The organism is Sphingosinicellaceae bacterium (assembly GCA_019285715.1).
Lineage (GTDB): Bacteria > Pseudomonadota > Alphaproteobacteria > Sphingomonadales > Sphingomonadaceae > Glacieibacterium.
On record CP079108.1, the window covers coordinates 1690896 to 1748566 of the forward strand.

A 57671-nucleotide genomic window follows, 5' to 3' on the forward strand; every position below is an offset into this window, starting at 1 on the left:
CGCATGGAGCTTGCTGTCGGCGAGCTCGCGGACGTGTTGTCGCAGAGCCAGCCGCGCGTGTCGCGCCACGTCCGTATCCTCGCCGACGCCGGACTGGTCCGTCGTTATAAGGAAGGCGCTTGGGTGTTCGTGCGCCTCGGCAACCCGTCGGCGTCGGATCCTGTGCTTGCCGCTCTCGACGCCTGGGACGACGGCAGCGCCTCCACCGACGTGGCGAAACTGACCGCAGTCCGCGCCGAGCGCGACGCCGCCGCCACCGCTTACTTCGCCGCGCAGGCCGAGAGCTGGGACCGGCTGCGGTCGCTCCATGTCGCGGAGAGCGACGTCGAGGCGGCAATCGTCGCAGCACTCGGCGAGCGCCCGCTCGGCTGCCTGCTCGACGTCGGAACCGGCACCGGCCGGATGATCGAGCTGCTCGGCGAGCGTGCCCGCACCGCGATCGGCATCGACCGCTCGCCCGAGATGCTGCGGCTGGCGCGGGGCCGTATCGAGGCGGCGGGGCTGCCGCACGCCGAGGTCCGGCGCGGCGACATGTTCGCGCTGCCCCAGGCCGATGCGAGCGTTGACACCGTCGTGCTGCATCAGGTCCTCCACTTCGCCGACCTGCCTGCCGCTGCGATCGCCGAGGCGGCGCGGGTGCTCGCCCCCGGTGGCCGCCTGTTGATCGCCGACTTCGCCCCGCACGACCGCGAGGAACTGCGCAGCCGCGAGGCCCACGCCCGCCTCGGCTTCGATCCCGTCGTGGTCAGCGGCTGGCTCCGCGATGCCGGCCTCGAGGCTCGCGTCGTCGCCGACCTGCCGGCTCCTGCCGGCGTCGATGAACCCCTGACAGTAACCTTATGGCTCGGCGAGCGTCCCTCGCTCGAGCAGCGAGTAGCCGCATGAGTAACCTGACCCTCGCCCAGATGAACGAGGCGGCGCGTGCCGTCAGCCCGCCGCTGTTCGCCGACCTGCCCGGCGATATCGGCGTGTCGTTCGAGTTCTTCCCGCCCAAGACCGACGCGATGGCCGAGACGCTGTGGAACTCGGTCGAGACGCTGCGGCCGCTCGCTCCACGCTTCGTCTCGGTGACCTACGGCGCGGGCGGCTCGACCCGCGAGCGCACCCACAACACCGTCGCGCGCATCGTCCGCGAGACCGGAATACCCGCCGCCGCGCACCTGACCTGCGTCGACGCCAGCAAGGCCGAGATCGACGAGGTTGCCCGCGCTTACTGGGACGCCGGCGTCCGGCACATCGTCGCGCTGCGGGGTGACCCGCCCCGCGCCGGCGAGCGCTTCGCCCCGCACCCCGACGGCTACGCCAGCGCCGCCGATCTCGTCGCGGGCCTGAAGCGCGTCGCCGACTTCGAGATCTCGGTCGGGGCCTACCCCGAGCCGCACCCCGACGCGACCAACAGCGCCACCGACATCGATTACCTCGCGCGCAAGTTCGACGCCGGCGCGGTACGCGGCATCACGCAATTCTTCTTCGAGCCCGACACCTTCTTCCGCTTCCGCGATGCGGCGGCGGCGAGGGGCATCGACGCCGAGCTGGTCCCGGGCATCCTGCCGGTCAGCAACTTCGCCCAGCTCCGCAAGATGGCGGCGGGCTGCAACACCGACGTGCCCGCATGGATGGCGCGGCTGTTCGACGGCCTCGACGACAAGCCGGCCGCGCGCCAGCTGGTCGCCGCGACCGTCGCCGCCGAACTGTGCCGGCGCCTGTATGCGGGCGGGGTCCGGCACTTCCACTTCTACACCCTCAACCGCGCCGAGCTGGCGTACGCGATCTGCCACATGCTCGGGGTCCGCCCCGATGCGACGAAGCAGCCGCAGGAGCTGGCCGCATGATCAAGTCCGAAGCCGCCATCCGCCTCCGCGCCGAGGCCGCGAAGCGCATCCTGCTGACCGACGGCGCGTTCGGCACGATGATCCAGTCGTACAGACTGACCGAGGCCGACTACCGCGGCGACTACGACCTGACCGACGACCAGAAGGGCAACAACGACCTGCTCGTGTTGACCCGGCCCGACGTCATCGACGCGATCACTCGCGGCTACCTCGACGCGGGCTCGGACATCGTCTCGACCAACACCTTCAACGCCAACACGATCAGCCAGGCGGATTACAATGCCGTCCACCTCGTCCGCGACATCAACATCGCGGCCGCGCACATCGCGCGGAAGGCCGCGGACGAGTATGAGGCGCGTGACGGCCGTCCGCGCTTCGTCGCCGGCGCGGTTGGGCCGACGAACAAGACGCTGTCGCTGTCGCCCGACGTCAACGATCCCGGCTTCCGCGCCGTCGGTTTCGACGAGATGAAGGCGGTCTATGCCGACCAGGCGGCGGCGCTGCTTGACGGCGGCTGCGACTTCATCCTGGTCGAGACGATCTTCGACACGCTCAATGCCAAGGCGGCGATCGTCGCCGTGCTCGAGCTCGCTGAGACGCGCGGCCACGAGATTCCGCTGATGATCTCGATGACCATCACCGACATGTCGGGGCGCAACCTGTCCGGCCACTCGGTCGACGCGTTCTGGTACACCGTGCGCCATTCGCGCCCGCTGACGATGGGGCTGAACTGCGCCTTCGGGGCCGATTTGCTGCGCCCGCACGTCCAGGCGCTCAGCCCGCTCGCCGACACATTGGTCATGGTCTACCCGAACGCCGGGCTACCCAACGACCTCGGCGAGTACGACGAGGAGCCGCACACCACCGGCGCGTTCATCGGCGAATGGGTCGCGGAAGGCCTCGTCAACATCGTCGGCGGCTGCTGCGGCTCGACGCCCGAGCATATCGCCGCGATGCGCGACGCCGTGCGCGGGAAGCCGCCCCGCCAGATCCCCCACCCGGCGTCGGCCCTGCGCCTCGCCGGCCTCGACCCCATGATCATGACGGAAGCCGCGTGACCAATCTTGCACTGAAGCTCGACGACGACCTGCCCGAGGAAACGTCCGCCCCCAAGCGCGCGACCTTCGTCAACATCGGCGAACGCACCAACGTTACCGGGTCGGCGGCGTTCAAGAAGCTGATCATGGCAGGCGACTACCCCGCCGCGGTCGAGGTCGCACGCCAGCAGGTCGCGAACGGCGCGCAGATCATCGACGTCAATATGGACGAGGGCCTGCTCGACGCCGAGTACGCCATGACGACCTTCCTCAAGCTGATCGCCGCCGAGCCCGACATCGCGCGGGTCCCGGTGATGATCGACAGCTCGAAGTGGAGCGTCATCGAGGCCGGCTTGCGCTGCGTCTCGGGCAAGCCGATCGTCAACTCGATCTCGATGAAGGAAGGGGAGGGCCCCTTCCTCGCCGCTGCCCGCAAGTGCCGGATGTACGGCGCCGCCGCGGTCGTCATGGCCTTCGACGAGCAGGGCCAGGCCGACACCGCCGCCCGCAAGGTCGAGATCTGCGGCCGCGCCTACGACCTGCTGGTCGCCGACGGCTTCCCGGCGGACGAGATCATCTTCGATCCCAACATCTTCGCGGTCGCCACCGGCATCGAGGAGCACGACAACTACGGCGTCGACTTCATCGAGGCGTGCACCGCGATCAAGCTGCGCTGCCCGCATGCGCGCATCTCGGGCGGCGTCTCGAACATGTCGTTCAGCTTCCGCGGCAACGAGCCCGTGCGCCGCGCCATGCACTCGGTGTTCCTGTATTACGCGGTCGCCGCCGGCCTCGACATGGGCATCGTCAACGCCGGGCAGCTGGATGTCTACGACACGATCCCGCTGGAGCTTCGCGACGCCTGCGAGGACGTCATCCTCAACCGCCCGTCGCGCAGCTCCAACCTGACCAACACCGAGCGGCTGGTCGAGCTCGCGGACAAGTTCCGCGGCGACGGCAAGGCGGCCGAGAAGGAGGCCGAGGAGTGGCGCAGCTGGCCGGTCGACAAGCGGCTGGAGCATGCGCTGGTCAAGGGCCTCGACGCCTATGTCGTCGACGATACCGAGCTGGCGCGGCAGGTCGCGGTGCGCCCGATCGACGTCATCGAGGGGCCGCTGATGGCCGGCATGAACGTCGTCGGCGACCTGTTCGGCGCGGGCAAGATGTTCCTGCCGCAGGTCGTCAAGTCGGCGCGGGTCATGAAGAAGGCGGTCGCCCACCTGCTGCCTTTCATCGAGGCGGAGAAGTCCGAAGGCCAGCAGACGAAGGGCCGGATCATCATGGCGACGGTCAAGGGCGACGTCCACGACATCGGCAAGAACATCGTCGGCGTCGTCCTCCAGTGCAATAATTTCGAAGTCGTAGATCTCGGCGTCATGGTGCCGTGGTCGGTGATCCTGAAGGCCGCCAACGACTGCAATGCCGACATGATCGGGCTGTCCGGGCTGATCACGCCGTCGCTCGACGAGATGGTCACCGTTGCGGCCGAGATGCAGCGCGCCGGCATGACCATGCCGCTGCTGATCGGCGGCGCGACGACCAGCCGGGTCCACACCGCGCTGCGCATCGCCCCCGCCTACGCCGGGCCGACGATCCATGTTCTCGACGCCAGCCGCGCCGTCGGCGTCGCGGGCGCGATGGTCAGCGACACCATAAAGAACGAGCTCGTCGACCGCACGGCACTCGAATACGAGGCGATCCGCGTCCAGCGCGCCGGCAACACCCAGAGCAAGCTGTTCACGCTGGCGCAGGCGCGCGCCAACGCCTTCCCGACCGACTTCGCCGCGCATCCGCCGGTCCAGCCGCGCACCGCGGGCACCCAGGCCGTGACGATGAGCGTCACCGAACTGATCCCCTACATCGACTGGACGCCGTTCTTCCGGGCGTGGGAGCTGGCCGGCAACTACCCGGCGATCCTGACCGATCCCGTCGTCGGCGAGAGCGCGACCTCGCTGTTCGCCGACGCGCAGGCGATGCTGACCGAAATCGTCGAGGGCGACTGGCTGCAGGCGCGCGGCGTCGTCGGCTTCTGGCCGGCGCGGCGCGATGGCGACGACGTGCTCCTGTTCACCTCGGAAGCCCGCGACACCGAATTGGCGCGCATCCCGTTCCTGCGCCAGCAGGTCGCCAAGCGCGAAGGCCGCGCCAACATGTGCCTCGCCGACTTCGTCCACCCGGAGGCTGACTGGCTGGGTGGCTTTGCGGTGACCGCGGGGCAGGGCATCGACGTCCAGCTGGCACGCTTCAAGGCGCAGCACGACGATTACAACGACATCCTCCTCAAGGCTCTCGCCGATCGCTTGGCGGAGGCCTTCGCCGAGGCGTTGCACGCCCGCGTGCGTCGCGAACTCTGGGGTCACGCGCCCGACGAGGACTTGTCCTACGACGACCTGGTCCGCGAGAAGTACACCGGCATCCGCCCCGCACCCGGGTATCCGGCGTGCCCCGACCACAGCGTCAAGCCGCTGCTGTTCGAGCTGCTCGGCGCCACCAAGGCGACCGGCATCACGCTCACCGAGAGTTTCGCGATGCTGCCGACCGCCGCGGTCAGCGGCTTCTATTTCGCCCATCCGGAGTCGGCGTATTTCGGTGTCGCGCGTATCGGTGCCGACCAGGTCGCCGACTATGCGGAACGGCGCGGCGTCGAGCTTTCGCAGGCGGAGACGTGGCTGCGGCCCAATCTCGACTGAGCCGGACGCGGCTGTCCTACACTTTGCCTATCTGGTACGCTCCGGGAACGCCGAGGTTTCGGGCGGGTGCTCTTTCTCATGTCCAGGTGTAAGTTGGCCGACTAAGCCGTTGTGAAGCGGTCGTGCGTCGACAGCAGGGCGAAATTTCGAAAACACGCGAGGGTCTCACCTCTGTAAACTCTCGCGGTCGCGTCAGATTTATTTTTCCTTATTTTCGCGTTCAGGGGTAGCGTCCAGATATGCCTGAAAGCTCACCCGCCGCGTCTCGTCCCGCCATCGTCGGCACCTGGGTGGTCAAGGACAGTGCCGCGCCATTTCCCTACCACATGTACGTGTTCAATGCCGACGGCACGATGCAGCAAGCGAACCCCGACGGCGGCCACCCAACGACCAGTTGCAGCGATGGCAAAGGGATCTGGGAAGCAACCGGCGCCGGGGTGCGCGGCAAGTGGGTGGAGATCACCGCCGACCGCGCCACGCACCAATTCGTCGGCACCGGCGAATTCGCGTTCAATCTGACGATCGACGGCGATGGCTTCGAGGGTTCCGCCAGCGTCACCTTCCGCGACGGCGACCGCAACCTTATCGATGGGCCGATCGCGACGACCATCTCGGGCCGCCGCGTCACCCTCGACTAAGGCGCGCCGTCAGGGCTTGATCTCGCCTTCGTCCTCGCCCGCCCAGTAGTGGATGCGGCTGGCGTGGACCTTGATCAGCACGATGCCGGGCGTATCCGCACCCTGCTCGAACCAGCGGTCGAGGTCCTTGGTCCAGTGCTCGAGGAACGCCGCCTTGTCGCGGATCAGCTCGGCCTTGCCCTCGACCGCGACCATCAGCCCGGGCTTGCCGAGCAGCGAGGTGTTGGCCTGAAACGCCAGCGCCACCTTGGGGTCGCGCTTGATGTCGTCGACGGTGCGGGTGTCCTCGTAGCTGAAGTAGAACGAGTCGCCGTTGTACTCGACCTCGGCATTGTTGCTCATCGGGCGACCGGCGATCTCGCCGCCCTCGGTGTGGGTCTGGAGCATCGCGAAGTCGATGTCGCGCATCGCCTTGGCGAGTTCGGGGAGGGTCTTGGTCATGCTGTGGCTCCATTGATTGCCGAGGCACAACGCGCGTCGCCGGGTTTGGGCGCAGACAACCGGCGCTAGGCGGCAATCCGGTCGGCCGGGGCCCGGGCGGCGAACACCGCGTCGGTGGTGCTGGCATCGAACGCCGGGTCGAGGGCGAGCACGGCAGCGCGGTTGTAGCGGTAGTTGAGCGCCAGCCGCTCGCGCTGCTCCGGCGACGCAGCGGAATAGGTCGAGGCCATCGCCGCCATCGCCGCACGGCGCTCGGCGACCTCCCTGTTGATGCGGTGCTGGAGGCGGACGGGCGCAATAGCGCGGAGCCGCAGCAGCGCCCAGATCAGCGCGACGACAATAGCGCCAGTGAACACCAGCATCAGCAGGTCGATAATCAGAATGCCGTTCATGGTTTCCCCGTGGTCACACAGCCTATTTACGCATGGGCGTCCTGAGAGTGCCACTGCCGCAATGACGCGGCGCGATATTACGGGTCAGGAACGCGGCTTGTAGCTGAACAGCGCGCGGCAGCCGTTGGCTACGGTGATCGACCGGGCGTCGTAATGCCAGTCGCGCCCTGACCGGCAGGCATTGTTGCTGGTCCGGCGTTCGAGGGTCACCCCGGCGTTGTGGACGAGGCAGCGCCGCGGGCCCTTGTGCGAGGCGCACGGGATCGTGTGCGCTGCCGTGACGGTATGGGCTACCGCGCCCGTATGCGCGCCAGTGTGCGTCGCGGCCCGGTGCCTGGCCTCGCGCTGGCGGACGAAGGCGCTCTCGCGGCCGACCGACGTGATGCTGCGGTTGGGATTGCCGGGCTGGATGTAGCCACCGCCGCCGGGCAGCGTCATCGGGCTGATATCTCGCGGCGGCTCGGCGGCGGCGGACGTCGCCAGCAGCAGGCTGGCCATTATCCATGAGCGCACGTCGTTTCCTCTCTTGAACGTTTACAATGTGCTAACGATCGAAGGCGAAGAAGGTTCGGCGGGGATCAGGCTCGGCTCGCCTTGGCGAACAGGGTCGGCAGGCCGGCCTCGTCGAGCCGGTCAGCGGGCCACCATTCGCCCGGCAGGTGGGTACGCGCGGCAAGGCTTGCCGCCACCACCGAGAGGCGCAGTTCGAAGTGGCTGAAGACGTGGCGGACGACGGTCGGGCGCAGCGTCCAGTCGGCGGGAACCGGTGCCTCGGTGCGCCAGTCGACGGGTGCCGGGGTCCACGCGCTCGTCGGCAGCGCCAGCATCCCGCCGAGCAAGCCACGCGGCGGGCGGCGGACGAGCAGGACGTGACCGCGGGCCTCGAGGCGGAAGGCGGTGCCGAAGCGGACAGGGCGAATCCTCTTGGGGGCACGGACCGGGAAGCGCGCCGGGTCGCCGCTCGCCCGTGCATCACACCAGCGCGCGACCGGGCAGGCGTCGCAGCGCGGGCTGCGGGGTGTGCAGACCGTCGCGCCGAGGTCCATCAGCGCCTGCGCGTGGTCGCCGGGTTGGTGTGTAGGGGTAAGTGCTGCGGCGTGGGCTCGAAGCTCAGGGCGGGCGGCCGGGATCGGGGTCGAAACCGCGAACAGCCGCGACATTACCCGCTCGATGTTGCCGTCGACGACCACCGCGGCCTCGCCGAAAGCGATGCTGGCGACCGCGGCAGCGGTGTAGGCGCCGATGCCGGGCAGGGTGCGAAGGTTGGCCTCGGTCGTCGGGAAGCCGCCGAGCGCCGTCACCGCCCGTGCGCAGGCGAGCAGGTTGCGGGCGCGGGCGTAGTAGCCGAGGCCCGCCCACGCCTGCATCACGTCGCCGTCCTCCGCTGCCGCCAGCGCCGCCACCGTTGGCCAGCGCGTCGTGAACGCCTCGAAGTACGGTATGACCGCGGCGACCGTCGTCTGCTGGAGCATGACCTCCGACAGCCAGATGCGGTAGGGATCGGCGGACGGCGTGCCGGGCGGCGAACGCCACGGCAAGGTGCGCGCATGGGCGTCGTACCAGCCCAGCAGGGCGGTCTGGAAGGCGGTGACCTCGACGGGCATGGCGGGGCTATGGCATGACCCCTGCGTGCCTGAAATACCCCCCGAGTCGAGGTCGCGCCGCGCTCGCGCGGTCGGCGAGGCCGTGCCCAAGGTCGGCGGCGCCGCCTTCCGCCGTTACGGCTTCATGCAGAGCGCCATCGTCGCGCGCTGGAGCGACATCGTCGGCCCGGCCTACGCCCGCCACTCGATGCCCGAGGAGATCCGCTTCCCGGTCGGCAAGCGCAGCGGCGGCACGCTGAAGATCGTCGTCACCGGAGCCTTCGCGCCGATGCTGCGCCACGTCGAACCGCAGGTCATCGAGCGCGCCAACCGCTTCTTCGGCTACGCGGCGGTATCGCGGCTCGCGCTGCGGCACGGCGACCTGCCAATCCCGAAGGCCGAGCGGCCGGTCGCGGCTCCCCGCGAGCTTCCGCCGACGACCCAGTCGACGCTGCGCGAAATCGCCGATCCCGGCCTCCGCGCCAGTCTCGAGTCGCTCGCGCAGGCGCTTGCGGTGACGACCGGGCTGCCGAAGATCGGGTGAGGCCGTTCAGCTTGCGGAAATCTGCCGATAGACACAGGAAAAGCCGATGATCATCCGCTCCCTCGTCCTCACGGCCGCGCTCGCGCTCGCCGTACCCCTCGCCGCCGGTCCGACCCGTGACTGGACCCGAACCGTCGTCGCCACGCCCGCCGGGTTCATGATTGGCAACCCGCAGGCGAAGGTGAAACTCGTCGAGTACGGCTCGTTCACCTGCCCGCACTGCCGCGCCTTCCAGAAGGACGGCGTGCCGGTGCTCAAGGCGAAGTACGTCGCCACCGGCAAGGTCAGTTTCGAGTTCCGCAGCTTCGTCCGCAATGGTCCCGATTATGCCGTCAGCCTGCTTGCCGGCTGCGATGCCACCGCACCGAAGCAGGCGGCCAATGTCGAGCTCCTGTTCGCCAACCAGGAGAACTGGATCGAGCCGTTCACTAAGCTCGACGACACCACTGCGGCACGGATCGCGGCGCTGCCCAAGGACAAGCAGGTCGCCGAGCTCGCCAAGGCGGGCGGTCTGGTCGACTGGATGGCACCGCATGGCCTGCCGCCGACGAAAGCTGAGCGCTGCCTTGCCGACAAGGCCGCGACCGACAAGCTGACCGCGACGCTGAAATCGGCGGTCGAGACCGACAAGGTCGACAGCACGCCGAACTTCCTCATCGACGGGGTCCGGCAGACTACTGACTTCATGGGGCAGCCGCGCGCCATCTCGGGCTGGGCGGAGCTCGAACCCCGCCTCGTCAAGGCGCTGCAGTAGCAAGGCATTGCGTTGACGCCCGCTCGGCGTCACAGACACGACAGATTATTGGAGACCGTCGGAATGCGTGCAGTGGCTTTCGGTGCGATGCTGATGCTGGTGGCCGTCGCCGCCTGCGACAAGAAGCCCGATGTACCGGCGGCAACGACGTCGGTGGCGACGACCACGGATGCTACTGCGACGCCCGCAACTGCAGCAGGTGCCGTTGCCGGCAAGAATTGGCTCGACGAGATGGTCGCGACGCCCGAGGGCGGCTTCCGCATGGGCAACCCCGATGCGCGGGTGAAATTGGTCGAGTACGCCTCGCTGACTTGCCCGCACTGCCGCGACTTCAAGGCCGAGTCCGACGCCGACCTGCACGCCAAGTACATCGCCACCGGCAAGGTCAGCTATGAATACCGCAACTTCCTGCTCAATGGCCCCGACATGGCCGCCTCGGTGCTGGCGCGCTGCGAGGGGCCGCGACAGTTCTTCAACCTGATGAACGCCTTCTACGCCTCGCAGGGCGAATGGACCGAGCCGTTCACAAAGATGACGCCCGATGATTCGAAGCGCATCGGGGCGCTACCGCAGGACCAGCAGGTCGCTGCGGTTGCAAAGATCGGCGGCCTCGACAAGTTCATGCGGGCGCGCGGCATGACCAGCGCGCAGTTCGACAAGTGCATTGGCGATGCCGCGGCGCTCAAGCGCCTGACCGATATGCAGTCCGAAGCTTCGGGCAAGCTCGGCGTCACCGGCACGCCGACCTTCTTTATTAACGGCGTCAAGCAGGACGGCATCAACACCTGGCCACAGCTTGAGCCAAAATTAGTGTCCGCGCTGTAGGGCTGACGCCCGGGGGGGCAACAGGTGGAATTCAGGCGGCTTCGCCTCGCAGGGTTCAAGTCGTTCGTCGAAGGTGTCGAACTGCGGATCGAGCCCGGCCTGACCGGGGTCGTGGGCCCTAACGGCTGCGGCAAATCGAACTTGCTCGAGGCGATCCGTTGGGTGATGGGCGAGGGCAGCCCGAAGTCGATGCGCTCGGGCGCGATGGACGATGTCATCTTTGCCGGCACGGCCGCTCGGCCCAGCCGTGACTTTGCCGAAGTGACGCTCAGCCTCGATAACAGCACCCGCACCGCACCGGCTGCGTTCAACGACAGCGACGATCTCGAGGTAGTCCGCCGCATCGAGCGTGGGCTGGGCTCGAACTACCGCCTCAACGGCCGCGACGTCCGCCAGCGCGACATCCAGATGCTGTTCGCCGACAATGCCACCGGCGCCCACTCGCCCGCGCTGGTCAGCCAGGGGCGGATCGGCGCGATCATCGCGGCCAAGCCCGACGAGCGCCGCGCGTTGCTCGAGGAAGCCGCGGGCATTTCCGGGCTGCACGTGCGCCGCAAGGAGGCCGAGATCCGCCTGCGCGCGACCGAGGCGAACCTGCTCCGGCTCGACGACGTGCTGAAGGCGCAGGAGACGCAGGTCGCGTCGCTCAAGCGGCAGGCGCGGTCCGCGCAGCGCTACTCCGAGCTCAGCGACCGCATCCGGGTCGCGGAGGGCGCGTTGCTGTTCGCGCGCTGGCAGGCGGCCGCAGCAGCGGCGGACACAGCACGCCGCGAGGCGCAGGCGGCGGAGGAAGCAGTGGCCACCGCGACCCGCGAGGCGGCGCGGCTCGGGACCGTCCAGGCGGAGGCGTCGGCGGCGTTGCCCAGCTTGCGCGATGCCGAGGCGCGGGCGGCGGCGGCGCTCCAGCATCTGGCGCAGACCCGCACCGCACTCGCCGCGGAGCTGGCGCGGGTCGAGGCGCGGGGGCGCGAGCTGGCCGCGGCGCGCGAGACTGGGGCGGGAGACCGGGCGCGGGAGGCCGGGATAGGTGCGGACGCGGCGGCGGCGATCGAGCGGCTTGAAGGGGAACGCGGCCGGCTCGATGCGGGAAGGGTCACCGCACAGGCGGAGCTGCCGGGGCTCGCGAAGACGGTCGCCGAGGCTGAGCGGGCGACGACCGGATATGAGGCCGAATTGTCGAAGGCGATCGAGGCGCAGGCGCGCGCTGCAGCCCAGGCTCGTGCCGCTGACGCCGCGATTGCGGCCGCCGAGGCGCGCGGCGGTCGAACCGCCGCCGAGATCGCGCGGCTGATTTTAGAGCGCGCAAAGCTGGCAGAGCCCGGTGACGATGCCGCCCGTCACGATGCGGCGGAGCGAGCGCTCGACGCGGCGGCGCGCGAGATCGAGGCGGCAGGCGTGGCGCTGGCCGCGGCCGAGACCGGACGGCGCGAGGCATCGGCGACCCGCGACACCGCGCAGGCTACGGCGGCGACGGCGCGCGGACGGATTGCGGCGCTGGCGGGTGAGCAGGGCGCCCTGACCCGTGCGCTGGCATCGAGCGGCAGCGGTGGCGATGCGCTGATCGACCGGGTCACCGTTACCCCGGGCTTCGAGGCGGCCTTTGCAGCGGCGCTCGGTGACGACCTGTCAGCAGCGGTCGGCAAGGGGCCGCGCCACTGGGCCGGGGCCGGCGACGGGGCAGGCGATGCACCGCTCCCCGCCGGGGCCCGCGCGCTGAGCGAAGTCGTCGCGGCCCCTTCCGAATTGACCCGTCGCCTTCGTCAGGTCGGGATCGTCGAGCCTGATGCCGCCGAAGGTCTCGCCGCCACCCTTGCGCCGGGCCAGCGGCTCGTCACCCGCGACGGCCGCTTGTGGCGCTGGGACGGCTATCGTTCGGGCGGGGGAGAGGGCCGCGCCGCCGCCGAACGCCTGATCCAGCGCGCCCGCCTCGCCGCCATCGCTGCCGAATTGCCGGGTGTCGAGGGCGAGGCCGCCACCGCTACGGCGGCGGTCACCGCCGCGCTCGCCCAACTGACCGCCCACGCCGCCGCCGAGACCGCCGCACGCACCGCCCGCGCCCGTGCCGAGCAGGCGCAATCCGCGGCCCGCGCCACCACCGCCAGCACCGCTGCCGCCATTGCCGCACGGGCCGCCCGGCTCGAGGCGACCGACGCCGCACTCGCCCGCCTCGCCAGCGAAGCCGAGGGCCACCGCGCCGAAGCCGAGGCGGCGCGCGCTGCGGCGCACGAAGTCACCGGCTTGCCGGCCCTGTCGGCGCGCGTCGCAACCTTGCGCGGCGAAGTCGAGGCAGCTCGCGCCGCGCTCGCCGTTGCCCGCGCCGCCCACGACAACGCCGCCCGCCGCATCGACGCGGACACCACCCGCCTCGGGCAACTTGCGACTGATGCCAAGGCCTGGGAGTCGCGTGCTGCCGCCAGTGTCGCGCACGTCGCCGAGCTCGACCGCCGCGACGCGAGCCTCGCCGCCGAACTCGCCAGCCTCGCCGCCCGCCCGCCAGAGATCGCCCGCGAGACCGCCGCGCTCGCCGGCACGATCGCCATCGCCGAAGCCGAGCGCCGCGCCGCTGCCGACCGACTTGCCGAGGTCGAGACTGCGCTGCGCACCGTCGACGCCGCCGCGCGCGCCGCCGCCGATGCGCTGGCCGACGCCCGCGAGGCTCGCGCGCGCGCCGTAGCGCAGGCCGAGCATCAGGACTCCCGCCGCTCCGAACTCGCGACCAGCTGCGGCGACCGTTTCCAGACCGCGCCGGTGCGCCTGCCCGAGGTCCTCGGCTTCACTCCCGGCGAGCCCGCTGACGCATTGGCACAGCGCTTCGATGCGCTTTCGGCGGAGCGCGAGCGCCTCGGCCCAGTCAACCTGCGCGCCGGGGTCGAGCTTGCCGAGATCGAGGCAAGCCTGGCGCTGTCCGCTTCGGAGCGGGATGAGCTGGAGACCGCCATCGCCCGCCTGCGCGGCAGTATTGGTGCCCTCAACCGCGAGGGCCGAGTCCGCCTCCTCGCGGCGTTCCAGACCGTCGACAGCCACTTCCGCGCCCTGTTCGCGACACTCTTCGAGGGCGGGGCAGCCCACCTCGAGCTGACCGAGTCGGATGACCCGCTCGCTGCCGGCCTCGAGATCATGGCGCAGCCGCCGGGCAAGAAGCTGCAGTCGCTGACCTTGTTGTCGGGCGGCGAGCAAGCCCTGACCGCGATCGCCCTGATCTTCGCGCTGTTCCTGACGACACCGTCGCCGCTTTGCGTCCTCGACGAGGTTGATGCGCCCTTGGACGACTCCAACGTCGAGCGCTTTTGTGATCTGCTCGACCACATGGCGACGACGACGCGCACACGCTTCCTGATCGTCACCCACAACGCCGTGACGATGAGCCGGATGCACCGCCTCTACGGGGTTACGATGGCCGAGCCGGGCGTGTCGCAACTGGTCTCGGTCGATCTGGCGCGGGCCGAGATGCTGCTCGCGGCGGAGTAGGTTCTAGTGCGCGCCGCAGACGAAGATTGACAGATAGTCCACCGACGGCGTGCCCGGCAGCGCCGGTGCAGGCGCGAAAGCGCGGCCCGAAGCACCGGTGGCGAGGCTCGCCAGTATCGTCGCCTCGCCACGCTCGCCCGGGTCAAAGCGCACGATGTCGTTGCCGATGCTGTAGTCGGGGCGGGCATTGGTCGCCAGCGACAGTGGTCGCACGCGGACCCTGGCGACCCGCCCGTCGGACTGCAGCGCTGCCCCCACCCGCGTCCCCGCCTCGCGGTTGTCGCCACTGCCATCCCCGCTTTCGCACCAGAATATGTCGACCTTGCTTGGCAGGGCCTCCGCTCCTGTATGCGGCGTGGACGCGGCAGACGGAGCAGCCGGTGCGTCGGCGGGGGCTACCCGCGTCCGGGTCGGTTCTGAAGACGGCGTGGCGACCGAGACCGCCGGGGCGTCTGTGACTTCGGGCGCCTTCTCGGGTGCCTTCGATGGCGTGCTGCTCTCGGTCGCCAGCTTCGACGGCTCCACGCCGTTTCCCATGATCAACCCGGCCGCGACCAGGATAATCCCGAACACCCCGAGCAGGATCTGGCGCTGGAGCGAATCGAAAGCACGCAACTCGACCTGCACGAGCTTGACGCCGCCGCCGACGATCGCGCCGACGATGCACGCGACCCCGATCAGGATGAGAGTGGTTTGCGTCGCCCGGCCTCCCGCAATTCGATTGCAATACAGTCTTGCGCGGGCGGCGGGTCAACCCTTCAGGCTGTAGGCCGGGACACTCGCCGCGATCGGATCGAGGCGGACCGACAAGGCGATGCCCGCGCCGGCCAGCAGCAGGATCGCGGCGACAGCGAGCAGTCGGCGTGGCGCAAGCGACGGCACCAATGACCACGCCAGCATCGCGATCATCGACAGCGGCAGCGCGGCAGCGGACGGAGTGTCCTGCCCGATCGCCTGGGTCAGGAAGAATGCGAAGGAGAGCACGTACGCTGCCTCCATCGCGACGATGACGACGGCGATGATGGTTCCGATGGGTCCGCGCATGAAGGCGAGGGCGGCGACGACCACCCCGGCGAACATCACCGGCCATGCGACTATGAACGCCGCGGTCGGTGCGATGACCTGTAGAACGACGGCTGTGACCAGCAGGGGCAGCGCGGTCCCGATCGCCGTAGCGGCCGGCACGCCGTCGCGCTGCCGGAGCAACAGGCCGATCCCGACCGTCGCGCCACCAACCAGCAGCGCCTGCACCTGCAACCACGGGATCGCAGCCAGCCGGTCGTAGTAATTCGCGCCAGCGCCTGCTCCCGAAAGTATGTTGAAGGCGAACAGCAGTGCGGCTCCGACGACCAATGTCGCCAACGTCGCAAGTAGGCCGCGGCCGACATCGCTCGCACCTGCCCCGACCCGCCATGCCGTCGCGCCCAGCAGGACCACAGCCACGCCCAGCACCAGCCAGCCGACGACCGGCGGGTAGGCGATCAACGCGACGCCGAGCACGTCGAAGAACACGAGATTGGGGGCCTTGCCGGGCAGCGCGGGGACGGTGACCAGCGCCCGCGTCAGGTCGAGCGCCTGACTGCCCATGTCCTGCAGCGCGCCTTGGTCGAGGTTGTCCGCGGTAGCGAGCGGCGAGTGGTACAGGCCAGGGCGTCCGATGAAGGCGAAGTTGAAGCCGGGGAGGCCGAGGGCCTTGGCCGGGGTAAAGTCTGTCGAGTTTGGCAACAGCTCGTAAATCAACACACTCAGCGAGGTCGCCGAGGGCCGCCCGACTGCCTCTACGAACAGCCGCATCATCGCGCCGTTATCGCGCCCGGTCTCGAACATCGCGGCGCGCCCGCCGCCGCCGCGGGTCTCGAGATTGACGACGACCCCGATGTAGGCGCGGTCCGGATCGGCGTTGAACAGCGCCTTGCCGCCTTCGAGGCCGAGCTCTTCGCCGTCGGTAAAGACCACGACCAGCGGACGCCGCCGGCCAGGATCGAGCTTTAGCGTGCGTGCGATCTCGAGCGCCGACGCGACCCCGGCACCGTCGTCGGCGGCTCCCGGCGAGCCCCAGACGCTGTCGTAATGCGCGAGCACCAGTACGGCCGAGGCACCGGGCTCACCACCGGGCAAGGTGGCGACGATGTTGACCAGCGGCGGCGTCGCGTCGCTGCCGCTCCACTTGTGCAGCCGCGCGGCACCGGCTGGGCTGAGTGGCGCGCTCGTCGTGCGGACGCTCATGCCCAGACCCGTAAGCCGCTGCACCAGCCAGGCCCGGACGCGGGCGTTGTCGGCACTTCCGGTTGGGTGCGGTGCGCGGGCGATCTCGCGGACGTCGGCCATCGCGCGCTCGGCGGAGAAGGCTGTCGCGGCAGTGTCGAGGCCGCGCGGCGCCCGTGGCGTCGTCGCGAACACCGCGAGCAGCACAGTGCCAAGGAGCGCAATCAGTAGCGGCCACCAACTGCGCATCTGCCATACCCCCATAAGCCCGCATGGAGCTTCGGTGCTGTTGCCGGAAATGACAAGCTGTGGCGCAAAAGCCCCGCTCGGGCACCGCTCAAGCGTTGACACTTTGGCGGGCCGACACTAGAGGGACGCTGCCTCGGCGGGTGACTGCCGGGGCCGTTTTTTACTGTTCAACCGCCGTTCTCGGAGTTCCGAAGTGTCCGACGATCATCGCACGCCCGATGATCTCTCGCGCCGCATCGCCGACGCCAAGGACAAGGCCGGTCTCGAACAGAAGAAAGCGCCCAGCGCTGAAAGTCGTGGCTATGCCATCGGCGTCGAGTTCGTCGGCGCGGTGCTGGTCGGTGGCTTCCTCGGCTGGTTCCTCGACCGGCAGTTCGGCACCGCGCCGTGGCTGATGATCGTCCTGCTCGGGCTCGGCTTTGCCGCCGGTGTCCGCAGCGCCCTGAAACGGTCGAAGCAATTCGACGGCACGCCCGGAGACTAGACCCTTGGCCGGTCCCATGGAACAGTTCGACATCGTCCGGAAGGTTCCGCTGAGCCTCGGCGGCGTCGACGTGTCGTACACCAACTCCAGCCTGTGGATGACGATCGCGCTCGCGATGGTCGCGGTGTTCTTGTTCGTTGGCTCGGCCAACCCGAAGCTGGTGCCGGGTCGCTGGCAGGCGGCGGTCGAGTATTTCTACGACTTCGTCGGCAAGATGCTCGACGAGAACGTCGGCCCCGAGGGGCGGCGCTATGTCCCGCTGATATTCTCGATCTTCATCTTCGTGCTGGCCTGCAACCTGCTCGGGCTGATCCCTTTCGTCGGCGCCTTCACCCCGACCAGCCACATCGGCGTTACCTTCGGCCTCGCGCTGATCGTGTTCGTCGTGGTGCTGATCGTCGGCCTGCTGCGCCACGGCCTGCACTTCTTCTCGTTGTTCATCCCCAAGGACACTCCGCTGGTCCTGATGCTGATCGTCGTGCCGATCGAGGTTGTGTCGTTCCTGTCGCGTCCGTTCACGCTCGCCATCCGGCTGTTCGCCAACATGACCGCGGGCCACGTCCTGCTCAAGGTGTTTGGCGGCTTCGTCGTTGCGCTCGGCAGCTTTGAGGCGCTGCCCTACGTGTTCGGGCTGGTGCCGCTGACGGTCAACGTTGCTCTGACGGCGCTCGAACTGCTGATTGCGGTCGTCCAGGCCTATGTTTTCGCGCTGCTGGCGTCGATTTACCTAAACGACGCCGTCAATCTCCACTAATTCGTAAATCCTCTACCAAGACATCAACAGGAAGGTCTAACTCATGGACATCGCTTCAGCCAAGGTCATCGGTGCCGGTATCGCCGCGATGGGTGCCGGTATCGCCGCAATCGGTGTCGGCCTCATCTTCGGCATGTTCCTCCAGGGCGCGCTGCGTAACCCCGCCGCCGCCGACAAGCTGGCGGGCCGCCTGATCTTCGGCTTCGCCGTGACCGAGGCGCTCGGCCTTATCGCGGCCGTGGTCGCACTGGCGCTTGCGTTCAGCTAAGCGAACCGAAGCATGCCTCAGTTCGACCCAGCCAATTTCGCGCCCCAGCTGGCGTGGCTCGCGATCATCTTCGCGGTGCTGTATTTCGGCATCGTGCGGATGACCGTGCCCAAGGTCGGGAAGGTCGTCGAGGCGCGTGCCGCGCAGGTCGAGGGCGACCTGCTGGCCGCCGAGGCCGCTAAGCTGACTGCGGACGAGATCGGTGCCAAGAATGCCCGTGAGCTCGCCGCGGCGCGCGAGGCAGCGCAGGCCAGCGTCGCGAAGTCGCGGGCCGAGAGCGCCAAGGTCATCGAGACACGGCTGAAGGCGATCGATGCCGAGCTCGCCGCCAGGATGCATTCCGCGGAGGCCGAGGTCGCGACCGCGCGCGACAACGCGCGGGGCGAGATCGAGACGCTGGCCAAGTCGCTGGCCGACCAGATCGTCAGCCGCCTGCTCGGGCGTGCCGCGCCCGTGGGGAACTGATGATGGCCGACACGACCTCCACCGGCACCGCCAGCGCGGCGCACGAGCCCGAACCGGTCCTGCTCGGTCTCGGTGCCGAGACCTGGGTCTATATCTCGGTGTCGATCTTCTTGCTGCTAGCGGTGTTCGTGGGCAAGTTGCCGCAACGCATCGTGACTGCGCTCGACGGGCGTATCGCGGACGCCAAGCGCCAGCTTGAGGAGGCGAAGGCCGTACGTGCCGAGGCCGAGGCGCTGCTCGCCGGAGCCAAGCGCCAGCAGGCCGCGGCAGCCAGCGACGCGCAGGCGATTCTTGACCGCGCTCACACCGAGGCCGAACAACTGCTCGTGGACGCCCAAGCCGGAGCAGATGCTACGATCGGCCGCCGCACCCGCATGGCCGAGGACAAGATCGCCGCGGCCCAGCGCACCGCAGAGACGGAACTGCGCGCCCAGGCCGTCGAGCTTGCGACGGCTCAGGCTCGCCGGGTTATTGCCGAACAGACCGACTCCGGGATGCAGGCGCAGCTTGCCAACTCCGCCATCGCAGACCTCGCGCGGGCTTAGAGGGGGCCGCGAAGGCTAGGCCTTCGCACTCGGTCTCGCCGACACCTCTGCATACCACGCAAGCGTCGCCGTGTTGCCCTCCGGTACCCGCACCTTCACCCAGCGCGCGAAGTCGAGCGTCACCATCGCGGTGATGTCCGCCACGCTATACCGTTCCCCCCCGACGAACGGGCTCGCCGACAACCGCGCCTCGAGCCGCTCGAGGAAGTGCGCGATCAGGACAGTGCCACGCTCCGCCAGTTCGGCAGACTGTGCCAGCGGCGGGTTGGTGCCCGGCATGGCGCGCATAGCGTAGTGCGGCGAGCGGTTGCGGAAGATGCCGGCGACGGCGAACAGCCCGTCGAACTCGCACTGCCGCTGCCAGCTCTCGATCGTCGCCTGCTCGATCGGCATCGTCCCGAACAGCGGCGGCGACGGGTGCAGCGCCTCAAAATAGCGGCAGATCGCCATCGACTCGTCGATGATGGTGCCGTCGTCGAGGAGCAAAGTCGGCACGACGCCGCGCGGGTTGATCGCGACGAACTCCGGGGCAAGGTTGGCGCCCGATGGGATGTCGACCTCGACCCGCTCGACCTCGATGCCCTTCTCAGCGAGGAAGATTCGCACACGGCGCGGATTGGGCGCGAGACCCATGTCGTACAGGAGCATCTGCCCTCCACCCGGACCATTTTGGGCCCTGTTGCGTTGGGGCGCGATGATAACGATCTTGCGACCGGTGGCGATGGCGGTTATGCGCCACAGCATGAGGATCGGCATGAGCCTGAGAATGACCCGACGAATCTGACCGTCGCGCGTGAAGCGCGGCGGGGGACGGTTGATTGGCCGTCCAGCCGGATTATCGGATTTCACTCATCTGCTCATCGACTCACCCGGGACTTCCACCATGTTCGAACTTGCCCCTGCGGTGGCGGCTGATGCCGCTGCCATCGACCAGCTCCTCGACGACTGCTTCGGCCCGGCTCGCCGCTTGCGGACTGCGTACCGGCTTCGCGACGGCGTCATGCCGCTTGCCGGATTGAGCCTCGTCGCCCACGACGCGGGAAATCTCGTCGGCTCGATCCAGCTTTGGCCGCTGCGCTTGCTGCATGGCGCAACGACCGCGCTGACCTTGCTCGGGCCGCTCGCGGTATCGCCGGTGCGGCGCAGCGAGGGCATCGGCAAGGCCCTGCTGACCGAGGCGCTGGCTCGCGCCGATGACACCGCAGGCCCACCGATCGTGCTGATCGGCGATCAGGATTATTATGGCGCTTTCGGGTTCATCGCTGCGCCGACGCAGGGATGGGCAGTCCCGGGTCCTGTCGATCGTGCCCGGCTGCTGGTGCGTCACGGCAACAATCTGCCGATCGTTGGACGCCTTACGGCCGCCACCGAGGACTTCCGCATCGCGGCGTGACCTGACGGTTTTCCGCGCTTTCGGGCGCGAGAGTTGTCAGAGTAAGTACCCTCGCGCGTTTTTGGATTAGCGGCGACCGCGTGCGTCTTCGCTAAATATCGAGTCTTGGCGCTCGGGTAAGCGACGATGAGAAAGATCGTGCCGGTCAGCTGGGCGCAGGTGTATTGTACCAGATCGGCGATGTGTAGGACAGTGAAGTCCGGCGTCGTTTGCGGCCTTGGGGCTGGGCGATCCTGGAGCGACAAGGGGGACCTTCGCCGGAAGGACGACCTGGTGGGAGGCTGCTAGAACGGCAGCGCTGCCAGCCGCTTCGGCGCCGACGCGCGCCAGCTTCGCGTCAGCCACCCGTCGACGTGCGCCCAATCGACCGGGCCGATGTCGAGCCGGATGCCGATCCAGCCCGACGGGCCGAGGTAGGCAGGGCGGTAATACAGGTCGGGGTCGCTCTCGATCAGCATCGCCTGTTCCTCGACCCCGCTGGTCTTCACCAGCAGCGCCATGATGCCGTCGCCGTGGTGGTTCTGCTGGAAATAGGCGAAGAACTTGCCGCCGCGGACGAAGAAGCCGGGGCTGCCGTGCGAGACTTTCTCCTCGGCCTCGGGCAGCGCCAGCGCGAGTTCGCGGACCTTGGCCAGCGCTGCCTCTGGTCCGGTGTCGCGGCGGACCAGTTCGGCCAGCATGCGCGGGTAGAGCTGGTGCTCTGCAATCAGGATACGCGCCGCCAGGCTGTCAGGGTTATCGCCGGGCAGCACCGCGACCCGGGTCTGGCCGAGCGCCGGGCCGTCGTCGAGTTCGGGCGTGACGAGGTGGACCGTGCAGCCACTGATGCGCTCGCGCGCCGCCAGCACCGCCTCGTGGACATGAAGCCCCTTGTGCGCGGGCAGCAGCGACGGGTGGATGTTGACCATCCGGCCGTGCCACTTGGTCACGAATTCCGGCGACAGCAGCCGCATGTAGCCGGCGAGGGCGACGAACTCGACGTTCGCCGCCTGCAGCTCGGCATCGATGATGACGTCGAAGCTGGCGCGGTCCTTGCCCTTGTGCGAGCGCGCGAAAACCGGGACGCCCTCCGCAGCGGCGAGCGCGAGGCCGGGGGCTTCGGGATCGTTCGAGGCGACGAGGACGATCTCGTACGGGCAGTCGGCGGCGCGAGAGGCGTAAAGCAGGGCTGCCATGTTCGAGCCGCGGCCCGAGATCAGCACCCCGACGCGGGCGCGCTCAGCCACGATGGCGGGCCCGCTCAAGCAAGGTGGACGGCCTCCCACTCGGTGCGGCTGTTCCACACCTCGTCCGCGCCGAATACGGTGCAGCCGCGCGGGCCGGCGTCGACCGCGCCGATGACGTGGACGGTCTCGCCCGCTGCGGTCAGGCGCTCGGTCAGCGCATCCACGTCGGCGGCGGCGACGCACACCACCATGCCGATGCCACAGTTGAAGGTGCGCGCCATTTCGCCCGGCTCGATGCGGCCACGGCCCTGCAGCCAGGCGAACAGCGGCGATTGCAGCCACGCGCCCGCGTCGATGCGGGCATGGCAACCCTCGGGCAGGATGCGCGGGACGTTCTCCAGCAGTCCGCCACCGGTGATGTGGGCGAGGGCATGGACCTGTCCGGCGCGGACCGCCGGGAGCAGGCTGCGGACGTAGATGCGGGTCGGTTCGAGCAGCGCATCCGCCAGCGTGACGTCGATATCGAACGGGGCCGGGCGGTCGAGCGAGACCCCCTCGATCAGCTTGCGGATCAGCGAGAAGCCGTTCGAATGCGCGCCGGTCGAGGCGAGCCCGAGCAATATGTCGCCGGGTGCGACCTTGTCCCCGGTCAGCTGCTCGCCACGCTCGACCGCGCCGACCGAGAAGCCCGCGAGGTCGTAGTCGCCGGGCGCGTACATGCCCGGCATTTCGGCGGTCTCGCCGCCGATCAGCGCGCACCCTGCCTGGCGGCAACCGTCGGCGATGCTGGCGACGACGGCCTCGGCGACTTCAGGGACGAGCTTGGCGCTGGCGAAATAGTCGAGGAAGAACAACGGCTCGGCACCCTGCACGATCAGGTCGTTGACGCACATCGCGACGAGGTCGATGCCGACGCCGTCGTGCCGCCCGGTGTCGATCGCCAGCTTGAGCTTGGTCCCGACGCCGTCGTTCGCGGCGACCAGCAGCGGGTCCTTGTACCCCGCCGCGCGCGGATCGAAGAACCCGCCGAAGCCACCGAGTTCGGCGTCCGCTCCGGGCCGGGCGGTGGAGCGGGCGAGCGGGGCGATGGCGCGGACCAGCGCGTTGCCCGCGGCGATCGAGACACCGGCGTCGGCGTAGGTGAGGGGCTTGTCCATTGCGCGGCAGGCTTAGCGGCGGGAGGGGCCTGTGTCATCCCGGTGCGCGCTCGATGCGACAGGCCCGCAACAATGCTTGTCGCCCCTGCGAAGGGTACCTAACGTTAACGTCAAGGTAGCATTCAAGCCGCCATTCCTGGGAGAATCGCCGATGTCGTCGCGCCACTTCGCGCTTGCCGCGCTTGCCATGCTCGCCGTGACCCCGGCAGCAGCCGCCCAGAAGCCCAGCCAGCTGATCGTGTTCGGCGACAGCCTCGTCGATGCCGGCAACCTCGATGCGTTGGTCGGCAGCGACCAGTTCAACCCGGCCTCGAAGGGCTATTTCCCCGGTCGCTTCACCAATGGCCCGGACTATACCGACCTGCTCAACCAGCGCTTCTACGGCAGCTACCAGTCCCCGGCCTTCGCGGGCAGTGGCACCAACTATGCGATCGGTGGTGCGCGCGCCGTCGATACCGGCGATTTCGTTCCCGACCTCGCTTCCCAGCTCGGCTTCTACCTGAGCGGCCACAGCGTCGATCCGAATGCGTTGTATGTCATCAACATGGGCGGCAACGACGTCTTCGGCCTCGAGGCCAACAACATCGGCAGCTATACGCCGACGAGCTATGCCGCCGCCTTCGTCGCCACGATGACCGGCGCGGTCCAGACGCTCAGCCACCTCGGCGCCACCCGCATATTGGTGACCGGCGTGCCGAACACCGATGCGACGGGTTTCGCGCTGGAGGCACAGTTGCAGGCGGGGTTGAATGCGCTTGCGCCGACGTTGGGCGGGACGCAGCTGATCCGCTTCAGCTACCAGAATTTCCTCGGCCAGGTCGCGGCGAATCCGACGGCCTTTGGCATCGCGCCGTTCACCGAGACGGGAGCGTGCTTCGACCATCGCACGCCGATCAACGGCAAGATCGACTGCGACGGGTTCACCACGGTCGATAATATCCACCCGATCGCCAGCATTCAGGCCGCGCTCTACCATCAGGTCTATGCGGCGGCCGGCTTCGTGCCGGAGCCCGGCAGCTGGGCGCTGATGATCGCCGGCTTCGGACTGACCGGCACGATGATGCGGCGGCGGGCGCGCGCCGTCGCCTGAATCGCGGCGCGGGGAGCCCGGCACCCTTCCCGGGATGACAAACCCCGCGCACGCGCTACAACCCGCCTCGTGATCCGCGCTTTCCTGCTGCTCCTCGTCCTCGCCGTTGCCGCGCCCGCGTTGGCGCAGGAGACCGGTGGCGGCGGCGCGGCGTACGTGATCGGCGGGATACCGGTCGATACCTCGGCCAAGACGACCTACGACGCGCGCATGGCGGCGTACCGGATCGCGCGTGCCAAGGCGTGGCCGCTGCTGTGGAACCGGCTGACCGGCGAGGCCGCCAGTTCCGCCCCTCACTACGATGATGGCACGCTCCAGCAGATGGTCGCGGGGATCGAGATCGAGGGCGAGCATTTCTCGACGACGCGCTACATCGCGACGCTCGGCGTGGTCTTCGACCGGGCGCGGGCGTCGGCGCACTTCGCCGGGACCGCGGGGGCGCTGCATTCGGGGCCGATGCTGCTGCTGCCGGTGTTCACCGACGCAGGCGCGCGGACGCTGTACCAGGTCAAGACGCCGTGGATCTCGGCGTGGTCGCGGTTCAGCGAGGGGCTGAGCCCGATCGACTATGTCATCGCCAGCGGCTCGGCGGGGGACAACGTGCTGCTTACCAGCTACCAGACCCAGCGCAGCGACCGGCCGCTGTGGCGCAACATTCTCAACCGCTTCGGTGCGGTCGACGTGCTGATCGCCGAGGTCCGGTTGACGCGCTCGTTCCCGGGCGGACCGATCGCCGCGAGCTTCGTCGCCCGCCACGGACCCGACGGCACCGTGCTCGGGGCCTTCGATCTACGGACATCAGCCGAGGCCGGGCTCGACGCGATGCTCGATCAGGGCGTCCGTCGCATCGACCAGGTCTATGCGGACGCGCTGCGGGCCGGCCAGCTGACCAGCGAGGCCGATCTGACCGCCGAGCTCGACCCGATCCTCAGCGCTTCGCCCGACATCGCCGGGGCGGCGGTCGACCTGTCGGGGGCGAGCTTCGAAGCCGATGTCGTCACCCCCGACGCCAAGGTATGGGGCGAGCTGGAGACGGCACTGCGCAACACCCCGACGGTGACCGCGGTGACGCTGAGCAGCCTGTCGCTCGGCGGCACCTCGCGCATCCAGATCCACTACGGCGATACGCTCGACGTGCTGCGCTACCGGCTCGACCAGCGCGGCCTGCGCCTCGAGGGCACCCAGTTGCGCCGCAAGCAGCCGGGGGACGCGCCGATCCCTGAGCCGGCAAGCCTCGTCGCGGCGCGCCTTGCCGCAGCGACCGGGGCAGTCCCTCCCGTCGAGGGCGCAGTTCCGCCTGCGCCGGCGGGAGCACCACCGGCACCGCCCCCCGCCGAACCGCGCCCGGCGCTCGTTCCCGAGCCGCTCGCGCCGCGCCCGCGCGACCGCGCACCGAGGCCCGAGACCAGGCCGCAAGCCCAGCCGCAGCCCGCCCCAAAGCCCAAGCCGCAGGAGGGGCCGGTCGACCTCCTGTCGGGGACGGCACCCAAATAATGGCACAGCTGCCGCTCCCGCTCGCCTACCGCGAGGGGGTGGGGGAGGCCGATTATTTCGTCTCGGACGCCAATGCCGATGCGGTCGCGTGGCTCGACCGCTGGCCCGACTGGCCGCAGCCGCAGACCTTGCTGATCGGGCCGCCCGCGTCGGGGAAGAGCCACCTCGCGCGGCTGTTCGCGGCGCGCACCGGGGCGACGCTGTCCGATGATGCCGAGGCTGCCGATCCCGAAGCGCTGTTCCACGCCTGGAATGCCGCGACGACTGCGCGCCCGCTGCTGATCTTGGCACGGAAGCGCCCTGCCGAATGGGGCCATGGGCTGCCCGATCTCGCGTCGCGTCTGGCGGCGACCCCGCTGCTGGCCATCCGCGACCCCGACGACCGGCTGCTGGCTGCCGTCCTTGCCAAGCGGTTCACGGACCGTGGACTGCGCGTCGCTCCCGAGGTCGCAGCCTATATCCTCGCGCGGATCGAGCGGAGTTTTGCCGGTGTCGCGGCAGCCGTCGAGGCGCTCGACGGCGCGGCGCTGGAGGAGGGGCGGGGGCTGACCATCCCGCTGGCGCGGACCGTCCTGGAGGCGCAGTTCGACCTGCCGCTAGAGCCTTAGAAGCTGCGGCACCAAGCCCGGTGAACCACTCCCCGCCTCGCGTGTTCTGAAGCCAAATCCCAGACATCGAGGTTTCTAGAATGGACAATCAGGACAGCCCGTCGCGTCGTCAGGTCGCGCTTGGAGCGGGCATTGGCATTGCCGCCGCTGCCGCATCACCCGCGCTGGGACAGGGCAGCAGCGCGCCCCGTGCAACGACAGCCGCGATGCCGCTTCAGGACCCGCGCACCAAGTATCCCGCGCCGCCGTTCCCGGGCCAGGAGCAGCCGTGGCCTGGCCTCGCGGGCAAGATGGAGCCGCGCCCCGACCACGGCGAGACCAGCTATAAGGGCTCAGGCCGGCTGGCGGGCCGCAAGGCGCTGATCACCGGCGGCGACTCCGGCATGGGCCGTGCGGCCGCCATCGCCTTCGCGCGCGAGGGTGCCGACGTCGCCATCAACTATTTCCCGACCGAAGAGCCGGACGCCCGCGAGGTCATCCAGCTGATCCGCGCCGAGGGCCGCAAGGGCATCGCCATCCCCGGCGACCTGCGCGAGGAGGCGTTCTGCAAGAAGCTGGTGGCGGAAGCTGTGCGGCAGCTCGGCGGGCTCGACATCGTCGTCAGCAATGCGGGCCGCCAGCAGGCGCACAAGTCGATCGCCGACATCTCCACCGAGCAGTTCGACTGGACGATGAAGACCAATATTTACGCGCCGTTCTGGATCATCAAGGCGGCGCTGCCCCACCTCCAGCCGGGCTCGGTGATCATCGGCACGACCTCCGAACAGGCCACCGACCCGTCCGAGGACCTGTACGACTACGCCCAGACCAAGGCGGCGACCACTAATTACGTCCGCAGCCTGGCGAAGCAGCTCGCGCCCAAGGGCATCCGTGTCAACGGCGTCGCGCCCGGCCCGATCTGGACGCCGCTGCAGGTCAGCGGCGGCGCGTTCCAGGAGAAGCTCGTCAAGTTCGGCGGTGACACCCCGATGGGCCGCCCGGGCCAGCCGGCCGAGCTGGCGAGCATCTATGTCCAGCTCGCGGACAATGACGCCAGCTACTCAACTGGCCAGATCTTTGGCGCCGCGGGCGGCAAGGGCATGCCGTAAGCAGGAGCGTAATCGCTCAACGGCGCATCACACCGGCCCGAGCGCGACCGGCTCGCCCGGCGGCAGTTCGATCACGATACTGTCGCCGGCGCGAACTTCACCGCCGTTGAGCACAATTGCCATCACTCCCGCCTTTCGGACCAGCCCGCCGTCGGCGTCGCGCCCGAGGCAGGCTTCCATCAGTCCCGGCATCATCCGCTCGAGCTGGATGCACGGATTGCGGAGGCCCGTGAGCTCGACCACCGCGCTGTCGCCGAGCCGCAGCCGCGCGCCGCGGGGCAGGGTGAGCAGGACGAGGCCGCGCGTCGTGACGTTCTCGCCGAGCAGGATCGGCGCGACCTCGAACCCCGCTGCCTGAAGCTCGTCGAGCAATTCCTCATGGATCAGGTGGACCTGCCGCAGGTTCGGCAGCCCGGGGTTGAAGCGCGCCCGCGACCGGTGCTGGACCCGCTCGCCGCTGTGCGCGTCGCCGTCGACGCCCAGGCCCTCAACCAGCCGCACCGAAAGCTGCGGAACCTTGGAAAGACCGTGGCGGCGACCCGCTCCAACTGCAATGACGAAACCGCTCATCCGGCTCGCCTAGCGTACAGTCATCGACCTGTCATGTTCGAGGGGGTACACTCGCGCGCATGGAACATGCCGCCCGCCGAGAACTCCGGGACCCCGTCGCCGACGGCGTTGCCGATACCGAACGCTATTTCAACCGCGAGCTGTCGTGGCTGTCGTTCAACGAGCGCGTGCTCGACGAGGCGACCAACCGCAATCACCCGCTGCTGGAGCGGCTACGCTTCCTGTCGATCAGCGGCAACAACCTCGACGAATTCTATATGGTCCGGGTCGCCGGGCTGCGCGGCCAGGTCCAGGCCGGTATCGAGACCCGCTCGCCCGAAGGCGCGACGCCCGCCGACCAGCTGCTCGCGATCGCGCTCACCGCAGACGCACTGATGGAGAACCAGCAGGAAGTCTGGGGCGACCTGCTCAAGCTGCTGGCCCGCGCCGATTTCCATGTCCTCGACCCGAGCGAACTCAGCCCTGACCGCCGCCAATGGCTGGAGCGGCATTTCCTCGAGCAGATCTTCCCGGTCCTGACCCCGCAGGCGATCGATCCGGCGCACCCGTTCCCGTTCATCCCGAACAAGGGGTTCAGCCTGATTCTCGAGCTGCGCCGAATCGCCGACGACGAAATCCTGCGCGCGCTGCTGATGCTGCCGTCGATGCTGCCGCGCTTCATCCGCCTGCCCGGCAAGACGGCGCGCTTCATCAGCCTCGAGAACACCATCCGGCTGTTCTTCCACCAGCTTTTCCCGGGCTATGAACTGCTCGGCGACGGGGCTTTCCGGGTCATCCGCGACTCCGACATCGAGGTCGAGGAGGAGGCCGAGGACCTGGTCAGTTACTACCAGACCGCGATCAAGCGCCGCCGCCGCGGCGAGGTCATCCGCCTCAAGATCGAGGAAGCGACCCCGACCGGCCTGCGCAACATGGTCCGCGACGCGCTCGGCGTGCAGGACCGCGACACCACCGTGGTCACCGGCATCCTCGGCATTGCCGACCTCGCGATCCTCGTCGATGAGGACCGTCCCGACCTCAAGTTCGAGCCCTACACGCCGCGCTTTCCGGAGCGCATCCGCGAGCATGGAGGTGATTGCTTCGCGGCGATCCGCGCCAAGGACCTGGTTGTCCACCACCCCTACGAGAGCTTCGAGGTCGTGCTGGCGTTCCTCAAGCAGGCGGCCGCCGACCCCGACGTCATCGCGATCAAGCAGACGCTGTACCGCGCCGGCAAGAACTCGCCGATCGTGCGCGCACTGATCGATGCGGCCGAGGCGGGCAAGTCGGTGACCGCGGTCGTCGAGCTCAAGGCGCGCTTCGACGAGGAACAGAATTTGATGTGGGCGGCGGCGCTGGAGCGCGCCGGCGTGCAGGTCGTCTACGGTTTCGTCGAGTGGAAGACCCACGCCAAGCTGTCGATGGTCGTCCGCCGCGAGGGCCAGCAGATCCGCACGTACGTCCACTTCGGCACCGGCAACTATCACCCGGCGACGGCGCGTATCTACACCGACCTGTCGTTCTTCACCGCCGACCCGGTGCTGGCGCGCGACGCCGCGCAGGTGCTCAACTACATCACCGGCTACGTCCAGCCGACCCACCTCGAAAAGCTCGGCATGTCGCCCCTGACGATGCGTGGCAAGCTGTACGGGCTGATCGATGCGGAGATCGCGAACGCGCAGGCGGGGCGCCCGGCGGGCATCTGGGCCAAGCTCAACAGCCTGGTCGACACCGGCATCATCGACAAGCTCTACGAGGCCAGCGACGCCGGTGTCGTCATCGAACTGATCGTGCGCGGCATCTGCTGCCTGCGCCCCGGCGTGCCGGGCCTGAGCGAGCACATCCACGTCCGCTCGGTGATCGGGCGCTTTCTCGAGCACAGCCGCATCTTCGCCTTCGCCAACGGGTCGGCGCTGCCGTCTGCGGACGCCAAGCTCTACATCTCGTCCGCCGACTGGATGCCGCGCAACCTCGACCGCCGCGTCGAGGTGCTCGTCCCGATCGAGAACCCGACCGTCCACGCGCAAGTCCTCGACCAGGTCATGCTGGCCAATCTCAAGGACACCGAGCAGTCGTGGCAGATGACACCGGAGGGCCAGTACAAGCGCCTCGTCCATGCCGGCCCGGCGTTCAACCTGCACCGCTATTTCATGACCAACCCGTCGCTGTCGGGCCGCGGTGCGGCGCTGAAGGACCCTGGGACGGTGCCGCGGCTTGTGCTCGATAACACGGGCTGAACGATCGCGATCCCGGTTCGCCGGTCACGTCCGGCGGGCGCTGTCGCTAACGGCCCCCCCGCAGCGCTCGCTATGCGGCAGCGACCCCGGGCGATTTCGGCGCGTTCGGCAACGCGGTGGTGCTCGTCGCGCAAGCCGGTGACCGCATTGTCGGTTTCGGCTGCTGTGGCCGGCAGCGAGGCGAGGCGTTGGCCGAAGCCGGGTTCGGCGGCGCGATCAGCGCGGTCGATGTCCTTTGCGCGCACCAGGGCCGGGGGTTGGTCGCGCGCTCATGGCCGCGATGTCGCAAGCGCTATCGAGCCTCGGGCATACCACTGCGAGCCTGTGGGTCTTGCGCGACACTATGCCAATGATCGCACGACTGTCGGTGTCGCTCCGTACCGTGGGCAGGGTCGGCATGTACCGAAAACCGCGTATAGGCGTTAGAGTGACGAACCCGGCTGCTGTCCGGAACGGAGACGTGCGATGAAGCATAGGATCGCCATCGCGCTCGCGATCGGCCTGACGAGTCCCCTGGCCGCGGCGGTCATCGACGACGCGGCCGGCCGCGAAGCGCGCTGGAACGACATCAGCCAGACGATCTTTGCCGGCAAGCCCCTGACCCCGACCAGCGACGTCGTCGTCCTCGACGCGCCGGCGCGCGCGGTCGATCCGGCGGCGGTGCCGATGGTCCTGACGATGCCGGGGCCGGACAAGGTCGCCGCGGTCAGCCTGGTCATCGACGACAATCCGTCGCCCTATGCCGCGCACATCGCCTTCGGCCCCGCGGCGCTGACGCGCTCGATTGGCCTGCGCGTGCGGGTCAACGCCTATACGAACGTCCATGCCGTGGCTCAGACCGCCGATGGTCGCCTCTTCGAGACCGTGAAGTTCGTCAAGGCGTCGGGTGGCTGCTCGGCACCGGTCGGCGGTTCGGAGGAGGAAGCGTTGCGGGGCATGGGCACTATGAGCCTGCTGTTCGCCGGCAAGGGGGCGGGCGCGCCGAATGCGACCGCCGCGACGCTGACCATCCGCCACCCGAACTTCAGCGGCATGCAGATGGATCAGCTGACCCGCCAGTACACGCTGGCGCGCTATGTCCAGAAGATCGTCGTGACGCAGGGCGGCCGCAACATCTTCACGCTCGACGGCGACATCTCGCTGGCGACCAATCCGACGATCGATTTCGCCTTTACCGCCGCGGGCAAGGCACCGGTCGAGGTCGTTGCCAGCGATAACCAGGGCGGCCATTGGGAACAGAGCTTTGCGCTACCGGGAGCCTGACATGCTGCGCAGAATTGGTTTTGCCGTCGCCGCCGCTTTGCTGATTGCGGCAAGTCCTGAGCCGCCGGAACTGTGGATGGGGGCGATGCACGGCGAGACGCCGACCACTCTCACCGGCGCGACCGTGCTCGATCTTGCCGCGCTGGACCAGCTTGTCGCCACGGCGAAGCCGGTGCTCGTCGATCTTTCGAAGGCTGATGTCCGCCCGGCCGGGATGGCGCCGGAGATGCCATGGCTGCCGCAGCATCGATCCATTCCGGGCGCGGCGTGGCTGCCGGGCGCCGGCATCGGCGACATCGGGCCAGAGCGCGAGGCGCTGTTTGTGCAACGCATCGCGGCCTTGACCGGCGGCGACAAAGCGCGACCGATCGTAAGTTTTTGCCACCCCGACTGCTGGGCGAGCTGGAACGCCGGCAAGCGCCTAGTGCGCCTCGGCTACACAAAGGTCTACTGGTTCCCACAGGGTATCGACGGCTGGGAGAAAAGCCACGACACTGCGGTGGTCGCCGCCGATGCAGCGTGGGTGGGGGCACCGACGACCAAATAGAGCCGGTACTTCGACCCGGGCCGATTTAGCCTGCCGTCACGCTGCCGAGGTCAGGACCCGAATGTCTCAACCTCGGCGTCGATGATCTTATGCAGCCTCGGCGCGGCGCGGCAGCTTCCAGCCGGGGCGGACGAAGTGGCAGGTGTAGCCGTTCGGAATGCGCTCCAGATAATCCTGATGCTCGGGCTCGGCTTCCCAGAAGTCGCTGGCCGGCACGACCTCGGTGACCGTCTTGCCCGGCCACAGGCCCGAGGCATCGACGTCGGCGATTGTGTCGACCGCAACCTGCCGCTGCTCGTCGTTCAGGTAGAAGATCGCCGAGCGGTAGCTTGCCCCGACGTCGTTACCCTGGCGATTCCGGGTGCTCGGGTCGTGAATCTGGAAGAAGAACTCGAGCAAAGCGCGATAGCTGGTCTGCGCGGGATCATAGCTGATCTCGAGCGCCTCGGCATGATCGCCGTGGTTGCGGTAGGTCGCGTTGGGCACGTCGCCGCCGGTATAACCGACGCGGGTCGAAACCACGCCGGGTAGGCGCCGCACCAGGTCCTGCATTCCCCAAAAGCAACCGCCGGCCAGAATTGCACGTTCGATGGTCATCCGATGTCCTCCACCGCGTCTAGATAGGAGCCGTAGCGTCCGGTTTCCATGCCCCTATGGTCGGTGCAACGCGGGGCCACCGGGTGGGCATCATAGCCGATAATTGACCCGGTCACCGCCCAAATCCACTCCCCCCGCCCCGGGGCCGACGGTCCCCCCCGAACGTCGGCAGGAAGCAGTTTTACTTCGGTTGTGGCTCCATCTTCTTGTGCTTGGCGATCTGCGCCTTGGTCGCCGGCTTGCCGTTCATCATGTACTTGCCGTCGACCATCGTCATGCCGTCCGAACTGGCACCGGCAGGGGCGGACCCACCCGCCGCCGGGTCTGTCGAGCTGCTGTGCATTGCGCCGATGGTGCCCGTGGAATCGGGCTGCATCGCGCCGTTCGTCGTGCCGCTGCCTGCGGTGTTGCCCGGCGCCGTTTGTGCAGTGGCACCCGACAGGCCAACTGCCGCAAGTGTTGCGGCGATCAAGAGCGTCCTCATCCGGTTTCTCCCAAGAGCTGCGGCGGCCGTTTCATCGCCACCTGGGCTGCAAACGAGCGGCGGCCGCGCGGTATCCACAAGTAAAGCCACGCAAAATCGCTTTCGGTAGCCTGACGCGACCACGCGACCACATCGCGCGGTCAACGATTGGACAGGCTCGTGGGACGCGCTATCAACGGGGATGCGCCGACTGTTTCTCGTGGCTCTGATGGTCCACACATCCTCGCTGGCGCAGACCGCCCGGGCGCCGATCGAGGCCGTCGATCCGATGATCGGGACGGCGGGGGACGGCCATACTTTCCCCGGCGCCGTCGCCCCGTTCGGCATGGTTCAACTGTCGCCCGACACCGACACCAGTTGCGAGATCCGCGCCTGCTACAGCCATGCTGCCGGTTACCGTTACGACGACCCGACGATCCAGGGCTTCAGCCACACGCATTTCTCGGGTGCGGGCCACTCCGATCTTGGCGACATTCTCGTGATGCCGCAGGCGGGGAGCAAGGTGCAGCTCGATCCCGGTGACCCGAAGCTGCCCGGCTCGGGCTATCGCTCGCGCTTCGACCACGCCAGCGAAGTCGCCCATCCCGGCTATTATGCGGTGACGCTGAGCGACAGCGGCGTGCGCGCCGAACTGACCGCCGGCACCCGGATCGGCGTCCACCGCTACACCTTCCCGAGCGGCAAGGCGGCTCACCTGGTCCTCGACCTGCGCTCGTCGCTGTACAATTATCCGGGCAAGATCCTGTGGGCCGGGCTGCACCTCCGGCCCGACGGCACCGTCACCGGCTTTCGCGAGACCCGTGGCTGGGCACCGGGGCGCAAATTGTTCTTCGCGATGCGCTTCTCGGCACCGTTGACCGGCCACGCGTTCGTCGACCGCGATCCCGCCGTTGCCTACAAGGGCTTCCAGGGTCCCGGCCGCGCTGCCGACGACGTCGCCGAAAAGCTCGGGCGCGCCCTCGAGGCGCAACTCGACTTTGGCGTGCTGGTGCGCCCGCTCGAGGTCAGGGTGGCGATCTCGGGTGTCGACGAGAACGCGGCGGTCGCCAACCTCGACGCCGAACCGGGCGACTTCGATGCCGTGCGCGGGCGCACCGCCACCGCGTGGTCGGCGGCGCTTGGCGCGCTCGAGATCGACGCGCCTGCGCCGATGCGGACCAGCGTCTACACCGCGCTCTACCACGCCTTGCTCGCGCCGAGCGTCTGGGGCGACGCCGATGGGCGCTACCGTGGACCGGACGACCAGGTCCACCAGGCGACCGGCTTCACCTTCCGCTCGACCTTCTCGCTGTGGGACACGTTCCGCGCCGAGCACCCGCTGCTTACCCTCGTCCAGCCCGGCCGCACCACCGCCGACGTCGTCAACTCACTGGTCGCAAGCCAGCAGCAAAGCTCGTTCGGCATCCTGCCGGTCTGGCAGTTCTCCGGGCGCGAGACCTGGACGATGATCGGCTATCACGCCGCCCCGGTTATCGCCGACGCGTACCTGAAGGGCCTGCGCGGCTTCGATGCCGACGCGGCGCTCGACGCCATGGTCGCCAGCGCGACCTATGCCCCCTACGGCGGTCTCGGCGAGTACATGAAGCGCGGTTATGTCCCGATCGACAAGGAGCCCGAGGCCGCCTCGAAGACCGTCGAATATGCCTACGACGACTGGACGATCGCCCGGATGGCGCGCGCGATGGGGCGCGCCGAGGTCGCCGACCGCTTCGACAAGCGCGCCGGATACTGGCGCAACAGCTTCGACGCGAAGACCGGCTGGCTCCGCGCTCGGCTGTCGACCGGTGCGTTCCGGACCCCGTTCGACCCGACCGCGATCAACTACGGCTCCGACTACACCGAGGGCAATGCGTGGCAGTACAGCTGGTTCGCGCCGCAGGACCAGGCCGGGCTGTTCCGCCTGCTCGGGGGTGATGCCAAGGCCGTCGCCAAGCTCGACGCGATGTTCGACTTCGACAATTCCAAGGTCGATTACAGTCACGCCGAGGACATCGCCGGGCTGATCGGGCAATATATCCACGGCAACGAGCCGAGCCATCACGTCGCCTATCTGTACGACTTCGCCGGCGCGCCGTGGCGGACGCAGGCGCGGCTCGGGCAGATCGTCGGGTCGCAGTACAAGCCGACGCCGGACGGTTTGGCGGGCAATGACGACCTCGGCCAGATGTCGGCCTGGCTGGTGTTCACCGCACTCGGTTTCTACCCCGTCGCGCCGGGGTCGAACCAGTATGTCATCGGCCGGCCGTTCGTCGACCGGGCGGTGCTCAACCTGGAAGGCGGTAAGCGTTTCGTCGTTCGCACCGAGGGCCTGAAGGCCGCGAACAAATACGTTACGGGCATCACGCTCAACGGCAAGGCGCTCGACCGCAGCTACATCACTGACGCGGAGGTGCGCGCCGGGGGCGAGCTGCACTTCACGATGGGGCCGCAACCCGACAAAGGCTGGGCGACCGCCAAGTCGGCGCGCCCGTTCTCGATCTCGCGCTAGCCGAAACGTGACCCGCACGGCCTACGCGGCAGTCGAGACCGGCGGGACCAAGATCCTGTGCCGGGTCGTCGACGACGCCGGAGCGGTGCTGGCGGAGGGTCAATGGCCGACGACGACCCCGGACGCCGCCGCGGACGCGATCGTCGGATGCATCGCCGCGGCACTTCCCGCGGGCGTGCGTCTTGCCGGCGTCGGCATCGCAGCGTTCGGGCCGCTGATCATCGACCCCGCTTCGCCGCGCTGCGGCCTGATGCTCCAGACCCCCAAGCCGGGCTGGTCCGGGTCCAACCTTCGCGCCGGGCTGGCCGACCGCCTCGGCGTGCCCGTCGCGGTCGATACCGACGTCAACGCCGCCGCCGTCGCCGAGCAGCGGCTGGGGGCGGGGAGGGGGCTGCCCAGCGTCGCTTACCTGACCGTCGGCACGGGCATCGGCGCGGGGCTTGCTACCGGTGGTCGCTCGCTTGCCGGCGCGCTTCACCCCGAGGTCGGCCATGTCCGCCTCATCCGCGCACCCGGCGACGACTTCGAAAGCTGCTGTCCGTTCCATGCCGAGTGCGCCGAGGGCCTGGCCGCCGGCCCCGCTATAAGCCGCCGCCTCGGCCCGGGACGGACGCTGGCGGATGCGCCCGAGGTCGCCGGTCTGGTTGCGGACTATCTCGGCCAGCTGATCGGGGTTCTGGTTCTGGCCTGGTCGCCGCACCGGGTCGTGCTCGGTGGCGGCGTGATGAAGACACCGGGCCTGATCGCTGCGGTCGATGCAGCACTCCGCCGTAGTATCGGCAAATACGGCGTCGGCACGACACTGGAGGCACCCGATTTCCTGATCGCCGCCCGGCTTTCGCATGCCGGGCTCGAGGGTGCGCTGCTGATGGCACGCGCGCCCGGTACGGCGATTTGAGCGGGGGAGCAGTTTTACCGCAGTATCCAGATCGGGACACGGCTATAGAATTCCTCCGCCGGCGATGGAACTAAGCCAATGTCTCTCGTCATGCCCGAACCCGATGCCGGTGTTTTGGCGCGCCGATCCGAGATCGTTCGGGCCTTGCGCGCGATCGTTCCGGGAGAGGGCGTGATCGACGACACCGACGCATTGCGCCCCTACGAATCCGATGGACTGACCGCATACCGGCAGCCGCCGATGGTCGTCGTGCTCCCGGAAACCACCGCGCAGGTCTCGGCGATCCTGGCGTGGTGTCATGCCGCGGGCGTGAAGATCGTGCCGCGCGGCTCCGGCACCTCGCTGTCGGGCGGCGCGCTGCCACTGGCGGACGGAGTGCTGGTCGGCATGGCGAAGTTCAATCGTGTCCTCGACATCGACTACGAGGATCGGCTCGCAGTGGTGCAGCCCGGCGTCACCAACCTGGCGGTCACCCGCGCCGTCGAGGACCGCGGTTTCTATTACGCGCCCGACCCGTCGAGCCAGATCGCCTGCTCGATCGGTGGCAACGTCGCCGAGAACTCGGGCGGCGTGCATTGCCTCAAATACGGGCTGACGACGAACAACGTGCTCGGCGTCGAGCTGGTCCTGATGGACGGAGAGATCGTCCGGATTGGAGGGCGCCAGCTCGATCCGGCCGGGATCGACCTGCTCGGGGTCGTCGTCGGGTCGGAGGGGCTGCTCGGCATCGTCACCGAGATCACCGTCCGCATTCTACCGAAGCCGGAGGGCGCGCGGGCCCTGCTGATCGGTTTTCCGAGCGTCGAGGGCGCGGGGAAGTGCGTCGCCGACGTGATCGCGGCCGGTATCATCCCCGCGGGCATGGAGATGATGGACCGGCCCGCGATCCACGCTGCCGAAGCGTTCGTCGAGGTCGGCTACCCGCTCGACGTCGAGGCCCTGCTGATCGTCGAACTGGACGGGGTCAGCGCCGAGTGCGACCATCTGATCGAGGAAGTGGCGGAAATCGCCCGCGCCAATGGCTCGACGACGCTGCGCCTGTCGAATGGCGACACCGAGCGCGTCGCGTTCTGGGCGGGTCGCAAGGCGGCGTTTCCCGCCATCGGCCGCATTTCGCCCGACTATTATTGCATGGACGGGACCATCCCGCGGCGGCGGCTGCCCGAGGTGCTCGAGCGGATGCGCGAGTTCTCCGAACACTATGGCCTGGGTGTCGCCAACGTCTTCCACGCCGGGGACGGCAACCTCCACCCGCTGATCCTCTACGATGCCAACGTGCCCGGCGAGCTCGACCGTGCCGAGGCGTTCGGGAACGACATCCTGCGCCTCTGCGTCGCGGTCGGGGGCGTGCTGACCGGCGAGCACGGTGTCGGCGTCGAGAAGCGCGACCTGATGCCGGTGATGTTCTCCGAGACCGACCTCCGCCAGCAGCAGCAGCTGAAATGCGCCTTCGATCCGAAGCTGCTGCTCAACCCCGGTAAGGTGTTCCCGACGCTGCACCGCTGCGCCGAACTGGGCCGGATGCATGTCCATCACGGCGCGGTGCCGTTTCCGGACCTGCCGCGCTTTTGATGGCAGCACCGATGGCAACCCTCCGTCCGACCTGCGTCGACGAGCTGGTCGACGTGGTTGCCGCCGCACGCGGGGACGGCCACGCGCTGGCCATCGGGGGCGGCCTCAGCAAGGCGGGGACCGGGCGGCCGGTAGCGGATGCGGTACCGCTCGACCTGACCGCCTTTGCCGGTATCATCGACTATGACCCCGCGGAGCTCGTGCTGACAGTCGGGACCGGCACACCGCTCGCGGAGATCGAGGCGCTGGTCCGGGGCGAGGGCCAGATGCTCGCGTTCGCACCGTTCGATCACGGCCCGATCTTTGGCAACGTGATCGGAAAGGCGACGATCGGCGGCGTCGTCGCGGCCGGGGTCGCGGGGTCGCGGCGGCTGTCCGCGGGATCCGTGCGGGACCATCTGCTCGGCTTTCGCGCCGTCTCGGGTCGCGGTGAAGCGCTGCTCGCCGGTGCCCGCGTCGTCAAGAATGTTACCGGGTACGATCTGCCCAAGCTTGCCGCCGGGAGCTGGGGCCGGCTGTTCGCGATGACCGAGCTGACCCTCAAGGTACTGCCCCGGCCGCCGCTGCGCGCGACGCGGGCGATCACCGGCCTCGATGCGGGGCAGGCGGTAGCAGCGATGGCAGCCGCGATGGGATCGCAGGCCGAGGTCGTGGCGGCCGCGCACATCCCCTGGTATCGGCACGGCGGCGTTGCCCTCACAGCCTTGCAAGTGCAGGGGTTCGGACCGGCAGTGGCGGCCAAGAGTGCCATGCTCGACCGGTTGCTGTCGAGCTTTGGCCGGGTCGAGGCGCTGGACGACGCCGAGGACGATCGCTTCTGGGAGGATTTGCGTTCGCTTGCGCCGCTGGGTCGCGACCGGCCGCTGTGGCGCGTCAACGTACCGCCGAGCCGGGGCGGCGCGGTCGTGTTGAGCCTGCAACCGCACGGCGCCGAGTGGCTTTTCGACTGGGCGGGTGGGCTGGTCTGGCTGACCTTCGACGGCGACCCGGCGCTGGTACGCGCCGCCGCCGACGCCGCGGGAGGCCATGCCAGCCTCGTGCGGGGACCGGCCGAATTGCGGGCATCGGTCCCGGCGTTCCATCCCGCCGCAGCCGGCGTTGCCGCGCTCGAGATGCGCGTCCGGCGCGCCTTCGATCCGGCGGGCGTGTTCGAGACCGGGCGCTTCGGAGACCGGGCATGAAGACCGAATTCACTCCCGAGGCGCTGCTCGACCCGGCGATGGCCAGCTCCGAAACGGTGATCCGCAAGTGCGTGCATTGCGGTTTCTGCACGGCGACCTGCCCGACCTACGTCCTGCTCGGCGACGAGCTCGATAGTCCGCGCGGTCGCATCTACCTGATCAAGGACATGCTGGAGCAGGCGCGGACCCCGACAGCGGAGATCGTCAAGCACGTCGACCGCTGCCTGTCCTGCCTCGCCTGCATGACGACCTGCCCGTCGGGCGTGAACTACATGCACCTGGTCGACCACGCGCGCGCCTATATCCACGAGCGCTATCGCCGGCCGCTGCGCGAGCGGATGATCCGTTCGCTGCTGGCCTGGGTGCTGCCGCATCCCGGGCGGTTCCGCGCGGCGCTGGCGCTTGCTCGCCTGGCGCGGCCCGGCGAGCCGTTGCTGAGGCGTGTGAACGCGCTCCAGCCGCTCGCCGCGATGCTGACCCTGGTGCCCGCCCACCGAGCGCCGAAAGCCGACGCTAGCGATGCGCCCGTTGCCGGATCGAAGGGGCGGGTGGCGCTGTTGCAGGGCTGTGTCGAGCCGGTGCTACGCCCGGAGTTCCGAGCTGCCGCGGTGCGCGTGCTGAATCGGGCGGGCTACGACGTCGTGTTCGCGCCGGGTGAGGCCTGCTGCGGCGCCCTGGTGCATCATATGGGTCGGGAAAGCGACAGCCTGGCCAGCGCGCGGCGCAATGTCGACGCCTGGCAGCGCCTGGTCGCGGACGGCGGGCTCGACGCCGTGCTGGTCACCGCATCGGGCTGCGGCACGACCATCAAGGACTACGGCTTCATGCTTCGCGATGATGCACGCTATGCGGGACCAGCGGCGGCGATCTCGGCGCTGGCCAAGGATATCACCGAGTTTCTCGACGAGGTCGGGCTGCCGGCGGGCGATGGTCGTGGCATGACGCTGGCCTATCACGCGGCCTGTTCGCTGCAGCATGGGCAGAAGGTGACCGAGGCCCCGAAACGGCTGCTCGCCGGTGCGGGATATAGTGTCCGCGTGCCGGTCGAGGCGCATCTGTGCTGCGGCTCGGCGGGCACCTACAATATCCTCCAGCCGAAGATCGCCGGACAGCTGGGGGACCGCAAGGTCGCGAACATCGAGCGCCTCCATGCGGACATCATCGCGACCGGCAACATCGGCTGCGCGACCCAGATCGGCCAGCGCACCGCACTGCCCGTGGTTCATACGATCGAGCTCCTCGACTGGGCCACGGGTGGACCGGCCCCGGCCGGCGTTCTATCCCAAGGTTTCAAAGAGGTTAATCGCCGCACTCGATAGCTTCGATCAAAGAATGCGACGAAAGAGTTGCGCCGGCCTTAATCACGGATGGCAACCGCCGATACACGTGACAGAATTGCACCACGTCGCTCAAAAATGAAAGTCGTTACAGCCCGTCGATTGACGACTTGCGCACACAGGGACATCGCACTGGCTCGATAAGGATTTGTGTCGAGAAAGGCGTAACTATGATCGCTCTGCTTTCGGTTCGATCTTGTTTGCGTGTTGGCGTATCTCTTGTTGCGGCGACGGCTATCTCCGCCCCGCTACTCGCCCAGGCCGGACCGACGCAGCCCAGCGATGCGCCGGTCGCAGCCGCGGGGAGCACTGCGGCCCCGGCGGGCGAGGCGGCGGCGCCTCGGTCCAGTCCGACACAGGTTGCAGCCGCCGACGCCGACGTCGATATCATCATAACCGGGTCGCGCATCGCCCGGCCGGAGCTAGCGACCGTCCAGCCAACCCAGGTCATCGGCGCCGCGCAGATCGAGGCTCGTGGCTACACCAACGTCACCCAGGCGCTGCAGGAACTGCCGGGGTTCGGCCCGCCGGGCAACAGCGCCGTCGGTGCTCAGTCCTCCTTCGGCCCGGCGCAAAGCTTCGTCGACTTCTTCAGTCTCGGTTCGCAGCGCACCCTGACATTGGTCAACGGTCGGCGCTTCGTGTCATCGAACACCGCAAGTATCTTCGGCCCGGTCGGTTCCGGCAGCCAGGTCGATCTCAACAATATCCCGGTCACGCTTGTCGACCATATCGATGTCGTCGCGGTCGGCGGAGCACCGATCTATGGCTCCGACGCCATCGCCGGTACGGTCAACGTGATCCTGAAGCACGACTATGACGGCGTCGAGATCACGGGCCAGTACGGTGTTTCGGAGGCCGGCGACGCTCCCGACCGCCGGATCAGCGCCCTAGTTGGCAAGAACTTTGCCGAGGGCCGTGGCAACATCACCGTCTCGGGCGAGTACAACAAGGTGAGCGGCTTCACCGCCAGCGACCGCGCCGTCTCGGAGGCGGGCCTGTTCTTCGGCACCCCGCCCGCCAGCACCGACACGCCGTTTGCCCGGTTGCTGTATCCGGCGCAGCGCTACTCGGCCTTCACCATCGGTGGCGTGCCGTTCACCGGCGATGAGTTCTCGGCGCAGGATTTCGGCATCCGCGATACTTCCGGGGTGTTGCAGCAGTTCGGCAACAACGGCCGGCTGGTGCCACTCGATCTCGGGACGGTACTGCGCCAAGGCTACATCAGCAGCGGTGGCAACGGCTATGACCTGCCGGCCCAGTCGAACCTGTTGTCGAGTACCGAGCGCTATCTCGCGACGGCGATCGGCAGCTACGAGTTCACCGACCACATCCGGGCGTTCGGCGAAGCCTGGTACTCGCACAACAAGGGCACCAACATCATCGCCCAGCCGAACTACAATACCGCGCTGTTCGACGATGCCGGAGCCCCCGACGGCAACCTCATCATTCCCCTCAGCAACCCGTTCCTGAACCCTGCCGACCGCGCGACGATCGCGGCAAACCTGCCGGCTGGACAGGACGTGTTCTATGTCGGCCGCGCCCTCAGCGACCTGACCACCGGACGTTCGCAGGGCACCGTCGAGACCTACCGCTTCGTCGGCGGCTTCAACGGCGACTTCGACGTCGGCAAGCATAATTTCAAGTGGGAAGTCTCGGCCAACTACGGGCACTCGGAGGCGAACGGGCGCAACCTCGAGCTGGTCCAGCAGAACTTCGAAAATGCCCTCGACGCGACCACCGATGCCAACGGCAACATCATCTGCCGGCCCGGCGTGGTGAACGCCAACATCGCGACGATCAGCAACGTCTGCGCGCCGCTCAACATCTTCGGTGCGGGCAGCGCCAGCCAGGCCGCGAAGGACTATATCTTCGCGGTCGCCACGCCGCGCTCGACCAACAGCCAACTGGTCCTCAACGCGAACACGCAAGGCGCGCTGTTTGCCCTGCCGGGCGGCGACCTCAAGTTTTCGCTCGGCTACGAATACCGCCGGGAGCGCACTACCTTCGATCCCGGCGAGTTCTACACCGGCGAACTGCAACCCGACGGGACGCGCGCTTCATTCGGGCGCATCGTGCCGACCGACGGCATCAGCGGCGGCTACCACACCAACGAATTCTTCGGCGAGCTGGTCGCACCGATTGTCTCCGACGCCACCGACCTCCGCTTCCTCAAGGTGCTAGAGCTCGACGGCTCGGCCCGATACGTCAAGAATTCGCTCAGCGGCGGCGACCTGACCTGGACGGCGGGCGGCCGTCTCGGCTTCTTCGACGGGCTCACGTTTCGCGGCAACTTCACGCGCGCCATTCGCAGTCCGGCGATCACCGAGGTCTTCAACCCCACTTCGCAGGCCTTCGATAGCGGCCGCGACCCGTGTGACCAGAACTACGTCGACAGCGGCCCCAACCCGGCGGTGCGCCGTGCCAACTGCATTGCGGCGGGCATCACCGATCCTGACGGCTTCATCTCCAACTACTCGAACTTTTCGGTGCCTGTCTCGGTTTCCGGCAACAATAGCCTGAAGAACGAGAAAGCGAACAGCTGGACCGCTGGCGCGATCGTCCAGCCGGGCTTTGCGCCGGGCTTGTCGGTGGCCGTCGACTGGGTGAGCATTCACCTTAGGAAAGCCATCACCTCGCTGACCGGGGATCAGATCCTCAACGCCTGCTATGACAACGCGGCCTATCCAAACAGCTTCTGCGGTAACATCGACCGCGATGCGAACGGCCAGATCACCTTCATCCGCGAAGGCTATTTCAACGCCGCGTCGTATACGTTCGAGGGCCTGACGGCGAACGTCACCTACCGGCACCAGATCAGCGACATCGGTATCTTCGGGATTAACCTCAACTATCTGTACCGCAAGAAGCTCGAAACCCAGGTCGGTACCGACGACATCGACCATATCGCCGGTGAAATCGGCAACCCGCGCCACTCGGGGACGGCGAATTTCAGCTTCGAGCGGAACGGTTTCAACATGCTCACCCAGGTCCAGTATGTCGGCAAGGGCAAGTTCAACGCCGACGATGCCCCGGATGCACGCGACATCACCGGTGTCGGCGACTGGGTCGTCGTCAACGCCACCGTCGGCTATGACGTCAACGAGCATTTCGGCCTCAAATTCATCGTCGACAACATCGCCAACCGGAGGCCGCCGGCACCGTTCACCGGAACCCAGCAGGCGGTGCAGACCTATTACTCCGGCATCGTCGGCCGGTATTTCCGGGCCAGCGCCTCGGTGAAGTTCTAGCGCTGGCCTGACAGGTTTCGGCGCGACCGCAGATCAAGCGCTCAAGGGGGTCTGACCGTCGCCGGTGGTCTCGCGCTTGCGCTGCAATGCCTTGCGGGCGAGGTGGAGCGGCAGCAGCTCGATGCCCGTCTTGCCACGTGTCGAGTTGCCGGGATGGCGGCGGACATTGAGCATGATCTGCTCGAGGCGGTCGACGGCCAGGCCGTTGCGCTCCGCGGACGCGAACCAGTCGACGTCTTCGGCAAAGCGCAGCAACGGGTCGAACAGTCCATTGCGGTCGAAGGCTGACCGTCTGAACAGGCCCGCGCCGATATAGCAGGCGAAGCTGTCGGCCGGGCTGCCGACGAAGCTGCCGTATTCGATCAGCTGGGCGCGGCCGATGACGACGTCGGTCTCCGGGTGTTCGGCAAGCCAGGCCAACGCGGCTGCGAGCTTGCCCGCCGGCCACAGGTCGTCGACGTCGACGAACGCGATAAGATCGGCCGACGCCGCCCGTATGCCGTGGTTACGGGCCGCCGCCGGGCCACCGTTCGCCTGCCGCAGGAACCGCACCTCGGCCGGCAAGGCAGCGACGGCAGCGGCGATGTCGTCGGTCGAGCCGTCGTCGACGACAATGATCTCGAACGCCGGGTAGTTCTGCGCCAGCACGCTCGCGATCGCTTCGGGCAGGAAGTGCGCGCCGTTGAATACCGGCACGATGACGCTGACGAGCGGCGCGGTGGCAACACGGGGCGAGGACGCGGTCACCGGCTGCTCCGAGAGCGCGGCGACCGCTTCGGGTACCCTCGCGAAGTCGCGGCCGAGCACCAGGCGGTGCCTTGGTAGACGTGCCAGCACGCCCGCGATGAAGTCCACCGTGGCCTGGCCGGCATGCGGCAGTTGGGCGAGCGTCGTGTAGGTCGCTGCCCCCGCGAGCAGCGCCGGCTCGACCGGCTCGACGCCGGTTTCGGCGCTGTCGCCGAAGCGCGGGGTCACTGCAGCGACGAGCGGCAGGCTGTCGGAAACATGGTCGAGGTACATCACCGCCTTGGCCTCACCGGCGCTCGCCGCATCGCCGAGGATCCGTGGCGAGAAGCGTGCGAACCGCGCCATGTCGGCGACCTCGACCTTGGCGGTGCGATACAGGCTGTGTGCCGCCGGCCGGGCACCCCCCGACAACAGCACATAGTCGTCGCCGACATAGTCGAGGCCGGCGGCGAGACAGGCGAGCGCGGTCGTCGATTTTCTGGTCCCGCCCTTGCCCGTAATCAACACACCCCCGGCGGGCGTACCGACGGCGGCCGCATGGACGAGCTGCCGATCGCGATTTTCGGCGTCGCGCCGATAGCGTGCCAGAACGAGCGGCTCGCTCGACTGAATGCTCGCCACCGGAAGCATCTGCACGGCACGCTGGGTGGCGAGGTGGAAGACTTCGAAGGCCCGCTGGAAGGTCCCGATCGATGTCACCAGACGGCAGGCGAGGATGCCGCCGCCGGCGATGAAGATAGCGCGGACGTCGCGCGCCGGAATCGCGACGTCGAGGGCATGCCGGATGAGCCAGAGGACAGGCAGGTTGGCGAGTGCCGCGCCCGCGCCCGAGCGTGCGGCGACGGGTCAGGTGATTTGGGTGTCCGGACGGATCAGGTAATTTGCTTGGGTAGCGCGCGGGCTTCGCGGACCGGGTCGGTCGTGCCGTCCCAGTCGTCGTGTGCTGCCTTCCAGGCCGCGAACATTGCCCGGACCTCGGGCGACGAGCCGTGGATCTCGACGAACATGCCGAACTGCGGGCGGGCATCGAAGTAGCAGACGTCCGCGCCCGACCACATCTCGTTGGCGAGTTCCAGGCCCTGATCGAGCAGGTGCTGCCGGTCGGCGAGGAAATCGTTTCCGATGATGGCGACGTGGTGGAAACCCTCCTCGCCGCGCCTGAACATGTCGTGGAAGATCGAGGGCGTATCGTCGTGGAGCTGGATCAGCTGGATCTGCACCGGGCCGCAGTAGCCGAACGCATAGCTCAGGTCGCACTCCTTGCTGCTCCCGCGGTAGCGGTAGTAGCCCTCCGCCTTATGGTGCCGCGCCGTGAAGAAGGGTCCCGCCCCGAAAGCGTCGACCCAGCGTTGCGCCGCGGCGTCGAGATCGTTCACGACCCAGGCGTACTGGAAGATCGGCCGCTTCATGAAGCTTTTGAGCATGGCGACATCCTCCGTCCGTTCCCAAGGCTTGATGACCATAAACTCCGGTTCGGCTCGGCTTCGCACCTGTGGAATGTGTCAGGCGGTGGCTTGTAGAGGCGCTGGGCCGGCGTCGTTCGTCTAGGCCGCTGCGCTGAAAGCCGCCGTCGCGACCGGGTCGAGGATCAGCTGGACACCCCGTTTCGTCCGGAGCAGCGCCCGCACCTCCACGCAACTCGCTGCAGTGCTGTCCAGGGCTGGCGGCAAACCGTCGATCAGCAGGCGATGCCCGCAGCGACCGACGACCTGGGCTCCGGCCCGCGCCAGTACCACGTCCAGCGTCGCCCCTCGGGGCGAGCTGAGGGCTGTGCGGATCTCGCCCGCAACACTGTCGGCGATAGGACCAAGCACGACCTGCAAGCCGCCGTTCGCCAGCTTGAGAACGCCGCGCGCGCCGAGCGCCTTGAGGCGTGGCTCATCGACGACCCCCCCGCCGACCTTGAGGCGCAGGCGTGTCGTGCAGGCGTCGACCGAGACGATGTTGCCAGCTCCGCCGAGCGCCGCGATGAGCGCTCCCGCACGGCCACCGACGGTCATTACTGGTTCGATAACCGTGTCCTCGACAGGCTCGCGGCCCGGCGTCTTGAGATTGAAGCGCACGATGCAGAACCGGAACGCTGCGTAGTAAATCCCGAAGTAGGCGACGCCCACCGGGATCAGGAGCAGGGGCCGCGTCGCAAGCTTGAAGTTGAGCAAATAGTCGAGCAGCCCCGCCGAAAAGCCGAAGCCGAGCTTGACCCCGAGCGCGTCCATCAGCGCCATCGAGATGCCGGTCAGCACGGCGTGGACGACGAACAACGCCGGCGCCAGGAACATGAACGTGAACTCGATCGGCTCGGTCACCCCGGTCAGCGCCGAGGTCAGCGCCAGGCTGAGCAGCATGCCGCCGACCGGCTTGCGGCGCTCGGGGCGTGCCGAGCGGTACATCGCGAGGCAGGCGGCAGGCAGCCCGAACATCATCACCGGGAAGAATCCGGACATGAACCCACCCGCGGTCGGGTCGCCGGCGAAGAAGCGGTTCAGGTCGCCAGTGGTGCCGTCATAATTGCCGAGGATGAACCACGCGACGTTGTTGAGGATGTGGTGCAGCCCGGTGACGATCAGCAGCCGGTTGAGCGCGCCGTAGACGAACAGCCCGAGCGGGCCGGCCGCGACGACGGCGCGGGACACGCTGTCGAGGCCAGCCTCGAGCCACGGGAAGCCGAGGCCGAAGACCAATGCGCCGCCCAGGCCAGCAAACCCGGCGGCGATCGGCACGAAGCGGCGGCCGCCGAAAAAGGCCAGATAGTCGGGCAGCCGGATGTTCGAGAACCGGTTGTAGAGCGCGCCCGCCGCCAACCCTGACAGGATGCCAGCGGGAACGCCGAGCTTGGCGAGTTCCTTGGTGCGCCACGCAGCGGCAAGATCGGCGGCGATGCCTTGCGTGAAGCCGGCGGTGACCTCGGGTGGCACGTGCAGCAGCGACTTCGCACCCTCGACAGTGACGAGATAGGCGACGACCCCGGCTAGCCCCGCCGCGCCGTGGTTCTCGCGCGCCAGCCCGACAGCGACGCCGACCGCGAACAACAGCCCGAGGTTGGCGAAGATCGCGTTGCCTGCAGCGGCGATGAAGGCGACATCAAGCAGGTCGGGTTGGCCGAGACGGAGCAGCAGGCCCGCGATCGGCAGCACCGCGATCGGCAGCATCAGCGCGCGGCCGAGGGGTTGCAGGCGCGAAAGCATCAGGCGGCCTCCTCGACCAGTGGCGGCGCCAGCGCCCGGACCTCGGCGGCAGTGCTGCAGGCGAGCGCCCGGACAGCGAGCGCGCGGCAATCGGCGAGGCGCAGCGTCCTTACCCTGGCCTTGACGGCGGGAATTGCGCCGGCCGCACACGAAAGCTCGGTGACGCCGAGCCCGATCAGGATCGCCGCGGCTGCAGGGTCGGACGCTATCCCGCCGCAAACGCCGAGCCAGCGCCGGTGTGCCGCCGCGCCGTCCGCCGCCAGCGCGATCAGACGCAACACGGCCGGGTTGAGGGCATCGATCAGCGCTGCGGTTGCGGGATTCCCGCGATCGGCGGCGAGTGCGTATTGGGTCAGGTCGTTGCTGCCGATCGACAGGAAGTCGGCGTCCCGCGCCAGCGCTCCCGCGAGTACGGCGGCAGAAGGGGTCTCGACCATCACGCCGAGCTGGGGCCGGTGCCGACGCCTGACGGCGACGAGCGCCCGGTCGAGCGCCGCGCTGACAGCGGCAAGCTCGGCGGGCGCGACCACCATCGGCACCATGATCCGGCACTGGTCGCCCGGGACGCCGCGCAGGATGGCGCGGAGCTGGATGTCGAGCAGGTCGGGCCGTGCGAGGCTGAAGCGCACGCCGCGGTTGCCGAGTGCGGGGTTGTCCTCGGGCACGAACGGCAGGTAGGCGACCGGCTTGTCGCCGCCGATATCCAAGGTGCGGACGATCAGCGGGCGGTCGCCGAGCGTGGTGGCAATCGCGGCATAGGCGGCGGCCTGCTCGTCCTCGTCGGGCGCGGCGTCGCGACCGAGGAACAGGAACTCGGTGCGCAGCAGGCCACAGCCCTCGGCGCCGAATTCGACGGCGCGCGCGGTCTCGTCGATCGACGACAGGTTGGCGAAGACTTCGATGCGGGTGCCATCGGCCATCCGGCATTCGGCTTGTGCCGCGGCAAGCTCGGCTGGACGTCGCCGCCGGTCGCTGGCGATGCGGTCTCCCGCAGCGGCCAGCGTCGCGGCATCGGGAGAGGGGTCGAGCCAGCCGCCGTCCGCATCGAGGATCACCGCCTGCCCCTCCGCAACCTCGAGCAGCGCTGTGCCCCCCGCGACCAGCATCGGCAGGCCTGCAGCGGCCGCGAGGATCGCCACGTGCGAAGTCGGGCCGCCGCCTGCGGTCGCGATCCCCGCAAGCCGCTGGTGGTCAAGGGCTATGAATTGCGACGGCAGTACGTCCGCAGCGATGACGACCGCGTCGTCGGGCAAGGCCGCCGGCGCGGTAGCGGCGGCATCGGGGTAGAGCAGGGCGAGCAGCTGGTGCTCGAGATCGGCGAGGTCGGCGACACGCTCGGCCAGGTGCGGGTCGCCTGTCGCCTGCAGCGCCGTCGTCGCCGCCTGGGTTGCCGACCGCCATGCCGCGCCCGCGGACGAGCCTGCCGCAATTGCCCTGCTTGCCGGGACCGAGAGGCCGGGATCGTCGAGCAGCGCCGCGTGTGCCGCAGCGATCTCCGAACCGAGGCCGGTCATGGCGGCGAGGCGCCCGCCAAGGGTCGCCAAAGCCGCGTCGAGGGCGGCGCGCTCGATCGCCGGCCCCGCGCCCGCTTCAGGCACTGCGATCGTCGATTGCGTAAGGTGCATGACGGTCCCGACCGCGAAGCCGGGCGCGGCGCGGATGCCCGGGATCAACGTGCCGGCGGGCCGCGACAGTGCCGGTGCTAGTCCTGGAGCCGTGTGCGCCTCGCCCATTCCGCCCTCAATCAGCGCGACGAGGGCCTCCACCGCAGCTGCGGCATCGGTTCCGGTCGCGCGGACCGTGAGTTCGTCGCCTTGACGAACTCCGAGCGCCATCACCGCGACCATACTGCATGCGTCGGCGGTGCGGCCGTGCGCCTCGAACACCGCCGCGGCGGCATGGGTTTTGAGCAACGCCACGATGCGCGCGGCCGGGCGTGCGTGCAGGCCGTGCGGGAGCGGCATGACCAGCACATGGATCGCCTCGTCCCCCGCCGGAGGCGCGACCGCGACCGTCGCCGCGACGGTGAGCGCGAGCAGCGGATCGCCCCAGCCCACCAGTCGGTCGCGGGCGAGGACCTCGACCGTCGCGCCTTCGCTGACGACGATGACCGGGGTGATCAGCGACGGGGCTCGCGCGGCGACGATGTCGAGGTCGAAATCGAGCAGTACAGCGTCGGCACGCACGCGGTCACCGACAGCAACATGCGCGGTGAAGCCCGCCCCGGCGAGCGCGACGGTGTCGATGCCGACGTGGATCAGCACCTCGACGGCGTCGGCGATGCGCAATGTCACTGAATGGCTGGTCGGCGCGACGCCGACGACGAGCGCGTCGCACGGCGCGCGGACGACGCCCTCGGTCGGCTCGATCGCAAGGCCGTCACCCATCATCCGCTCGGCGAACACCGGGTCGGGGACCTCCGCGAGCGGGCAGGCCCATCCGGCGAGCGGGGTGTTGAGGACGATGCGGGTCATGGCACGAGCCGGACGGCGGCCACCGCCCAGATCGGATCGGAACCACGCGCGGTGAAGGTCAGGCAGAGGCCGGCGGCTCCGGCGCCGAGGGGCAGGGGGGCGCGCAGAGTGCTCACGCCCGGATTGCGGACCGCCGGCGCGAGCGGCAGCACCGCGAGCCGGTCACCGTCGCAACCGTCGCGGACTTCGAGCTCGCCGTCGGGCGTTGCGGGCGGTCGGAAGCGGATCGCGTCGCGGTCATTGCCGATCTGGTAGTTGAACGGCAGCTGCCCGACGTCGACCTCGATGGTTTTCGCGCCCGCGACTGGCGCCCCCGCCCACTTCCAGCACGGCGCGAGGATGTCGACCTTGAACGTCGCGCGCGGTCCTGCGGCGGGGTAGTCGTCCTCGAGGCCGAGCACGAGCTTGTCCTCACACGTGGTCAGCGGCGACTTCGGCGTCGGCATGAATGACGCGGTCGAGGCCTGCGTCAGTTCGAAAGCGCGCAGCCGCTCGACCTGCGCTGCCGCCCGGCGCTCGAAGCCGGGATAATCCTTGGAGCCCGCCGCCGACCATCCCAGCTCCGCTACCGCCAGCGCGCGTGGGAATGCCTGGTGCGCGACGCGTGCCTCGCTCCGCATGTGCTCGGTCCACAGGGTGCCTTGCAGGCCGAGGATGTGTTGCTCGCGCGCGGTCGGTATCGACGCCGGCAGCGGGTCGAAACCGTAGACATCGGCGAGGCTGACGACATGCCCGCGCCCGATCGGCTCGGCCGCTCCCTCGATGTTGTCAAAATACAGGGTCGGACCGGCGGCGAGGATCGCGTCGTGCCCAGCGGCGGCTGCTTTGGCCGCGCCATCGACGCCTTGCCACGACATCACCGTCGCGCTCTCCGGGACTCCGCCCGCAAGGATTTCGTCCCAGCCGATCAGCTTCCGGCCGTGGGCGGTGAGGAATTTGCCGATTCGCGCGATGAACCAGCCCTGCAGCGCCTCCTCGTCCTTGAGGCCGAGCGCCTTGATGCGGGCTTGCGTGGCCGGGTCGGAGTGCCACTGGTCTTTGACCGCCTCGTCGCCGCCGATGTGGATGTAGGGCCCCGGGAACAGGTCGATGACCTCGGCCAGCACGTCCTCGAGGAAGGCGAAGGTCGCGTCGTCGGTGTTGTAGAGGTACGGAAACACGCCCCAATCGGATTCGATGCCAGGTGGCGGCGTGACGCCCATGCCGAGCTTGGGGTAGGCGCGGATCGCGGCGAGCGCGTGGCCGGGCATCTCGATCTCGGGGATGACGGTGATGTTCCGCGCGGCGGCAAAGGCGACGATGTCGCGGATCTCGGCCTTCGAGTAGACGCCGCCCTCGCGCGGTAGCGCCGGTGCCGGGGGCACGCTCGCGGGGACGCGCCAGCCGCCGACCGCGGTCAGGCGCGGGTATTTGTCGATCGGGATGCGCCAGCCCTGGTCGTCGACGAGGTGCCAGTGGAAGCGGTTGAGCTTGGCCAGCGCCATCCACTCCAGCAGCCGCTTGATGAACGCCGGCGACTGGTAGTGGCGGGCGGAATCGAGCATTAGCCCCCGCCAGCCGAAGCGCGGCGCATCGTCGATGGTGACCGCGGGGATCGTGCCGTCGGCAGACACCAGCTGCCACAGGGTAATGGCACCGTAGAACAGCCCGGCATCGTCGGGGGCGGTGATGGTCGCGTGTACACTGTCCACGGTGAGGCGATAGCTCTCGGGTTTGCCGCCGGCGGTGCGGACGAAGCGGATCGTCGCGTTGCTCGCCGGCTTGAGATCGAAGCCGCGGCTGCGCTTGAGCATATCGCCAAGCAGCGCCGCCGCCCGCGCCGCGCCGGGAGCATCGGCGGCTACCGCGACCGTCGAGGTGTGACTGATCCGTAGCGAACCTGTCCCCATCTGAATCGACGCGGGCAACGGCAGCAGGCTCGGCGACGCGGCTGTCGCCATCGGCGCGAGCGTCGCCAGCACCAGCGCGACAGACCTCATCACAATCGTCCCCTCGAACCACGCGCGCCGCCGGTGCCGCCCTTCAATAGCGCGGCACCGGCGCTGTCCATCAATAGCGCAGGCGGACGCCGAGGTAGAATTGCCGGCCGTTGTCGTAGATCGCGCGGGGCCGATCGGTGGTGCTCGAGAACTGCTCGATCTTCTCGTTGGTCAGGTTGATCGCATCAGCAGTAACCGCAATGTTCGAGGTCACGTTGACCGATGCCGAGCCGTCGAGCGATGCGGTCGCCTTCTGGTTGAGCGGCGCGGCGCGGTCGTAGGTGATGAAGAACTTGGTGCGGTAGTTGTAGCTCAGCCGCGCCGAGAAACGGTCGTCCTCGTAATAGCCGGTCAGGTTGACCGCGTGCTTGGAGTTGCCCTGCACCGGCAGCCCGCCTTTGATCTTGGCGTCCGAGTAGGTGTAGTTCACGTTGGCACCGAAACCGCCCCAGATGCGTCGCGAAGCCTGGATTTCGACACCCTTGTTGGTGCCGCCCGGGCCGTTTGCACGCCGGTTCACGTCGAACAGGCAGTCGTACAGGTTGTTGGTGACATCAAGCAGCGTGCAGCGCGAGACGTTGGGCGTCGAGGTCTGGACTGGGAAGCGCTCCTGCGTGATCGCGTCGATGATGTAAGACTTGATGTCCTTGTAATAGAACGCGACGGCGAAGATCGTGTCCTTGTCGGGGTAGTATTCCAGGCTGACGTCACCCTGGTTGGCGCGGTACGGATTGACCAGCGGGTTGCCGCCGGCAGCGGTCAGCGAGCCGGGGTTGAGCGTGATCCGCGGCACGATGTCGGTGTAGTCCGGGCGGGCGACGGTGCGCCCAGCCGCGAGCCGCAGGATCAGGTTATCGCGGACGTCGAAGCTGACGTTCGCGCTGGGCAGGACGTCGGTATAGTGGCGCTTGACGTCGACCGGCTGATAGATGCCGAAGGCATTGTCGTCGACGGTGTCCGGTCCCGCGGGCACGCCGATCAGATTGCCGGTCGAGTGCTGGTCGGTCCGCACGACGCGGAGGCCGACGTTGCCCCGCCAATGCTCGCCGCCGAGATTGGCCATGACGTAGCCGCCGTACGCCTTCTCGTTGATCGCGTAGTTCTCGGGCGGATTGATGATACGCGCCCGGACGCTCGCCGGCTGCGAATTCATAATGTCCTCGAGCTTCTTGCGGTCGATCTGGAAGAAGCTGGTCAGCGTGCCCGGCAGCGCGATATTGTCGAGGAAGTCGCCCGGGGTCAGGCCACCGGCGAAGCTGGTCGACGTACAGGGACCGCCGCAGCCGTTCGCGGCCAGCGGCAGGTAAAAGCCGCCGTAGGTGGTCGCGAGGAAGCGCGTGACGCGGTCGTGGTCAGTGAACTTGGCACCCGCCTTGATCGACTTCAGGAAGCCCGCGTCGAATTCGTGCTCATAGTCGACGTAGGCGTACTTCTCCTTGTCGTCGTTGGTGATCTTGTGGAGCGAGGCAAAGTCGAACGCGAGGTCGGACGGCTTGGTCGGGTCGATGCCGATGAACGCGACCTGCGGAGTCTTGCCGGTCAGGTCGTAGGTGAAGCCACCGGGCGCGCCGCCCTCGTAGAACGGCTGCGACGCGGTATCGCCATTGGCCTTGGTGTAGCCGACCTTGACGTGGAGGGTGTCGGCGTCGGTCGGCTTCCAGATCGCGTCGAAGTCGCCGGAGAAGGTCTGCGCGAAGGCCTTGCGGTCGATCGCGTCATAGACCGCGGCGCGGCCACCGGGGATCGAGTCGATGCGGCCCGAGACGATGGTACCGTTCTTGACGACGCCGTTGCTGAGCACGCCGCCGCCGCCGATCGCGTTGGTGCCCCAGGCGAGGTAGTTCTGGTTGAAGTTGTCGGCGTTGAACCGCGAGTACAGCCCGGTGACGTTGACCTCGAGCGTGTCGGTCGGGCGGAACTGCAGCGCGATGTTGCCGCCGTAGCGCTCACGCTCCTGGTTGAACAACGCCGAGCCGATCAGCGACGGATAGACGTTGCCGACGAGTGCGGGATCATAGCCGGGGTTGGTGACTATGGTCGACGCCGTACCCGGCGCCGAACCGGTCGGCGGCGGCAGCGTGAGCGTCGGCGCTACGTCGTATTTCTGGTAGCCGAGCACCTCGACGCCGTCGCGGCGGATGCGGCGCTTCTGATAGACGCCGCCGATCAGGATGCCGAAGGTCTCGTCAGCGTTCTTCCAGCTGACCATGCCCGACAGCTGTGGATCGACCTTGCCGCGGCTGTCCGAGTAGGCGGCCTGGGCCGAAGCGGAGACGGTAAAGGCCTTGAGGTCGAGCGGGTTGCGGGTGTGGACGTTGATCGTGCCGCCGATCCCGCCTTCCTCGACGTCCGCCTGCGGGCTTTTATAGACGTCGAGTTGCCCGACGATTTCCGACGGCAGCGTCAGGTAGTTGAAGCTGCGCGTAGCGGCGAGCTGCTCCAGGATAAACCAGTCGGCGGTGGCGATGGCGTGGCCGTTGACCAGCGTCTTGGTCAGGTTCGGCGCGGTACCGCGTAGACTGACGCGCTCGCCCTCGCCGAACTCGCGGTTGATGACGATGCCCGGGATGCGCTGCAGCGCTTCGGCGACGTTCTTGTCGGGGAACTTGCCGATGTCCTCGGCGGACAGGATGTCGGCGACGACCGATGAAGTGCGCTTGGCTTCGAGCGACTTGCGGAGGGATGCGCGGATGCCGGTGACGACGATATCGTCCGGCTTGTCGTCGACGGTGGCCCTGGCACTGTCTGCCGTTGCGGGACTGGGCAGCGTTTCCTGCGCTGTCACCATCGTGCCGAAGCCCAGCATCGCGAGCGCGCTCGCCGTCCCGATCAGAGTCTGCTTGATGTTCATCCCCGGTCCCTCCCTTAGTCATCAATCCGGGAGGCTCTAGTGCCAATACCGGACCAATGACATACCAATGTCATGACCATTATGTAAGCAAGGCTCCTCGTCAAGTGGCGTACAGAGATAAAACTGGAGTGTTGCTAAATTTTTCTGCTAGCCAGTGGTCTGCAATTGGTCCTATGACCGACGCAGCGAGTAGGACAGGATTTCGATGAGTTTGTCGGCAAGGATCGGCCGGATCGACGGTGTCAGTCGCGCACCGCTTTACCAGCGGCTGCAGGACAGCCTCCGCAACGCCATCAACTCCGGGCAGCTCAAGCCGCAGGGCGCGCTGCCGCCCGAGCGCGATCTGGCGACGGACTTTGCGGTCTCGCGGATCACGGTGCGCAAGGCGCTCGACGGGCTGGTCGGTGAGGGGCTGTTGATCCGCCGGCAGGGCGCCGGCACCTTCGTCGCAGGCCGCGTCGAGAAGCAGTTCGCCAAGCTGACGTCGTTCTCGGAAGACATGGCGGCACGCGGACGCGTCGTCCGCAGCGAGTGGCTGAACAAGGCCGACGGCGCGGTCACGCCCGACGAGTCGCTGACACTCGGACTCAGCCCCGGCGCGCCGGTGTACCGCTTCGCGCGCATCCGCTTCGCCGACGACCTTGCCATGGCACTCGAATATTCGACTATCCCGGGCTACGGGCTGCCGGCTCTGGAGGCGGTCGACGTCTCCCTCTATGCGGCGCTCGAAGCCTCGGGCAATCGCCCCGTGCGCGCGCTGCAGCGCTTGCGTGCGGTGCTGTTCGACACCGAGCAGGCCGGCTTGCTGGGCATCGAGGTCGGCGCACCCGGATTGTTCATCGAACGCCGCGCCTTCCTCGACGACGGCCGCGCCATCGAGATGACGCACAGCTGGTATCGCGGCGATGCCTATGACTTCGTCGCCGAGCTCAACGCCTCATGACCTCGCTGATGTTCGCGGAAGCCGCCGACGCCGCGCGCGTCGTGGCGGTCCAGCGCAGCGCCAATGCCGGAGTTGTAGCGGCTCTTGGCGAGCGGCTGCGCGCCGCGCCGCCGACCGCTGTGCTGACGCTGGCCCGCGGCAGCTCCGACCACGCCGCAACGGTCGCGAAATACCTGATCGAGACCCGGCTCGGTTTACCGGTGTCGTCCGGCGCACCCTCGGTCAGCTCGGTTTACGGCGTGCAGCCCCAGTTGGGTGGGATGCTGTGCCTGGCACTTTCGCAGTCGGGCCGCAGTCCCGACCTCCTCGCAGCCATGAGGGCCGCCAAGGCCGGCGGTGCCGCGACGATCGCGCTGGTCAACGATGCCGCCTCGCCGCTGGCAGGGCTCGTCGACGATGTCGTGCCGCTCCACGCTGGTCCCGAGCTCAGCATCGCCGCGACAAAGTCGTACATCGCGACCCTCGCTGCCTTGCTCGACCTCACCGCCGCCTGGACCGGTGACGACGCCCTTGCAGCGGCACTCGATGCAGCGCCCGAACTGCTGGAGCTGTCGTGGGGGCTCGACTGGTCGCCGCTGGTCGACGGCTTGCACTTGGCCCGCGGCCTATACGTGCTCGGGCGTGGCCCCGGCCTCGGCGTCGCCCAGGAGGCGGCACTGAAGTTCAAGGAGACCTGCGGGCTTCACGCCGAAGCGTTCAGCGTCGCGGAGGTCAGGCACGGCCCGATGGCGCTGGTCAGGCCAGGCTTCCCGCTGCTCGTGTTCCGCCAGTCCGACGATAGCGAAGCGGGCACCGCTGCGCTCGTCGCCGAAGTTGTCGCGCGCGGGGGCGAGGTCTTCGTGACAGGTGCCGGCATTCCCGGTGCGACTACGCTGCCCGCGCTTGACGCGCACCCTGCGATGGAGCCGATGCTGCGGATTCAAAGCTTCTACCGCGCCGCCGAGGCCCTGGCCCGGGCGCGTGGCTTCGACCCTGATCGACCGCCCCATCTTGCCAAGGTTACCGAGACGGTCTGATGCGGTTTGCCCTTCACAACGGCCCGATGCTGATCGGCGGCGAAATCCTCGAGGAGCAGGCGGTCATCGTCGCCGACGGCGTTATCGAGGCGGTGATCGCAGCAGCCGACCTTCCGGCCGGCATCGATTGCCACGACCTCGACGGAGCGTTGCTAGCGGCAGGCTTCATCGACACCCAAGTCAACGGTGGCGGTGGGGCCTTGTTCAACGACGCGCCGACGGTGGCAACCGTCACCACGATCGCCGCCGCCCACCGCCGCTTCGGTACGACGGGGCTATTCCCGACCCTGATCAGCGATGACCTCGATGTCGTTCGCACCGGCGTTCAGGCGGTCGATGCAGCGATCGAGGCGGGAGTTCCCGGTATCCTCGGCATCCACATCGAGGGGCCGTTCCTCAACAGCGAGCGACGCGGCATCCACGTCGCCAGCAAGCTGCGGGAACTCGACGAGGCCGGCTTCGACATTGTCACCGGGCTGCGTAATGGCCGTACGCTCGTCACGCTCGCCCCGGAGATGACGACGCCCGGTATGATCGCGCGGCTCGCAGCCGCAGGCGTGGTCGTCGCGGCCGGTCATACGGCAGCGACCTATGCGCAGGCTCGGAGCGCGCTGGCGCACGGGCTGGCCGGCTTCACCCATCTGTTCAATGCGATGTCGCAGCTCGGCAACCGCGAGCCCGGCGTGGTCGGTGCAGCGCTCGAGGATCCCGACAGCTGGTGCGGGCTGATCGTCGACGGCCACCATGTTTCGCCGACGACGCTGCGGCTGGCGCTCCGCTGCAAGCCGCCGGAGAAGTTCGTGCTCGTCACCGACGCGATGCCCAGCGTCGGCACCAGCGACTCCTCGTTCGTACTGCAGGGCAAGACCATCCGCGTTGTCGACGGTGCCTGCGTCGATGCC

At 68.4% G+C, this 57671-nt stretch carries 49 protein-coding genes (2 of these 49 cut by a window edge); 31 read left to right on the forward strand and 18 right to left on the reverse strand.

The features are described 5' to 3' along the window. The 5 genes from KX816_07880 to KX816_07900 all read left to right on the forward strand — a co-directional run. On the forward strand, positions 1–885 hold the 3' portion of the coding sequence (locus tag KX816_07880) for a metalloregulator ArsR/SmtB family transcription factor (GenBank protein QXQ07899.1). It extends 72 nt beyond the left edge of the window; only the last 885 of its 957 coding nucleotides appear in the window; its start codon lies off the left edge, out of view; its stop codon occupies positions 883–885. After that, positions 882–1832 (forward strand): methylenetetrahydrofolate reductase [NAD(P)H], encoded by a 951-nt coding sequence (gene metF / locus KX816_07885; GenBank protein QXQ07900.1) that lies wholly within the window; start codon positions 882–884, stop codon positions 1830–1832. Before KX816_07880 ends, metF begins: the two co-directional genes overlap by 4 nt. Beyond that, positions 1829–2890 (forward strand): homocysteine S-methyltransferase family protein, encoded by a 1062-nt coding sequence (locus KX816_07890; GenBank protein QXQ07901.1) that lies wholly within the window; start codon positions 1829–1831, stop codon positions 2888–2890. The genes metF and KX816_07890 overlap by 4 nt, the downstream gene beginning before the upstream one ends. Before the next feature lie 29 nt (positions 2891–2919). Then, positions 2920–5559 carry a methionine synthase gene (metH, locus tag KX816_07895; GenBank protein ID QXQ08455.1) on the forward strand — a complete coding sequence of 880 codons (2640 nt, stop codon included), beginning with the start codon at positions 2920–2922 and terminating at the stop codon, positions 5557–5559. Between the two features lie 239 nt (positions 5560–5798). Further along, complete coding sequence (locus KX816_07900) at positions 5799–6197, forward strand: hypothetical protein (protein ID QXQ07902.1); 399 nt, start codon at positions 5799–5801, stop codon at positions 6195–6197. Between the two features lie 9 nt (positions 6198–6206). Here KX816_07900 and KX816_07905 read toward each other — a convergent pair whose 3' ends face one another. From KX816_07905 to mutY, 4 genes are all read right to left on the reverse strand, one after another. Continuing rightward, positions 6207–6638: a pyridoxamine 5'-phosphate oxidase family protein gene (locus KX816_07905; GenBank protein ID QXQ07903.1), complete on the reverse strand. Its 432-nt coding sequence runs from the start codon at positions 6636–6638 to the stop codon at positions 6207–6209. A 65-nt stretch (positions 6639–6703) separates the two neighbouring features. Next, on the reverse strand, positions 6704–7030 hold the full coding sequence (locus KX816_07910; protein ID QXQ07904.1) for a hypothetical protein: 327 nt from the start codon (positions 7028–7030) through the stop codon (positions 6704–6706). An 84-nt stretch (positions 7031–7114) separates the two neighbouring features. Further along, positions 7115–7543: a DUF3011 domain-containing protein gene (locus KX816_07915; GenBank protein ID QXQ07905.1), complete on the reverse strand. Its 429-nt coding sequence runs from the start codon at positions 7541–7543 to the stop codon at positions 7115–7117. Between the two features lie 65 nt (positions 7544–7608). After that, positions 7609–8634, reverse strand: coding sequence for an A/G-specific adenine glycosylase (gene mutY / locus KX816_07920; protein ID QXQ07906.1), 1026 nt, complete (start codon positions 8632–8634; stop codon positions 7609–7611). A gap of 25 nt (positions 8635–8659) precedes the next feature. Between mutY and KX816_07925 the strand changes: the two genes are divergently transcribed. The 4 genes from KX816_07925 to KX816_07940 all read left to right on the forward strand — a co-directional run bounded on the left by KX816_07925 (position 8660) and on the right by KX816_07940 (position 14204). Further along, positions 8660–9157 (forward strand): DUF721 domain-containing protein, encoded by a 498-nt coding sequence (locus KX816_07925; protein ID QXQ07907.1) that lies wholly within the window; start codon positions 8660–8662, stop codon positions 9155–9157. Positions 9158–9203: 46 nt separating this feature from the next. Next, entirely contained in the window at positions 9204–9911 is a 708-nt protein-coding gene (locus tag KX816_07930) for a DsbA family protein (protein ID QXQ07908.1), read from the forward strand. A gap of 63 nt (positions 9912–9974) precedes the next feature. Then, entirely contained in the window at positions 9975–10736 is a 762-nt protein-coding gene (locus KX816_07935; GenBank protein QXQ07909.1) for a DsbA family protein, read from the forward strand. 24 nt (positions 10737–10760) lie between these two features. Further along, positions 10761–14204, forward strand: a complete 3444-nt coding sequence (locus tag KX816_07940) for an AAA family ATPase (protein QXQ07910.1) — start codon at positions 10761–10763, stop codon at positions 14202–14204. 3 nt (positions 14205–14207) lie between these two features. On the opposite strand, the gene KX816_07945 is transcribed toward KX816_07940, so the two are convergent. Beyond that, on the reverse strand, positions 14208–14831 hold the full coding sequence (locus KX816_07945) for a hypothetical protein (GenBank protein ID QXQ07911.1): 624 nt from the start codon (positions 14829–14831) through the stop codon (positions 14208–14210). Between the two features lie 123 nt (positions 14832–14954). Next, positions 14955–16658, reverse strand: coding sequence for a M20/M25/M40 family metallo-hydrolase (locus KX816_07950; protein QXQ07912.1), 1704 nt, complete (start codon positions 16656–16658; stop codon positions 14955–14957). A gap of 193 nt (positions 16659–16851) precedes the next feature. On the opposite strand from KX816_07950, the gene KX816_07955 reads away from it, so the two are divergent. From KX816_07955 to KX816_07975, 5 genes are read left to right on the forward strand one after another with little or no spacing between them, the layout of a single operon-like run. After that, the gene (locus KX816_07955; protein ID QXQ07913.1) at positions 16852–17142 is read left to right on the forward strand and encodes an AtpZ/AtpI family protein; all 291 of its coding nucleotides are present in this window, start codon (positions 16852–16854) and stop codon (positions 17140–17142) included. 16 nt (positions 17143–17158) lie between these two features. Further along, positions 17159–17896: a F0F1 ATP synthase subunit A gene (locus tag KX816_07960; GenBank protein QXQ07914.1), complete on the forward strand. Its 738-nt coding sequence runs from the start codon at positions 17159–17161 to the stop codon at positions 17894–17896. 43 nt (positions 17897–17939) lie between these two features. Next, entirely contained in the window at positions 17940–18164 is a 225-nt protein-coding gene (locus KX816_07965; protein QXQ07915.1) for a F0F1 ATP synthase subunit C, read from the forward strand. Positions 18165–18176: 12 nt separating this feature from the next. Next, entirely contained in the window at positions 18177–18629 is a 453-nt protein-coding gene (locus KX816_07970; protein QXQ07916.1) for an ATPase, read from the forward strand. A 2-nt stretch (positions 18630–18631) separates the two neighbouring features. Further along, positions 18632–19174: a hypothetical protein gene (locus KX816_07975; protein ID QXQ07917.1), complete on the forward strand. Its 543-nt coding sequence runs from the start codon at positions 18632–18634 to the stop codon at positions 19172–19174. A 15-nt stretch (positions 19175–19189) separates the two neighbouring features. On the opposite strand, the gene KX816_07980 is transcribed toward KX816_07975, so the two are convergent. Beyond that, positions 19190–19822 (reverse strand): glutathione S-transferase family protein, encoded by a 633-nt coding sequence (locus tag KX816_07980; GenBank protein QXQ08456.1) that lies wholly within the window; start codon positions 19820–19822, stop codon positions 19190–19192. Between the two features lie 235 nt (positions 19823–20057). Between KX816_07980 and KX816_07985 the strand changes: the two genes are divergently transcribed. Then, on the forward strand, positions 20058–20567 hold the full coding sequence (locus KX816_07985) for an N-acetyltransferase (GenBank protein QXQ07918.1): 510 nt from the start codon (positions 20058–20060) through the stop codon (positions 20565–20567). A gap of 284 nt (positions 20568–20851) precedes the next feature. On the opposite strand, the gene purN is transcribed toward KX816_07985, so the two are convergent. Next, positions 20852–21793, reverse strand: coding sequence for a phosphoribosylglycinamide formyltransferase (gene purN, locus KX816_07990; GenBank protein QXQ07919.1), 942 nt, complete (start codon positions 21791–21793; stop codon positions 20852–20854). 14 nt (positions 21794–21807) lie between these two features. Beyond that, a complete protein-coding gene (purM, locus tag KX816_07995; GenBank protein ID QXQ07920.1) occupies positions 21808–22890 on the reverse strand; it encodes a phosphoribosylformylglycinamidine cyclo-ligase in 1083 nt (360 codons plus the stop codon). Positions 22891–23434: 544 nt separating this feature from the next. On the opposite strand from purM, the gene KX816_08000 reads away from it, so the two are divergent. From KX816_08000 to KX816_08015, 4 genes are all read left to right on the forward strand, one after another. Continuing rightward, positions 23435–23980: a PEPxxWA-CTERM sorting domain-containing protein gene (locus tag KX816_08000; GenBank protein QXQ08457.1), complete on the forward strand. Its 546-nt coding sequence runs from the start codon at positions 23435–23437 to the stop codon at positions 23978–23980. 69 nt (positions 23981–24049) lie between these two features. Further along, entirely contained in the window at positions 24050–25474 is a 1425-nt protein-coding gene (locus KX816_08005) for a heavy-metal-associated domain-containing protein (GenBank protein QXQ07921.1), read from the forward strand. After that, on the forward strand, positions 25474–26082 hold the full coding sequence (locus KX816_08010) for a chromosomal replication initiator DnaA (GenBank protein ID QXQ07922.1): 609 nt from the start codon (positions 25474–25476) through the stop codon (positions 26080–26082). Before KX816_08005 ends, KX816_08010 begins: the two co-directional genes overlap by 1 nt. A gap of 80 nt (positions 26083–26162) precedes the next feature. Continuing rightward, complete coding sequence (locus KX816_08015) at positions 26163–27170, forward strand: SDR family oxidoreductase (GenBank protein QXQ07923.1); 1008 nt, start codon at positions 26163–26165, stop codon at positions 27168–27170. 27 nt (positions 27171–27197) lie between these two features. On the opposite strand, the gene KX816_08020 is transcribed toward KX816_08015, so the two are convergent. Continuing rightward, complete coding sequence (locus KX816_08020) at positions 27198–27740, reverse strand: MOSC domain-containing protein (protein QXQ07924.1); 543 nt, start codon at positions 27738–27740, stop codon at positions 27198–27200. Positions 27741–27799: 59 nt separating this feature from the next. Between KX816_08020 and KX816_08025 the strand changes: the two genes are divergently transcribed. The 3 genes from KX816_08025 to KX816_08035 all read left to right on the forward strand — a co-directional run bounded on the left by KX816_08025 (position 27800) and on the right by KX816_08035 (position 31766). Further along, positions 27800–29956 carry an RNA degradosome polyphosphate kinase gene (locus tag KX816_08025; GenBank protein ID QXQ07925.1) on the forward strand — a complete coding sequence of 719 codons (2157 nt, stop codon included), beginning with the start codon at positions 27800–27802 and terminating at the stop codon, positions 29954–29956. A gap of 465 nt (positions 29957–30421) precedes the next feature. Further along, complete coding sequence (locus KX816_08030) at positions 30422–31219, forward strand: quinoprotein dehydrogenase-associated SoxYZ-like carrier (GenBank protein ID QXQ07926.1); 798 nt, start codon at positions 30422–30424, stop codon at positions 31217–31219. Position 31220: 1 nt separating this feature from the next. After that, positions 31221–31766: a hypothetical protein gene (locus tag KX816_08035; protein ID QXQ07927.1), complete on the forward strand. Its 546-nt coding sequence runs from the start codon at positions 31221–31223 to the stop codon at positions 31764–31766. Between the two features lie 87 nt (positions 31767–31853). Here KX816_08035 and msrA read toward each other — a convergent pair whose 3' ends face one another. Together msrA and KX816_08045 are read right to left on the reverse strand one after the other, a co-directional pair. Next, on the reverse strand, positions 31854–32363 hold the full coding sequence (gene msrA / locus KX816_08040) for a peptide-methionine (S)-S-oxide reductase MsrA (GenBank protein ID QXQ07928.1): 510 nt from the start codon (positions 32361–32363) through the stop codon (positions 31854–31856). A gap of 181 nt (positions 32364–32544) precedes the next feature. Further along, positions 32545–32847 (reverse strand): hypothetical protein, encoded by a 303-nt coding sequence (locus tag KX816_08045; protein ID QXQ07929.1) that lies wholly within the window; start codon positions 32845–32847, stop codon positions 32545–32547. 181 nt (positions 32848–33028) lie between these two features. Between KX816_08045 and KX816_08050 the strand changes: the two genes are divergently transcribed. The 6 genes from KX816_08050 to KX816_08075 all read left to right on the forward strand — a co-directional run bounded on the left by KX816_08050 (position 33029) and on the right by KX816_08075 (position 43574). After that, positions 33029–35335, forward strand: a complete 2307-nt coding sequence (locus KX816_08050) for a GH92 family glycosyl hydrolase (GenBank protein QXQ07930.1) — start codon at positions 33029–33031, stop codon at positions 35333–35335. Between the two features lie 7 nt (positions 35336–35342). Continuing rightward, positions 35343–36233: an ROK family protein gene (locus KX816_08055; GenBank protein QXQ07931.1), complete on the forward strand. Its 891-nt coding sequence runs from the start codon at positions 35343–35345 to the stop codon at positions 36231–36233. A 78-nt stretch (positions 36234–36311) separates the two neighbouring features. After that, positions 36312–37805 (forward strand): FAD-binding protein, encoded by a 1494-nt coding sequence (locus KX816_08060; protein ID QXQ07932.1) that lies wholly within the window; start codon positions 36312–36314, stop codon positions 37803–37805. Between the two features lie 11 nt (positions 37806–37816). Continuing rightward, positions 37817–38986 carry an FAD-binding protein gene (locus tag KX816_08065; protein QXQ07933.1) on the forward strand — a complete coding sequence of 390 codons (1170 nt, stop codon included), beginning with the start codon at positions 37817–37819 and terminating at the stop codon, positions 38984–38986. Next, the gene (gene glcF / locus KX816_08070; protein ID QXQ07934.1) at positions 38983–40305 is read left to right on the forward strand and encodes a glycolate oxidase subunit GlcF; all 1323 of its coding nucleotides are present in this window, start codon (positions 38983–38985) and stop codon (positions 40303–40305) included. The genes KX816_08065 and glcF overlap by 4 nt, the downstream gene beginning before the upstream one ends. A gap of 188 nt (positions 40306–40493) precedes the next feature. Then, positions 40494–43574 carry a TonB-dependent receptor gene (locus KX816_08075; GenBank protein QXQ07935.1) on the forward strand — a complete coding sequence of 1027 codons (3081 nt, stop codon included), beginning with the start codon at positions 40494–40496 and terminating at the stop codon, positions 43572–43574. Positions 43575–43607: 33 nt separating this feature from the next. On the opposite strand, the gene KX816_08080 is transcribed toward KX816_08075, so the two are convergent. The 6 genes from KX816_08080 to KX816_08105 form a co-directional block, all read right to left on the reverse strand. Then, positions 43608–45020, reverse strand: a complete 1413-nt coding sequence (locus tag KX816_08080) for a glycosyltransferase (GenBank protein ID QXQ07936.1) — start codon at positions 45018–45020, stop codon at positions 43608–43610. A 173-nt stretch (positions 45021–45193) separates the two neighbouring features. Then, positions 45194–45784, reverse strand: coding sequence for a VOC family protein (locus KX816_08085; protein ID QXQ07937.1), 591 nt, complete (start codon positions 45782–45784; stop codon positions 45194–45196). 81 nt (positions 45785–45865) lie between these two features. Then, the gene (gene nagE / locus KX816_08090; GenBank protein ID QXQ07938.1) at positions 45866–47506 is read right to left on the reverse strand and encodes an N-acetylglucosamine-specific PTS transporter subunit IIBC; all 1641 of its coding nucleotides are present in this window, start codon (positions 47504–47506) and stop codon (positions 45866–45868) included. Next, the gene (ptsP, locus tag KX816_08095) at positions 47506–49980 is read right to left on the reverse strand and encodes a phosphoenolpyruvate--protein phosphotransferase (GenBank protein QXQ07939.1); all 2475 of its coding nucleotides are present in this window, start codon (positions 49978–49980) and stop codon (positions 47506–47508) included. Before ptsP ends, nagE begins: the two co-directional genes overlap by 1 nt. Further along, positions 49977–51959 carry a beta-N-acetylhexosaminidase gene (locus KX816_08100; protein ID QXQ07940.1) on the reverse strand — a complete coding sequence of 661 codons (1983 nt, stop codon included), beginning with the start codon at positions 51957–51959 and terminating at the stop codon, positions 49977–49979. Before KX816_08100 ends, ptsP begins: the two co-directional genes overlap by 4 nt. Before the next feature lie 70 nt (positions 51960–52029). Continuing rightward, on the reverse strand, positions 52030–54810 hold the full coding sequence (locus KX816_08105) for a TonB-dependent receptor (protein QXQ07941.1): 2781 nt from the start codon (positions 54808–54810) through the stop codon (positions 52030–52032). A 205-nt stretch (positions 54811–55015) separates the two neighbouring features. Between KX816_08105 and KX816_08110 the strand changes: the two genes are divergently transcribed. The 3 genes in view from KX816_08110 to nagA are tightly spaced (each overlapping or abutting the next) and all read left to right on the forward strand, a layout consistent with a single transcriptional unit that may run on beyond the window. Then, on the forward strand, positions 55016–55753 hold the full coding sequence (locus KX816_08110) for a GntR family transcriptional regulator (GenBank protein QXQ07942.1): 738 nt from the start codon (positions 55016–55018) through the stop codon (positions 55751–55753). Next, a complete protein-coding gene (locus KX816_08115; GenBank protein QXQ07943.1) occupies positions 55750–56769 on the forward strand; it encodes an SIS domain-containing protein in 1020 nt (339 codons plus the stop codon). Before KX816_08110 ends, KX816_08115 begins: the two co-directional genes overlap by 4 nt. Next, positions 56769–57671, forward strand: partial view of an N-acetylglucosamine-6-phosphate deacetylase gene (nagA, locus tag KX816_08120; GenBank protein QXQ07944.1) — the 5' portion only. 240 nt of this gene lie beyond the right edge of the window; the window shows 903 of its 1143 coding nt (coding positions 1–903); the start codon lies at positions 56769–56771; its stop codon lies beyond the right edge, outside the window. Before KX816_08115 ends, nagA begins: the two co-directional genes overlap by 1 nt.

Bases quoted from the DNA above. Each gene is read 5' to 3' on its own strand.
- metF (QXQ07900.1), top strand. From the start codon at position 882: ATGAGTAACCTGACCCTCGCCCAGATGAACGAGGCGGCGCGTGCCGTC.
- KX816_07890 (QXQ07901.1), top strand. From the start codon at position 1,829: ATGATCAAGTCCGAAGCCGCCATCCGCCTCCGCGCCGAGGCCGCGAAG.
- KX816_07900 (QXQ07902.1), top strand. From the start codon at position 5,799: ATGCCTGAAAGCTCACCCGCCGCGTCTCGTCCCGCCATCGTCGGCACC.
- KX816_07905 (QXQ07903.1), bottom strand. From the start codon at position 6,638: ATGACCAAGACCCTCCCCGAACTCGCCAAGGCGATGCGCGACATCGAC.
- KX816_07910 (QXQ07904.1), bottom strand. From the start codon at position 7,030: ATGAACGGCATTCTGATTATCGACCTGCTGATGCTGGTGTTCACTGGC.
- mutY (QXQ07906.1), bottom strand. From the start codon at position 8,634: ATGCCCGTCGAGGTCACCGCCTTCCAGACCGCCCTGCTGGGCTGGTAC.
- KX816_07930 (QXQ07908.1), top strand. From the start codon at position 9,204: ATGATCATCCGCTCCCTCGTCCTCACGGCCGCGCTCGCGCTCGCCGTA.
- KX816_07935 (QXQ07909.1), top strand. From the start codon at position 9,975: ATGCGTGCAGTGGCTTTCGGTGCGATGCTGATGCTGGTGGCCGTCGCC.
- KX816_07950 (QXQ07912.1), bottom strand. From the start codon at position 16,658: ATGCGCAGTTGGTGGCCGCTACTGATTGCGCTCCTTGGCACTGTGCTG.
- KX816_07960 (QXQ07914.1), top strand. From the start codon at position 17,159: ATGGAACAGTTCGACATCGTCCGGAAGGTTCCGCTGAGCCTCGGCGGC.
- KX816_07965 (QXQ07915.1), top strand. From the start codon at position 17,940: ATGGACATCGCTTCAGCCAAGGTCATCGGTGCCGGTATCGCCGCGATG.
- KX816_07970 (QXQ07916.1), top strand. From the start codon at position 18,177: ATGCCTCAGTTCGACCCAGCCAATTTCGCGCCCCAGCTGGCGTGGCTC.
- KX816_07975 (QXQ07917.1), top strand. From the start codon at position 18,632: ATGGCCGACACGACCTCCACCGGCACCGCCAGCGCGGCGCACGAGCCC.
- KX816_07980 (QXQ08456.1), bottom strand. From the start codon at position 19,822: ATGCTCCTGTACGACATGGGTCTCGCGCCCAATCCGCGCCGTGTGCGA.
- KX816_07985 (QXQ07918.1), top strand. From the start codon at position 20,058: ATGTTCGAACTTGCCCCTGCGGTGGCGGCTGATGCCGCTGCCATCGAC.
- purM (QXQ07920.1), bottom strand. From the start codon at position 22,890: ATGGACAAGCCCCTCACCTACGCCGACGCCGGTGTCTCGATCGCCGCG.
- KX816_08000 (QXQ08457.1), top strand. From the start codon at position 23,435: ATGGGCGGCAACGACGTCTTCGGCCTCGAGGCCAACAACATCGGCAGC.
- KX816_08010 (QXQ07922.1), top strand. From the start codon at position 25,474: ATGGCACAGCTGCCGCTCCCGCTCGCCTACCGCGAGGGGGTGGGGGAG.
- KX816_08015 (QXQ07923.1), top strand. From the start codon at position 26,163: ATGGACAATCAGGACAGCCCGTCGCGTCGTCAGGTCGCGCTTGGAGCG.
- KX816_08020 (QXQ07924.1), bottom strand. From the start codon at position 27,740: ATGAGCGGTTTCGTCATTGCAGTTGGAGCGGGTCGCCGCCACGGTCTT.
- KX816_08025 (QXQ07925.1), top strand. From the start codon at position 27,800: ATGGAACATGCCGCCCGCCGAGAACTCCGGGACCCCGTCGCCGACGGC.
- KX816_08030 (QXQ07926.1), top strand. From the start codon at position 30,422: ATGAAGCATAGGATCGCCATCGCGCTCGCGATCGGCCTGACGAGTCCC.
- KX816_08035 (QXQ07927.1), top strand. From the start codon at position 31,221: ATGCTGCGCAGAATTGGTTTTGCCGTCGCCGCCGCTTTGCTGATTGCG.
- msrA (QXQ07928.1), bottom strand. From the start codon at position 32,363: ATGACCATCGAACGTGCAATTCTGGCCGGCGGTTGCTTTTGGGGAATG.
- KX816_08045 (QXQ07929.1), bottom strand. From the start codon at position 32,847: ATGAGGACGCTCTTGATCGCCGCAACACTTGCGGCAGTTGGCCTGTCG.
- KX816_08050 (QXQ07930.1), top strand. From the start codon at position 33,029: ATGCGCCGACTGTTTCTCGTGGCTCTGATGGTCCACACATCCTCGCTG.
- KX816_08060 (QXQ07932.1), top strand. From the start codon at position 36,312: ATGTCTCTCGTCATGCCCGAACCCGATGCCGGTGTTTTGGCGCGCCGA.
- KX816_08065 (QXQ07933.1), top strand. From the start codon at position 37,817: ATGGCAACCCTCCGTCCGACCTGCGTCGACGAGCTGGTCGACGTGGTT.
- glcF (QXQ07934.1), top strand. From the start codon at position 38,983: ATGAAGACCGAATTCACTCCCGAGGCGCTGCTCGACCCGGCGATGGCC.
- KX816_08075 (QXQ07935.1), top strand. From the start codon at position 40,494: ATGATCGCTCTGCTTTCGGTTCGATCTTGTTTGCGTGTTGGCGTATCT.
- KX816_08085 (QXQ07937.1), bottom strand. From the start codon at position 45,784: ATGGTCATCAAGCCTTGGGAACGGACGGAGGATGTCGCCATGCTCAAA.
- nagE (QXQ07938.1), bottom strand. From the start codon at position 47,506: ATGCTTTCGCGCCTGCAACCCCTCGGCCGCGCGCTGATGCTGCCGATC.
- ptsP (QXQ07939.1), bottom strand. From the start codon at position 49,980: ATGACCCGCATCGTCCTCAACACCCCGCTCGCCGGATGGGCCTGCCCG.
- KX816_08100 (QXQ07940.1), bottom strand. From the start codon at position 51,959: ATGAGGTCTGTCGCGCTGGTGCTGGCGACGCTCGCGCCGATGGCGACA.
- KX816_08105 (QXQ07941.1), bottom strand. From the start codon at position 54,810: ATGAACATCAAGCAGACTCTGATCGGGACGGCGAGCGCGCTCGCGATG.
- KX816_08110 (QXQ07942.1), top strand. From the start codon at position 55,016: ATGAGTTTGTCGGCAAGGATCGGCCGGATCGACGGTGTCAGTCGCGCA.
- KX816_08115 (QXQ07943.1), top strand. From the start codon at position 55,750: ATGACCTCGCTGATGTTCGCGGAAGCCGCCGACGCCGCGCGCGTCGTG.